Genomic DNA, 56954 nt, shown 5'->3' on the forward strand with positions numbered 1-56954 from the left:
CGACGACGACGAGAAACAGCTCTTCGAGCTGCTGCAGACGGCGAGCGGTGTGGGTCCGCGTCTCGCTCAGGCGGTGCTCGCGGTCCATCACCCCGATGCCGTACGCCGGGCGATCAGCGGCGCCGACCTGGTGGCGCTCACCAAGGTCCCGGGCATCGGCAAGAAGGGCGCCGAGCGGATGGTCCTCGAGCTCCGTGACCGGATCGGCCCGGTCGGCGTGCTCGGGGCGGCGGCGACCGGCACCCCCCGGCCGGCCGACTGGCAGGAGCAGGTGCGGCAGGGTGTGCTCGCCCTCGGCTGGACGGCGACGCAGGCCGACCAGGCGGTGGCCGCGGTCGCCGAGGGGCTGGACGGCGAGGTGCCACCGGTGCCGGTGCTGCTCCGGCAGGCGATCAGGCTGCTCGGGCGTACCCGATGAACGACGATCTGGTCTCTGCCGAGGTCGACGAGACCGAACTCGACGCGGAGGCCAGTGTCCGCCCCCGCCGGCTGGCCGACTTCATCGCCCAGCACCGCGTGCGCGACCAACTGGACCTGCTGCTCAAGGGTGCGATGAAACGGGGCAGCCCGCCCGACCACATCCTGCTCTCCGGGCCGCCCGGCCTCGGCAAGACGACGCTGGCGAACATCGTGGCGGCCGAGCTGGGCGCCGGCATCCGCACCACCAGCGGGCCGGTGATCGAGCGGTCCGGCGACCTCGCCGCGATCCTCACCGGGCTGGCCGAGGGCGACGTGCTGTTCATCGACGAGATCCACCGCATCGCGAAACCGGCCGAGGAGCTGCTGTACAGCGCGATGGAGGACTTCCGGGTGGACGTGGTGGTCGGCAAGGGGCCGGGCGCCACCGCGATCCCGCTCGACGTGGAGCCGTTCACGCTGGTCGGGGCGACCACGCGCGCCGGGCTGCTGTCCGGGCCGATGCGTGACCGGTTCGGCTTCGTGGCGCATCTCGACTTCTACTCGCCCGACGACCTCGACTCGCTGCTGCACCGGTCGGCCCGGATCCTGGGTGTGCCGATCACGCCGGAGGGCGCGCGGGAGATCGCCGGGCGCTCCCGGGGCACGCCGCGCATCGCCAACCGGCTGCTGCGCCGGGTCCGCGACTACGCCGAGGTCCGTGGCGACGGGGTGGTCACGCACGCCGCCGCCCTCGCGGCGCTGAAGGTCTACGACGTCGACGCGCTGGGCCTGGACCGGCTGGACCGGGCGGTGCTGCGGGCGCTGATCGACTCGTTCCGCGGCGGGCCGGTCGGGCTGTCCACGCTGGCGGTCGCCGTGGGGGAGCAGTCCGACACGGTGGAGGAGGTCTGCGAGCCGTTCCTGGTGCGTGCGGGCCTGCTGGCGCGTACTCCCCGTGGCCGGGTGGCCACCGAGCAGGGCTGGCTCCACCTGGGCCGGACGCCGCCGTCCGACGGCCGGGCGGTGCAGGCCGACCTCTTCGCCCGCGATGACACCTGATCGGGGGATGGCGGAAAACGCGCCGTAATCGGACCGATACCCGAGGCGCGTAGGGACTTCCCAGCTAGAGGGATTAGACTCGCCGCCGATCGAGTGGGATGTGTGTTCCCTCAGGAAGGCTTTCTCGTGCCATTTATTGCAGCGCAAGCGCAGGGCGGCGGCAGCTTCATGCCGCTCGTTCTCATCGTCCTGCTCTTCGCCGTCATGTATTTCATGATGATCCGCCCGCAGCAGAAGCGGCGTCGCGAGGCCCAGGCGATGCAGTCGAGCCTCGGTCCCGGCGACGGGATCGTCACCATCGGCGGGCTGCACGCGACCGTGGTCTCGGTCGATGACGACGTGGTCACCGTGGAGATCGCGCCCGGCGTCAACGCCCGGTTCGCCCGACCGGCGATCGCCCGCGTGGTGACCAGTGTGAACAACGAACCCGAGCCGGAGCCCGAGATCGAGGAGCCGGCCGTCGAGGAGCCGGTCAACCCGGTCGTCGAGACCCGCAAGAAAGACTGACGATCCGCGTCGGCTGCCCCCCAAAAGGACTCCAACGGGACAGCACCAGGACCCCAACCGGACGGGGCAGCCGACGATGTGAAAAATAGGCATAATCGTCGCTGGCGTATCTCGCCGGCGGCGTCCGGCATGCCCGTCCCACCTTTGCCCCACCGCCCCCGCGGTGCCGGCCGATCCGTACTAGGGAGATTCACAGCCGTGGCACGACCACCACAGGGGCAGCAACATCCCGGGCGGCAACTCGCCGTGCTCGGCCTGATCTTCATCATCCTTTATCTCGTGGCCTTCTTCGGCTTCGGCGCCAAGGGTCCGATCTCCGAGCGCCTGCACCCCAAGCTCGGCCAGGACCTGGTCGGCGGCACCCAGGCGACCTACGTCGCCTCGCTGGCGTCCAACGGCCAGCCGCCGCCGCAGGCGAGCATGGAGGAGGCCCGGCGGATCATCGAGAGCCGGGTCAACGCGCTCGGCGTCTCCGAGGCCGAGGTCATCGTCGAGGGCAACCGCAACATCGTGGTGTCCCTCGCCGGGGAGACCAACGACCAGCTGAAGAACGTGGGCCAGGCGGCGCAGATGCGCTTCCGCAAGGTGCTCCAGGCGACCGGCGACGTGGCCTCGGCGGCGATCAACCCGCCGACCGCCCCGCCCAGCGGCGCCCCCTCCGGTGCCCCGTCCGCGCCGGCACCCGGTAACTCCGGCGGCGTGCCCAGCACCCCGCCGTCCGGCGGTCAAGGCGGCGGCGAGGTCGTGAAGGCCCCGGCGCCCAGCACCCCGCCCAGTGGCGCGCCCAGCACCCCGCCGTCCGCGGCGCCCGCCCCGGCCCCGGCGCCGTCCGGCGCGGCCGAGGAGCCGCCCGCCGACAAGGCCAAGCTGATCGCGGAGGTCGAGAAGCAGGTCGGCCCCGCGCTGTACGCCGCGGCGTCCAAGCTGACCGCGCCGGTCGACCTGACCACCGACCCCAACGCCGGCAAGCAGTTCGCGGTCTTCAACACGCTGGACGGCCCGCACGTCAACGCGCTCTCGCCGCAGATGCAGTTCTTCGTGCCGACGATCAGCTGCGACCAGCTCAACGCCCGGCCCAACGGCGCCATCGACGACGCCGGGACGCAGGTCACCACCTGCCAGACCGGCGCCAAGATGCTGCTCGACAAGGCCAAGGTGGTCGGCACCGACATCGCCAACGCCAGCCCGCAGCTCGACCAGCAGAGCGGCCAGTGGGTCGTCTCGATGGACTTCACCTCCGAGGGCCAGTCCAAGTGGACCGCCCTGACCCGTGAGGCGTTCCAGCCGGCCGCCGGGGACACCTGCCTCGCCGCCGCCCAGGCGGTCTCCTCCGGCGCGACCCACTGCCTCGTCGCCGTGGTGCTCGACAAGGAGATCATCTCGGCGCCGGAGATCCAGGGCGTGCTGTCCGGCCAGTCGCAGATCACCGGCCAGTTCACCCCGGTCTCGGCCCGTGAGCTCGCCAACCAGATCAAGTACGGCGCGCTGCCGGTCACCTTCAACGCCGCCACCACCCAGACCGTCTCCGCGACGCTGGGCATCAAGCAGCTCGAGGCCGGTCTCCTCGCGGCCGGCATCGGCATGGGCCTGGTCGCGATCTACGCGTTCTTCTACTACCGCCTGCTCGGCACGGTGATCTTCCTCAGCCTGATCCTGTCGGGTCTGCTGACCTTCGCCGCGCTGGTCGTGCTCGGCCGCTCCACCGGCTTCACGCTGACCCTGGCGGGCATCGCCGGATTCATCGTGTCACTGGGTGTGGCAGCCGACTCGTTCGTCATCTACTTCGAAAGACTCAAGGACGAGATCCACGAGGGTCGAAGTCCACGGAGCGCGGTGCCACGAGCATGGGCCCGGGCCAGGCGTACCATCATCTCGGCGAACACCATCACCATCATGGCCGCCGTCGTCCTCTACGTCGTGTCGGTGGGCGTGGTGCAGGGCTTCGCGTTCGCGCTGGGTCTCTCCACCATCCTCGACCTCGTCGTGGTGTTCCTCTTCCGGCACCCGATCATGACGATGTTCGCGAACACCAAGGCGTTCCTGTCGCCGCGAGTCAGCGGCCTCGGCCGCGTCCTCAAGAACGCCACCACCGACGAGCCGGTCAAAGGCCGGCGCGTGAAGGAGGCCTGACATGGCCAAGCAGGGACTCGCCGATCGCCTCTACCGGGGCGAGGCGAACCTCAACATCGTCGGCCGCAGGCGCACCTGGTTCGTCGTGGCCGCGGCGCTGGTGCTGGTCGCCATCGGCAGCTTCGCGATCCGCAGCTTCCACCTCGGCATCGAGTTCTCCGGCGGCACGCAGATCATCATGCCGGCCGACGTGGGCACGCAGGAGGAAGCGCAGACCGCCGTCCAGCGGGCCATGGAGACCGCCGGCGTCGGTGCTGACGCCCAGGTCACCAACGCGCAGAAGGTCGGCAACGGTCCGGACGCCACCTACTCGGTGCGCACCTCGGCGCTGTCCCAGGACCAGGCCACCGCGGTCAAGGGTGCGCTGGTCACCGACCTCGGCGTCGACCCGGCGGAGGTCAGCGACAACCGGGTGTCGGCCGCCTGGGGCGGTCAGGTCACCCGGCAGGCGCTGATCGGTCTGGCCATCTTCCTGGTGCTGGTGATGGCGTACCTGGTCATCCGCTTCGAATGGCGGATGGCGGTCGCGGCCGTCTCCTCGCTGCTCCTCGACCTGGTGCTGACCGCCGGCGTGTACTCGCTGGTCGGTTTCGAGGTGACGCCGTCGACCGTGATCGGCTTCCTGACGATTCTCGGCTTCTCGCTGTACGACGTGGTCGTGGTGTTCGACAAGGTGCAGGAGAACACCCGGGGGATCACGGCGGGCAGCGCCCGCACGTACTCCGAGGCGACCAACCTGGCGGTCAACCAGACGCTGATGCGGTCGATCAACACCGGGTTGGTGGCCCTGCTGCCCGTCGGTGGCCTGCTCTTCATCGGCGCCGGACTGCTCGGCGCCGGCACCCTGAAGGACCTCGGCCTGGTGCTCTTCGTCGGCATGGGCCTCGGCGTCCTGTCGTCGATCATGTTCGCGGCGCCGCTGCTCACCGAGCTCAAGGACCGTGAGCCGCGGATCAAGGCGCACACCGCCCGGGTTCTGGCCCGGCGCACGGCGGCCCGGTCGGGGGACGTGGCGCCTCGGGCCGAGCGGAAGAAGACGCCGGCGCGGGCTTCGGATCCGGACGTCGCTCCGGTGCCGGACGACGAGCCGGTCGCATCCTCCGCCCTGGCCGGATCCACGGCTCCTCGGCCTGGCACCCGGCCCACCTCGGGCCGTAACACCAACCGTGGTGGACGTCCTGGCGGGTCGGGTAACCGGCCTGGGGGCGGCAAGAAGCGTCGCTGATCCTTTGGTTCTGCTCGCGGCCCGTCACCTTTGATTGAGGTGGCGGGCCGCTCTCCTTGCATCTGTTCCGGGTTGTTCGCTGGTGGTTGAGCCTACGGACGATGTTCCTTGGTTGTGCCTTCCGCCCGGCTTTGTTCTTGGTCACCGTGGGGGACTGGGGCGGAGATTGCCCACTGAGCCCGTCAAGCTTGATGTCTCAGTGGGCGATCTCCGCCCCAGTCCTCGTTGTGGTCAGCCCGGGCGGTTCGGGTGCGCCTCGGCTGAGCGGCGCAGGCTTGCTGCGTATGGCCGCGGCTCCCTCGCCATCGTCCGACTAGAAGGCGGAGCGATGCCCTGGGCCTGCGGCGGTGGGGTTGTGGGGGCACGCCTCGCTTGCCGGGATGGTGTCGTGTGGGGGCTTCGGGGGCGGGTCGATAAGGTTGCCGGGTGACTGAGGTGGACGTGGCAGCTGTGGTGGCCGGCAAAGTGCTTGATGTGCCTGATTTTCCCAAGCCGGGCATCGTGTTCAAGGATCTGATGCCGCTGTTCGCCGACGGGGTGGCGTTCCGGCAAGTCGTCGACGGGATCGTCTCGTATCACGGGGCCGGGTCGTTCGATGTCGTTGCGGGGATTGAGGCTCGCGGGTTTGTTGTTGCCGCGGCCATCGCCTACGCGACCGGGGTGGGTGTGGTGCCCATCAGGAAAGCTGGGAAGCTGCCTCGGGCCACGCATTCCGCCTCGTACGCTCTGGAGTACGGCGAAGCCACCCTTGAGGTGCACCAGGATGCCTTTGTGGGTGGGCAGCGGGTGCTGCTGGTCGACGATGTTCTCGCTACCGGGGGCACGGGTGCGGCGGCGCTGGAGCTGGTGGAACGGGCCGGTGGAGTGGTCTCCGGGTTCACCGTGGTGATGGAACTGGGGTTTCTGGAGGGACGGAAGCGGGTGGCGCCGCGTGAGGTGCACGCGTTGCTGACCGTTTGATTCCGTTTACGACAAAATGCGGCACCCTTTTCTGGGGTTCGGGCCCGGTCCGGCGGGAAGACCAGACGAGTAGGATGGCGTTCCCAAGCAGGTGAGCAGTGAGGTGAGGAGGCCGGTGTCCAGCGACGTCGCACCCTCGACGGAGGACACGGTGCAGCCGGGTGGCGTTGGCTCGGCGGCGGAGGCTGCACAGCCCGCCGCGGTGGCCAAGGCCGAGCCGGGCAAGTCCTCCCAGCCGGGCAAGTCCTCCCAGTCAGGCAAGTCCTCGACGAGCAAGCCGACACCGCCGGGCAACACGGGCAACTCCGCCCTGCCGGGCAACTCCGCCGCGCCGGGTAAGCCGTCGGCGGAAGCTGGTCCGGAGGCGGGCGGGCGCGCCACCGACCCCGATGCGACCCAGCCGATGCCTGCGGCGGAGGAGGCGGGCGGCAGCTTCGGGCTGGCCAGCGCGCCGACCGGGCGCCGGGTCCGGGCGCGGCTCGCACGGTTCAACGCGCCGTGGCAGAGCACGCAGGTCAGCGAGGTGCTCGAGCCGCTGATCGCGACCCACCGGGCCAGCCACCCCAAGGCGGACGGCCGGGCGTTGCAGCGGGCGTTCGACGTGGCCGCGCGGTGGCACTCCGGGCAATACCGCAAGTCCGGCGATCCGTACATCACGCACCCGCTGGCCGTGGCGACGATCCTGGCGAACCTCGGCATGGACACCACGACACTCGTGGCGGCGCTGCTGCACGACACCATCGAGGACACCGACTACTCGCTCGACTCGATGCGCGAGGACTTCGGGCCCGAGGTGGCGCTGCTCGTCGACGGCGTGACGAAGCTCGACCGGGTGAAACTCGGCGACGCGGCCAAGGCCGAGACGATCCGCAAGATGGTCGTGGCGATGGCCAAGGACCCCCGCGTCCTGGTGATCAAGCTGGCCGACCGGCTGCACAACATGCGTACGCTCACCTTCCTCCCGCGCGCCAAGCAGGAGCAGAAGGCGAAGGAGACGCTGGAGATCCTGGCCCCGCTGGCCCACCGGCTCGGTATGAACACGATCAAATGGGAGCTCGAGGACCTCGCGTTCGGCACACTGTTCCCCAAGCGGTTCGAGGAGATCAACCGCCTGATCGGCGAGCACCAGCCGCAGCGTGAGGCGTTGCTGCGCCAGGTGACCAACCGGGTCCAGCTGGACCTGAAATCGGCGAAGATCAAAGCCGAGACGACCGGCCGGCCCAAGCACCTGTACTCGATCTACCAGAAGATGATCGTGCGGGGCCGCGACTTCAACGACATCTACGACCTGGTCGGCGTGCGCATCCTGGTCGACACGGTGCGGGACTGCTACGCCGCCCTCGGCGTCATCCACGCGAACTGGCAGCCGGTGCCCGGCCGGTTCAAGGACTACATCGCGATGCCGAAATTCAACATGTACCAGTCGTTGCACACGACGGTCATCGGCCCGACCGGCAAGCCGGTCGAGATGCAGATCCGCACCTTCGCGATGCACCGCACGGCCGAGTTCGGCATCGCCGCGCACTGGAAGTACAAGGAGCAGAAGGGCGCGACGATCGTCGGCCCGCCGGCGCACATCGACGAGATGACCTGGCTGCGGCAGCTGCTCGACTGGCAGCGCGAGGCGAGCGACCCGTCCGAGTTCCTGGACGCGCTGCGCTTCGACCTGTCCAGCCAGGAGGTGTACGTCTTCACGCCGAAGGGCGACGTCATCCCGCTGCCGACCGGCTCGACGCCGGTGGACTTCGCGTACGCGGTGCACACCGAGGTCGGCCACAAGTGCATCGGCGCCCGGGTGAACGGCAAGCTGGTGCCGCTGGAGTCCACGTTGTCCAACGGCGACGTGATCGAGATCTTCACGTCGAAATCGGCCACGGCCGGCCCGACGCAGGACTGGCTCGGGTTCGTGAAGAGCCCGCGGGCCCGCACGAAGATCCGGCAGTACTTCAACAAGGAGCGCCGCGAGGAAGCGATCGAGATCGGCAAGGATTCGATCGTCAAGGCGATGCGCAAGCAGGGCCTGCCCCTGCAGCGCATGATGACGAGCGAAAATCTGCAGACGATCGCCCGCGACCTGCACCTGGCCGACCTGGCCTCGCTGTACGCGGCGGTCGGCGACAACACCGTCTCGGCCCAGTCGGTCGTGCAGAAACTCGTCGCCGGTTTCGGTGGCGAGGAGGGCGCGGTCGAGGACATCGCCGAGACCGCCGTCGCGACCCGGCCGCCACGCAACCGCAGCACCGCCCAGGACCCGGGCGTGGTGGTGAAGGACGTCAGCGACGTCTGGGTGAAGCTGGCCCGCTGCTGCACCCCGGTGCCGGGCGACGCCGTCTTCGGTTTCGTCACCCGTTCCGGCGGTGTGAGTGTGCACCGGGAGGACTGCGCGAACGCCGAGGACCTGCGCGATCAGACCGAACGCATGGTCGAGGTGACCTGGAAGCCGACGTCGGCGTCCACGTTCCTGGTGGCGATCCAGGTGGAGGCGCTCGACCGGCACAAGCTGCTGGCCGACGTGACCCGGGTGCTGTCCGAGGAGCGGGTGAACATCCTGTCCGCGACGGTGACCACCACCCGCGACCGGGTGGCGGTCAGCCGGTTCACGTTCGAGATGGCCGACCCCAAGCACCTGGGCCACCTCGTGGCCGCGGTGCGCAAGGTGGACGGTGTCTTCGACGCCTACCGGGTGACCTCGGGCGCATAACGCGGGCAAGCGTGGCGCCGGGCAAGCGTGGCGCCGGGCAAGGAAAGCGCGCGGGCAAGAGGATGCGTGACGCGGTCATGAAAACGGGGCGAGCCGACCGGCTCGCCCCGTTTTCATGGAAGGTCTCCGTGGAAAGTCGCCGCGGAGGGTTGAGTACGAACGATCAGGCGGCTGCCATCGTCAGCGACTTGATCCCGAGCTCGACCTTGGGGTGACCGTCGCCGGGGCCGTTGGCGTCGTCGACGCCGCCCTTGGCCACCTTCTGCACGAGGTCCATGCCCTTGGTGATGGTGCCCAGCAGGGTGTACTCCGGCGGCAGCGGGGTGTCGCCGTACACGATGAAGAACTGGCTGCCGGTCGAGGCCGGCTGCTGCGTCTTGGCCATCGCGATCGAACCGACCGGGTAGGTCGGCGGCCCGGTCTGGGTGCCGTCCGGTGCGGTGGACGCGCCGGTGTTGGTGGGCAGGTTCTCCTCGGCGTACCGGAAGGACGGGCCGCCCGTGCCGTCGGTCTGGCGGTAGCCCTTACCCTTGGCGGTCGGGTCACCGCACTGCAGGACCTTGATGCTCTGGGTGGTCATCCGGTGGCACTTGGAGCCGTCCCAGAACTTCTTGCTCGCGAGGAACTCGAACGCGGCCGCGGTGCACGGCGTCTTCGACTTGTCCACAGTGGCCGTGATCGGGCCGAGCGACGAGTCGATCGTCAGCGTGTCCTTGCCGGTGTTCGGCGCGTTCGGCGGCGGGGTGCCGACGTCGACCGGCTTGGCGCCGCCCTGGGCCTCGCCACCCGCCTCCGGGGTCCACGTGCAGGCGACCGTGCCGGCCGGGGCAGACCCGGCCTCGTTCTTCGGCTTGTCGTCGTCACCCAGCGCGGTGACCAGCCAGACGGTGGCACCGGCGATGACCAGTACGGCGATCGCCGAGCCGATGACGACCTGACGCTGGCGGCGCTTGCGAGCGGCCTCCGCGCGTTCGGCCATCTCCTTCTCGAGCCTGGCCCGCGCCGCCGCGCGCTGCCGGTCCTTTATCGACGACACGGTTGTCCTCCTGCTGTGTTCACTGACGTACTCAGGACTGGCTGCTCGCCGACGGAGCGGGCGCGGGTGCGTCGCCGGCCACGGCGTCGCCCACGGTCAGCGTCTGGATCAGGATCTTGTCCTTGGGCTTCACCTTGTCGCCCGCGGCGTTGGCCACGGTGGGCAGTTTCGCGATCTTCAGGAGCGTGTCCTGGCCACCGGTGACCTTGCCGATGATCGGGTACTGCGCCTGATCGGCCGGCGCGTAGTCCTTGAAGAACACCAGGAACTGGCTGCCGTTGTTGCCCGGCGGGTCGCTGATCAGCGCGATCGTGCCGGCGGGGTACGCGGGGGCCTTGGCCGGCGGCGCGGCGGACGCGCTCGGGTCCGGCGCCGGCACGGACGGGACGTCCTCGTTGTAGAACGTGTACGTCGGGCCGCCGGTGCCCTTGCCCGAGGGGTCACCGCAGCGCAGCGCGCCGTAGGTGGTGATCTCGGTGCACTCGGTGTTGTCGAAGAACTTCTTCGACGCCAGGTAGGACATGCTCTCGCCGCCGCACGGGGCGGTGGTGAGGCTGAGGCTGCCCGTGATCGGCGCACCCTGGTTGGTGGTGATCGTCAGCGGCCGGGTGCCGCTGGTCGGGATGCCGTCCGTCGGCGGGGTGCCGACGTCCTTCAGGTCCGGCTGGTTCTGGGCGTTCTGCGGGGTCCACACGCAGATGTCGTCGGCGGCGGGGTCGGCCGGCGGGTCGCTGTCGAAGACGCCGCCGAGCCAGGCGATGCCACCCGCGATCAGCAGGACCGCCAGACCGGCGCCGAGCCCGGCCCGGACGCGCCGGGTGCGGCGTTCTTTGACAGCGCGTTTCTCCATCTGCCGATCGAGTTTCGCCCGCGCGAGTTTGCGCTGCCGGTCCTTGCTGGATACCACCGAGTGGGTTCCCTTCCCGTCGCACTGTGGCGGAGGCCTCACGCCACACCGCGAGAGAGTGTACGGGTATGGGCTGAGAAAGTGGTGTGCGCATGCCCCCGATAAGCTCATACGATTCCGACCTGAAACAAAAACGCGAGAGGAGCACGACGCCGTGCTGGTCACCGGCTTTCCGGCCGAAGCGTTCGGGACGAACTGCTACGTGGTGGCGCCCGCGCCCGGCGAGCAGTGCCTGATCGTCGACCCGGGCATCGGCGTGCTCGACAACCTCGCCGAGGTGCTCGCCGAGCACCGGCTGCAACCGGCCGCCGTGCTCCTCACCCACGGGCACCTGGACCACACGTTCTCCGTCGCGCCGGTGTGCGGCGCGCGCGGCATCACGGCCTACGTCCACCCCGCCGACCGGGAGATGCTCGCCGACCCGCAGAAGGGTTTGAGCATGAGCCTCGACCAGTTGTTCGGCGGGCGGATGACCTATGCCGAGCCGGAGGACGTGGCCGAGCTGACCGACGGCGCCACGCTGAGCCTCGCCGGGCTCGAGGTGACCGTCGACCACGCGCCGGGCCATACCGGCGGGTCGGTGCTGTTCCGCCTGCCCGGCGCGGGCACCCGGTGGGAGACCGAGCAGGTCTGCCTCTCCGGTGACGTGCTCTTCGCCGGCTCGATCGGACGCACCGACCTGCCGGGCGGCAGCACCGACACGATGCTGACCAGCTTGCGGGACAAGATCCTGCCGCTGTCCGACGACACCGTCGTCCTGCCCGGCCACGGTCCCGAGACCACCATCGGCCGTGAGCGCGTCGGTAACCCGTACCTCCGGGAACTGAGCGTCTTTTAAGAAAGAGAAACGCGTGCCCATTTCTGGCTTCCCTGAGTGGCTCCCGCCCCAGCGGATGATCGAGCAATATGTCCTGGACCGGATCCGGACGACCTTCGAGCTGTACGGCTTCGCGCCGCTGGAGACGCGTGCCGTCGAGCCGGTCGACACTCTCCTGAGCAAGGGCGAGACGTCCAAGGAGGTCTACCTCCTGCGCCGCCTGCAAGAGGATCCCGACCAGAAGAGTGACGACAATCTGGGCCTGCACTTCGACCTGACCGTGCCGTTCGCGCGGTTCGTGGTGGAGAACGCGGGCAAGCTCAACTTCCCGTTCCGCCGCTACCAGATCCAGAAGGTGTGGCGGGGCGAGCGCCCGCAGGAGGGCCGCTACCGCGAGTTCCTCCAGGCGGACATCGACGTGGTGGACCGGGACACGCTGCCGTTCCACTACGACACCGAGATGCCGCTGGTGATCGGCGACGTGTTCCGGGGGCTGCCGATCCCGCGCGCCACGATCCTGGTGAACAACCGCAAGGTCTGCGAGGGCTTCTACCGTGGCCTCGGGCTGGCGGACACCGATCAGGTCCTGCGTACCGTGGACAAACTCGACAGGATCGGCCCGGAGAAGGTCGCGGACCTCCTGATCTCCACCGCCGGCGCCTCCAGGAGACAGGCCGAGGCGTGTCTGGAGCTGGCCTCGATCTCGGCCGGCGACGGTTCGTTCGCCGACGCGGTGCGCAAGCTGGGCGTCGACGACCCGCTGCTGGACGAGGGCCTGGCCGAGCTGCTCCAGGTGGTGGAGACCGCGGGCCGGCTGGCGCCGGGCCTGGTGCGGGCCGAGCTGAAGATCGCGCGCGGCCTGGACTACTACACCGGCACCGTCTACGAGACGCAGCTTCAGGGGTACGAGCGGTACGGGTCGATCTGCTCCGGCGGCCGCTACGACAACCTGGCGGCGTCGGGCACCGAGCGGTTCCCGGGTGTGGGCATCTCGATCGGCGTGTCCCGGATGCTCGGCCTGCTCTTCGGGAAGAACGCGCTGGCCGTGTCCCGCAAGGTGCCGACGTGCGTGCTGATCGCCTTGCCGGACGAGGAGGCGCGGCCCGGCTGTGACGCGATCGCGGCGGCGCTGCGGGGCCGGGGGATCAGCACCGAGGTGGCGCCGGTCCCGGCGAAGTTCGGCAAGCAGATCCGGTTCGCCGAGCGGCGCGGCATCCCTTACGTCTGGTTCCCGGGCGAGCCGGACACGGTGAAGGACATCCGGTCCGGCGACCAGGTGGAGGCGGACGCGGCGGTGTGGGAGCCGCCCGCCGAGGATGCGCGGCCCAGGATCACTCAGCAGTAAAGATCATGCAGGTCGAGGTGGCGTGCGCGGCGAGCTTGCCCTGGGCGTTGGTCAGCCGCGCCTCGGCCAGCGCGGTCCGGCGGCCGCGCTGGAGCACCGAGCCCGTGCAGGTCAGCCTGCCGGACGCGACGGTGACGGGCCGGAGGAACTTCACGGTCAGGTCGAGCGAGGTGTAACCCACGCCGGCCGGCAGGGTGGTGTGCACCGAGCAGGCGGCGGCGGTGTCGAGCAGCGTGGAGATCACGCCGCCGTGCACCGAGCCGAGCGGGTTGTAGTGGAACTCCTGCGGGTCGAGGAAGACGCTCACGCTGCCCTCCTCGGCCTCGATGCCGGCCGCGCCGATCAGCTGCATGATCGGCGGGGCCGGCAGCTCGCCGCGGGCCATCGCCTGGAGCAGTTCGAGGCCGGTCGCCCCGCTCGCGATGGTCGGGCCGTAGGCGGCCGGGTCGGACCACTCGAAGGTCCGGCTGCGGGGCTGGGTCTGCGTCATGGACGCAGTCCAGCACGGCTTGCTAGGTCTGTCAACAAGACCTAGCCTGGCTCACATGCGCCCCGCAGCCCTTGACTACTCGGTGGACAACTGCACGATCGGCCGCGCCATGGAGATCCTCGGCGAGAAATGGACGATCGTGGTGATGCGCGAGATCTTCCAGGGGATCCGTCGCTTCGACGACATGCGGGTGCGAACCGACATCCCGCGGCAAGTGCTCGCCAACCGGCTGGGCATGCTGGTCGAGACCGGGTTGCTGCGCAAGGTGCCCTACCGGGAGCCCGGTTCCCGCGAGCGCCACGAGTACCGGCCGACCCAGAAGGGCCTCGACGTCTACCCGGTGCTGGTCGCGGTGGCCGCGTGGGGGGACCGCTACCTGGCCGGGCCGGAAGGGCCGTCGCAGATCTTCGTGCATCGCGAATGTCAGGCCGAGGTGCACGCCGAGCTGCACTGCGCGGCGGGCCACCAGATCAAGGAGAACCGGGAGGTCGCGGGCGAGCTCGGACCGGGAGCTAAGCTGCGCGCGTGACGCAGGGTCCGCTCAGCAACCGGACCTTCCGAGGCCTGTGGATCGGCGTCCTCGCCAGTAACGTCGGCACCTGGATGCAGACGGTCGGCGCGCAATGGCTCGTGGTGCACGAACCGCACGCGGCCACCTGGGTGAGCCTGGTGCAGGCGGTGACCATGTTGCCGGTGCTGCTGCTGGCACTGCCGTCCGGCGCGCTGGCCGACGAGCTGGACCGGCGGCGGCTGCTGCTCGGCGTACAGCTGGGGCTGCTCGTGGTGGCAGGCGCGCTCGCCGCGCTGACCGCCGCGGACCTCATGTCGCCCGCGCTGCTCCTGGTCTTCACCTTCGCGCTGGGCGCCGGGCAGGCGGTGACGCTGCCCACCTGGCAGGCGATCATCCCCGAGGTGGTGCCGCGCGACCAGCTGCCGGCGGCGTCGTCGCTCGGCGCGGTCAACACCAACCTGGCGCGGTCGGCCGGTCCGGCGGTGGCGGGACTGATCGTCGCGCAGGCCGGTCCGGCGGTGGTGTTCGGGCTGAACGCGCTCTCCTTCGCGGTCTTCGCGGTGGCGCTGCTGCGGTGGCGGCGACCGGAGAAGGGGCCGGCGCGCGCGGAACGGTTCGGTCCGGCGCTGCGGGCCGGGGCGCGTTACGTGGAGTACTCGCCGGAGGTGCGCCGGATCCTGCTGCGGGTGGCGCTGTTCGTGCTGCCCGGCAGCGTGGTGTGGAGCCTGCTGCCGCTGGTCGCCCGGGCGGGGCTGGGCCTGGGCGCGAGCGGCTACGGCGTGCTGCTGGCCGCTCTCGGGGTGGGCGCGATCGCCGGTGCGCTGCTGATGCCGAGGGTGCGGCGGGAGATGAGCCCGGACCGGCTGATCGTGGCGGCCGGCCTCGCGTACGCCATCGCCCTGATCTTGATCGGTCTGGTCCGTCACCCGGTCGTCGCGGTCGGCGCGCTGGTCGCCGCGGGCCTCGCGTGGATGACGCTGGTGTCGCGGATGAACGCGGCGATGCAGCTCTTCCTGCCCAACTGGGTGCGTGCCCGAGGCTTCGCCGTCTATCAGGTGGTCTTCGCGGGCGGTCAGGCGCTGGGCGCGGTGGTGTGGGGGCAGGTGGCCGGGCCGGCCGGGCTGACCACCGCGTTCCTGGCCGCCGCCGGCGTGATGCTGGCCGGCACGCTGACCGTGCGGTGGCTGCCGCTGCACACCCGCGAGGGCACGGATCGCGGCCCGGCGAGCTACTGGCCGGAGCCCCACCTGATGCTGCAGCCGCACCTCGACGAGGGCCCGGTGATGGTCCAGGCCGTCTGGACCGTCCCGGCCTCCGCGTCCCAGGCCTTTCTCACAGCGATGGATTCGGTACGCCGCTCCCGGCGGCAGACCGGTGCCACCCGCTGGGACCTGTTCCGGGACGGCGAACAGCCGGAGAAGTACGTCGAGGTCTACCTGGTGCCCACCTGGGCCGAGCACCTGGCGCAGCACGAGGGCCGGCTGACCGGCGCCGACGAGCACGCCGAGGAGGCGGCCGCGGCGCTGGCCACCGGCATGCCCGAGGTGACCCACCTGCTTCCCGCGGACTCCGCCGATTAGTCCAATGTTACGGATTTGTTCCGTTTACCCTCTAGCCATACGTCGGGGGCTCACGGGGGCGGTCGCATGGAGATCATCGGTGTCCGTCACCTGCGCGGCCCCAACGTCCACGTGTCCCGCCCGGCCGTCGTCGCCCGCCTCGGCCTCGGCGACCTGACCGGCCGGGAGACCACCGACGTCGAGGGCTTCCCGGAACGGCTGCTCCGGGTCCTGCCCGGGCTCGCCGACCACCACTGCGCGGCGGGCGTGCCCGGCGGGTTCGTGAGCCGGATGCGCGGCGGGACCTACTTCGGGCACGTGACCGAGCACGTCTGCATCGAGCTGTCCCAGCGGATCGGCCGGGACGTGAGCTTCGGCCGGACCGTCGCCACGGGGACGCCCGGGGTGTACGACGTCGTCGTCGAATGCCCGCCGGACGAGGCTCCTCCCGTCTCCGAGGCGTTGCTCGCGGCCGCCGTCGACCTCGTCCGGGCCGTGATCGGGGGCGTGGTGGCGGAACCCTCGCTGGAGGCGCTGCGCGAACTCGCCGACCGGACCGCCCCCGGCCCCAGCACCTCGGCCATCGTGGCGGCCGCCCGCCGGCGCGGCATCCCGGTGGAACGCCACGCCGACCTCAGCCTGCTCCGCCTCGGCTGGGGCAACCGCCGCCGGATGGCCTGGGCGGCGATGACCGACCGGACCGGCGGCGTCGGCATCGACATCGCCTCGGACAAGCAGGTCACCCGGGAGCTGCTGACCGACGCCGGCGTCCCGGTGGTGCCCGGGGGAGCGGCGGCCACCGCGGACGAGGCGGTCGCCTTGCTCTCGTTCCTGACAGGTCCAGTCGTGGTCAAGCCCCGGCGCGGCCGGCAGGGCGAGCATGTGGCCCTGGGACTGACTACGCCCGAACAGGTCGTGGCGGCCTTCACCGCGGCCGGTGGCGACGTGGTCGTCGAGCGGCAGCTGCCGGGCCGCGACTACCGGGTCCTGGTGGTCTCCGGCGAGATCGTCGCCGCCGCCGAACGGATCGCCGCGCACGTGGTCGGCGACGGCGAGCACACCGTCGGCGAGCTGATCGACCTCGCCAACGCCGACCCGCGCCGGGGCGAAGGGCACAGCCGGGTGCTCACCCGGATGCGGGTCGACGACGTCGCCGCCGCACTGCTGCGGCGGCAGGGCTGCACGCTCGCCACCGTCCCGTCCGCCGGGCGCGAGGTGTGGCTGCGCGAGAACGCCAACCTGTCCACCGGCGGCACCAGCCGGGACGTCACCGACCGGCGCCACCCGGACGTGACCCGGCTGTGCCTGCGGGTGGCCGCGCTGGTCGGGCTGGACGTGGCCGGCATCGACCTGCGCCTGCCGGACATCGGCGAGCCGATCCCGCCGGCCGGCGACCCGGCACTGGTCACCGCCGGGGTGATCGAGGTGAACGCGGTGCCCGGGCTGCGCATGCACCTGGCCCCGGTGCAGGGCAAGGCGCGCGACGCCGGGGACGCGATCGTGGCGGCGATGTTCCCCGCCGGGTCGGACGGGCGGATCCCGCTGGCGGCGGTCACCGGGACGAACGGGAAGACCAGCGTGGCGCGGCTGGCCGCGTACCTCCTCGAAGGGTCCGGTCTTGCGGTTGGTCTGACCTGCACGGACGGCGTCAGCATCGGGGGCCGCGTGGTCTACGAGGGCGACTCCACCGGGCCACGGTCGGCGCAGATGGTGCTGGGCGACCCCGGTGTGCAGGCGGCCGTCGTGGAGACCGCGCGCGGCGGCATCCTGCGGCGCGGCCTCGGCTACGACTGGTGCGACGTCGGGGTGATCACCAACATCACCGGCGACCACCTCGGCCAGGACGGGCTCGAGTCGATCGAGGACATCGCCCACGTCAAGGCGCTGGTCGCGGAGCGGGTCAAGGACGGCGGCACGCTGGTGCTCAACGCCGACGACCCGTACGTGCGCAGCCTGCCGGAGCGACCGCGGGTGCGCGCCGAGCACAAGCGCATCGTCTGGTTCGCCGAGGACGCGCGGCAGCCGACGGTGGCCGCCCACCTGACCAAGGGCGGCATGGCGTACGTGCTGCAGGACGGCTGGCTGGTGCAGGCGGTCGGCGCCCGGCGCACCCCGCTGATCCGGATGGCCGAGCTGCCCGGTGCGTACGGCGGCGCCGCGCCCTGTCAGGCGGTGAACGCGCTGGCGGCGATCGCGGCCGCCCGGGCGATGGGCGCCTCGCAGGACGTGGTGCTGGAACGGCTGACGAGCTTCGACCCGCCGGCGCACAACCCGGGCCGGGGCACCCTGATGCGCCGCGGCGACGTCTCGCTGTTCGTGGACTCGGCGCACAACCCGGCGGCGCTGGCGGCCGCGCTGCGTACCCTGCACAAGCTCTTCGGCCCGGAGCGGTGCCTGGCCGTGGTGACGTTGCCCGGCGACCGCCGCGACGACCTGACCGCCGCGTCCGCGCAGGTGCTGGCCGACGGGGTCACCCGGGCGGTCCTGCACGAGGACGCCGACCTGCGAGGACGCCCGGCGGGGGAGGTGGTCGCGCTGGTCGAGCGGGAGATGCGCCTGCGGCGGCCACTGTTGCGATCGGTACGGGCGGACGGCTACCGCGCGGCCGTGACCACGGCCCTGGAGATGGCCGGGCGGGGCGACGTGATCCTGGTGCTCTACGAGAAGATGGCGCCGATGCTGGCGCTGCTCACCGAACTCGGCGCGGTGCCGTCCGACCCCGGTCCGGCGCCTCGTCGCCGCGCTGCCCGCGCCGCGTTGATTAAAGAATGATCGACGTGGTCTCATCGGCCGATCAGTCGAGGTTGCGCAGGTAGTGGCCGTTCTGTTCGGTGGCAAATGCCACTCATCGGATGGCGACTCTGCGTAATCATTGCCGGTGAGAGTGTCGGATATCTGGTTAAGACACCGACAAATATGCTCGGGGTGTAATCGGATGGCCACAGTTGGTATATGTATTCCACAGAGGACCCTCCGATCGGGTGAGTAGCCAGTCTTGCGACGAATCTCATCGAAATGGACAGGCCCTCGGTGTCACGTCCGGATAAACCGGCCCTGAGCTGCGAAAACGCAGCTACTTGCAGTGCTCATACCAAATCAATGCCGAACCCCACACAGAGTGACGACGCGCAGGTCATCCCGCTATTTGAGCAGTCGAGGAAGTGGCCGAACGTCGGCTAACATCCCTGCCGTCGATGGGGAAAGCTAACGGGCCAAGGCGGCCCGGACGCGCCCCGGCGTCGAGAAGCATGGCGGTGCATCTCGACGTTTTCTCGAACGCGCATGTGGGGGCACATGAGCACGACGGACCTGCCCGGTTCGAGTCTGCTGGCCAACCGTTATCGGTTGGTCGAGCGACTCGGCGCCGGCGGGATGTCAGTGGTGTGGCGAGGATTCGATGAGGTCCTCGGACGCCAGGTGGCGGTCAAAGTGCTGCCACCGTCGACGAGCTCGGACTCGTCGTTCCGGCGCAGGCTTCGCGCCGAGGCGCAGGCCGCTGCCCGGCTGAGCCACCCACACATCACCAACGTGTACGACTACGGCGAGGCCACCACGGTCGACGGCGAGCCCGTCCCGTACGTGGTCATGGAGCTGGTCGACGGTGAGTCGCTCGCCGCCGTGCTGGCCCGCTCCCGGCGCCTGCCCTGGCCCGCGGCCGTCCGCATCGCCTCCGAGGTCTCCGCGGCGCTCGCCGCGGCGCACTCCCGTGGCATCGTGCACCGCGACGTCACCCCGGCCAACGTCATGCTCACCCCGACCGGGGCCAAGGTCGTCGACTTCGGCATCTCCGCGCTCATCGGCGAGAACGACATCGACCCCGACGGCAGCCTGCTCGGCACCCCGGCCTACCTCGCACCCGAGCGGCTCGAGGGCGGCCAGGTCAGCCCGGCCACCGACGTCTACGCGGTCGGCCTGCTCATCTACCGCACCCTGATCGGGCAGCTGCCCTGGGACGTCGGCACCACCACGGCGCTGCTGCGCGCCCACCAGTACACCGAGCCCGACCCGCTGCCGCCCGTCGAGGGCCTGCCGCTGATCGTCTCCGACCTGGTCGAGCGCTGCCTGCAGAAACGGCCCGACGACCGGCCGTCCAGCGCCGAGCTCGCCGAGATCCTGGCCGGGGCGGCCGGGAACGTGCCGGTGCAGCGCAACTACATCCCCGAGTGGGCGGACAGCGGCGAGGACACCACGATCCTGCCGAGCGCGTACCCGTACACCGACGCCCGGGTCCGGCCCGGGCACGCCCGCGTCGCCGACGGACCGGCCCAGGCCGGTCGCGGGGTCGCCGCGGTGCGCGCCGCCGCCGGGCCTGCCGGTCTGGCCGCGGCCGGCGCCATGGCCGCCGCCGCGGAGGAGAACGCGCCGATCTCTCCCGCACCCGGCGCGCCGGCCCGGCCGGTACCGGTCGCCGAGGTGGAGGCCGCCGTCGACGGCGCCTTCACGGCCGCGCCGCCCAACCGCGGGCCGGTCCAGTCGCCGGGCCGCAACAACCGCTTCGGGGCGATGCCCCCCTCCACCCCGGTGGCCGCCGCTCCGGCCGCCCCGCTGCTTCCGGCCGACAACTCGGCCACCGCGCTGCGGCCGGCCATCGGAGCGCCCGGCGTACCGGACCAAGACCCGGGTGGCGGCGGAAATCCGCCACCGGGGGACCGGCCGGCCGGTGCCGGTTCCAGCGCGCCCCGGCCTCGGCCGGGACGCGTACACGGCCGCCGCGTGCTCATCGTGGCGGGCACGGTCGCGCTGCTCGGCGCAGTCACGTACAGCTGGTCACTCGCGGCGAACGATGGGGGTCGCACTCCCCCCGTCGAGGGGCAGCCGCAGCCCAGCGTGCTGGCCGCGTCGGGCAAGTGCGTCGTGAGCTACGCGGTCTGGTCGGAAGCCGACAACCGGTTCAAGGCGTCGGTCACGGTCGCCAACCGGGACAACCAGGCGGTCAAGAACTGGAACCTATGGTTCATCATGCCCGGCGACCAGGTCCTCAGCAGCAACGGCCGGACCGGCTTCAACCTGGATCAGCAGGAACGCGCGGTCACCGTCAAGGGCACCAGCACGCTCAGCCCGCAGAAGGCGGTCACGCTGAACTTCAGCGGGCGGTACAGCGAGAGCAACGCCGCGCCGATGGTGTTCCAGCTCGGCGGCAAGACCTGCGACGCGTACGTGTCGCCGAAGCCCGGCGAGCCGTCGCGGCCGGTCCAGCGGCTCTCCAACGGTGACGTCCGGCTGGGTCCGCCGGCCTCGCAGAACCCGCAGCCGGGCATCTCCATCGGGCCCGGTGGCGTGGTCGTGCCGGTTCCGGTGCCCACCAAGACCGGCGGCACGAAGACGCCCACCAACGGCAATTCCTCGGCGGTCACCACCAAGGAGCCGGACCCCACCTGCGAGACCGACCCGGATCTTTGCCCCGGCCCGAACCCGAACACCCCGAGTGGTGGGGCGAGCAGCCCGACCACGACCATCACCGAGGAGCCGACCAAGTCCGCGCCGCCCACCCTCCCGGACGACGACGAGGGCGACGAGCAGGGACTCGGCGAGAACGCGGGCAGTAACCAGGGCGAGTGATCTTTCGTCCCGCATGATCGGCCGGCTGGTGATCAGCCGGCCGATCGGCGCGTTATGGTGACGTTGATACATGCAGGCACGGTTTCTCCGTATTTCCTTTCCCCGGTTTCTGCCGGGGCGCTGGCGTGCCTGCGGGCCGGTCGGCAGCTCCGCGTGGATGATGGCGCTGTCAGCTAGGTCACAGAGCAAACGTCGTCACACGGGGAGCTCGCATGATCAGCACCGTTGAGGACCTGCAAGCGGAGGCGCTGTTCGTCTCCTACCTGCAGCCCTCCGACAGCCCGAGCCGTGAATCGCTCGAGGATGCCGTCACCGCCATGATCCTGCGCCACGGGAGCGACGGCTGTGCCGCCGTCGTGGCCGAGGAGTACGGCGACCACCCGGAGGTGGCGGTGCGCCGCATGTGCTGGGTCCGGCGGGAACTCGTCGCTCAGCGACGGCCGCTGAGCGCCCCGCGTGCTTCCTGAGGACTTTTCGCAAAAAACACCATAAAAGCAACCGAGTTCGGCCGCCCCTGCACCTAGGGACGGCAAATGTTCTCCTCGTCAGCCGGCTCTGAGCCGGTTCGCATGACGCCCGGCTCCGGCCGGTGCGTACCCCTGCGAGGAGGACCACCGTGATCGTTACGACCGAACTCCCCGCCGCCGTCGGCACCACACACGACGCGCCGTCCGCGCGCGACATCGAGGACCTCGTCCGCGAACACATGCCGATGGTCGGCCATCTGGTCCGGGAACTGCTCAACCGCGTACCCGGCCATGTCCACGGCGACGACCTTTCGTCCGCCGGATTCGCCGCCCTGCTCGGGGCCGCCCGCTCGTTCGACGTGAGCCGCGGCATCCCGTTTCACCGGTTCGCCGCGGTGCGCATCCGCGGGGCGTTGCTCGACGAGCTGCGCGGGCAGGACTGGGCCAGCCGGTCCGTACGCGCCCGGGCTAGGCGCACCACGGCGGCCCGATCCGAGCTGACCGCGGCCCTCGGCCGGACCCCGACCGAGGCCGAGGTGGCCGAGATGCTGGGCATCGGCATCGCCGAACTCGCGGCCGTCGAGGACGACGTGCAGAAGGCGGCGCTGCTCAGCCTGCAAGGCTTCCCCACCGGGGCGGCCGAGGAGATGGTGCCCGAGCAGTCCGAAGGCCCCGAGGACCTGCTGATCAAGCGGGAACGCCTCGGATACCTCCACCAGGCCATCCAGGCCCTGCCCGAGCGGCTGCGGCTGGTGGTGACCGAATCGTTCCTGCAGGAGCAGCCCCTCAGCGACGTGGCGGCCCGGCTCGGCGTCACCGAGTCGCGCATCTCCCAGCTCCGCACCGAGGCGCTGCGGCTGCTCCGCGAAGGGCTGAACAACTCCCTCGCGCCCGAGCTGCTGACCGTGGCGGCCGGCGGTCCGCGGACACGCAAGGGATGCCTGCAGCGGCGGCGCACGGAGTACTTCGAGCGGGTGGCCACCCAGGGCAACCTGCGGACGCGGCTGGCACTGACCGACGAGCACGGGGTGCCGATCGCCGTCGCGGCCTGACGGATCAGACCGGTGCCGGCATCGCCGCGCAGAAGGGGTCGAGCGCAGCCTGGACCTCGCGGATGTCGGCGCCGGTCGCCGTGGCCAGCACGCCCGGACCCGCCAACGCCATCACGGCCGCGCCCTCGGCCGGCAGGTGCGGGACGGGCAGGCCCGGACCTGCCAGGACGGCCGAGCCGGTTGCCCGGGCGTTGCCCAGGACGGCGGCGCCGGACCAGCCCGGGGCGTCCGGGCCGACCGTCAGCCGGTGGCGGTAGAGGGTGCGGCCGGCGTACCGGATGGTCACGTCGGACCGCACCGAGCCGGACGGCTCGTCATGGCGGCCGCAGACCAGGTCGTCGCGCCAGAGCAACGAACCGCCGTCGGCCACCTCCACCGCGGTGCTCGCGTGGTGGTCGCAGCCGGCCGCGGCGATGGCCGGCTCGGGCAGCCAGCGCAGCGATCCGGCGACCGTGGCCCGGACAGTCAGCAGCGACGGTGGCGCCGGGCGGCCCGGCAGCAGCAGGGTCGCGGCCACGCTACGGATCTCCAGGTGGGCGCCGGGGCCGACCTCGATCTCCAGCAGCAGGTCGTCGCCGCGCAACGGGCCGGCCGCGCCGCCGACCAGGTGCACGGTCGCGCTGGTGGTGTCGCGCGGGCCGGTGCGGCGCAGCAGGAGCGGCGACTCGCCCCGCAGCACGGCCAGCCGGGTAACGCCCGAACGGTCCGCCTCCGCCACGATCCGCGCCGCGGCGCGCATCAGACCCGCCTGGCGCGTCGCGTGTCGCGCGGCGCGACCACGGTCGCCGCGTCGCGGGTTTCCGCCGGCATCGGGGCGGCTCAGGCCGGGGTCGCGGCGCGGTCCTTGACCAGCGCGCGGATCCAGTCGGCCACCGGGGTGGCCGCGCGGTCCTCGACCAGCGACAGGAACGCGGTGGGCAGGTCGCCGCGCCGCGCGCGGGCGTCGCGGTCCATCACGGTCAGGTCGGCGCCGACCAGCGGGGCCAGGTCGGTCTTGTTGATCACCAGGAGGTCGGCGGCGGTCACGCCGGGGCCGCCCTTGCGCGGGACCTTGTCGCCGCCGGCCACGTCGACCACGAAGATCTGGCGATCGATCAGGCCCTTGCTGAACGTCGCGGTCAGATTGTCGCCGCCGCTCTCCACCAGCACCAGGTCGAGCGGGCCGAGGGCGTCCTCCAGGTCCTCGACCGCGTCGAGGTTGGCGGAGATGTCGTCACGGATCGCGGTGTGCGGGCAGCAGCCGGTCTCCACCGCGCGGATCCGCTCGGCCGGCAGGACGCCGTTGCGGAGCAGGAAGTCGGCGTCCTCGGTGGTGTAGATGTCGTTGGTCACCACGGCCAGGCGAAGCTCGTCACCCAGGGACCGGCACAGCGCCGCGACCAGGGCGGTCTTGCCGGAGCCGACCGGGCCGCCGATGCCGATGCGCAGCGCCCGCGGGCCGCCGGACAGCGGGGTGTGCGGGTCGACGCCCGGGTCGGGGTGGGTGTGCGGCACCTCGTCGGTGCCGTGCTCATGCGGGTGATCGGTCATCAGACACACCTTCCTTATGACGCTTCCTCATGCCTTATGACGCTTCTCATGAGGCGAAGAGCCGCACTTCCCAGCTCGCGTGGTGCTCGGCGCCGATGTCGAGCAGCGGGGCGCCGTCCGCGGGCAACTCGTCGACGGGGTCGTTCGCGGTGCCGGCGGAGGCGGCCGCGATCCGATCGCATTCAGGAGCCAGAGCGGCGATCAAACCCTGCACCGTGTACGGGTCCAGGCCCAGCAACCGCACGGCCGCGCTGGCCGGCCCGGTCACCGTGCCGTGCGCCGCGGCCGTGGCGGCGGCCAGCGGGTCCAGTCCCGCCGCGGCGGCGACCACGCCCAGCGCGACCGGGTGATGCGGCTCGCGCCCGGCCGCCGGCACCGGCCACATCGCCCGCCCGGCGCGCAGCAACGCCCGGCCCTGAGCGCGGGATGCCCGCCGCAGAGCCGGCGAGGGCGTCCGCGCGTCCATCCCGTCGTCGAGCTCGGCGATCCGCCGGCGGAAGACATCCCACGGGTCGGCGGGGCGAGGGGCGGTGGGACGAGGGTCGATGGGGCGAGGGGCGGTGGGTTGCGGGGAGCCCGCGTGGAGGTCGGTCGGGTGAAGGAGGGCGCGCGGATCGGGGGGCTGCGGCGAACCCGCCTCGAGGCCGGCCGCGCAGGCGGCCGCGGTGAAGGCCGCGGCCACCACGCCGGACGTGTGCAGGCGGCCGCGCAGGAAGCCGTCCAGCCCGGCGAGGTCGCGGACCCGCCCGGCCGACACGGCGGCCTCGAAGCCGCCGGAGTGCGCATGCCCACCGGCGGGCAGCCGGCCGTCGGCGAGCACGAGCAGCGTGGCCAGCGACATCAGAAGAGGAAGTAGCGCTGCGCCATCGGCAGCTCGGTGACCGGATCGGGCTCGACGACCTCGCCGTCGATGCGGACGGTGAACGTGTCCGGCTCGACCTCGATGCGGGGGAGGGCGTCGTTCAGGGGCATGTCCGCCTTGCCGATCGCGCGGGTGTCGGAGACCGGCGCGAACGGGCGCTTGCAGCCGACCCGGTCGCCGACCATGGCGTCGATCGCGGCCTGCGCCACGAACGCCACCGACGTCTGGGCGGGCACCGAGCCGTACGCCCCGAACATCGGCCGGGGCAGCATCGGCTGCGGCGTCGGGATGGAGGCGTTGGCGTCGCCCATCTGGGCGTACGCGATCATGCCGCCCTTGATGACCAGTGCCGGGCGCACGCCGAAGAAGGCGGGATCCCAGAGCACCAGGTCGGCCAGCTTGCCGGGCTCGACCGAGCCGACCAGCTCGGCCATGCCGTGCGCGACGGCGGGGCAGATCGTGTACTTGGCGACGTAGCGGCGGGCGCGCAGGTTGTCGGCGTGGGTGTCGCCGGGCAGCGAGCCGCGCCGGGCCTTCATCACGTGGGCGGTCTGCCAGGTGCGCAGGATCACCTCGCCGACCCGGCCCATGGCCTGCGAGTCGGACCCGATCATGGAGATCGCGCCGAGGTCGTGCAGCAGGTCCTCGGCGGCCATCGTGGACGGCCGGATCCGGCTCTCGGCGAACGCCAGGTCCTCGGGCACGGCCGCGTTCAGGTGGTGGCAGACCATCAGCATGTCGAGGTGCTCGCTGAGGGTGTTGCGGGTGTACGGCCGGGTCGGGTTGGTCGACGACGGCAGCACGTTGGGGTGCGAGGCGACGGTGATGATGTCCGGCGCGTGCCCGCCCCCAGCGCCCTCGGTGTGGTACGCGTGGATCGACCGCCCGGCGATGGCCCGCAGCGTCTCCTCGACGAACCCGGCCTCGTTCAGCGTGTCGGTGTGGATGGCCACCTGCACGCCCGACTCGTCGGCCACCCGCAGCGCGGCGTCGATGACCGCCGGCGTGGTGCCCCAGTCCTCGTGCAACTTGAAGCCGCCCGCCCCGCCGCGCAGCTGCTCCCACATCGATTCGGAGGACATCGTGTTGCCCTTGCCGAGCAGCAGCACGTTGATCGGCCAGGCGTCGATCGCCTCGAGCATCCGGGCGAGGTGCCAGGCGTTGGGTGTGACCGTGGTGGCCTTGGTGCCCTCGGCCGGGCCGGTGCCGCCGCCGATGATCGTGGTGATGCCGCTGGCCAGCGCGGTGTCCAGGATGGTCGGGCTGATCAGGTGCACGTGGCTGTCGATGGCGCCGGCGGTGAGGATCTTGCCGTTGCCCGCGATCACCTCGGTGCCGCCGCCGATCACCAGGCCGGGGTGCACGCCGTCCATGGTGTCGGGGTTGCCGGCCTTGCCGAGGGCGACGATCCGCCCGTCGCGGATGCCGACGTCGGCCTTGATGACGCCCCAGTGGTCGAGCACGACCGCGCCGGTGATGATCGTGTCGGGGGGGCCCTCGGCGCGGGTGGCGCGGGACTGGCCCATCGACTCGCGGATCACCTTGCCGCCGCCGAAGACGACCTCGTCGCCGCCCGCGGGACCGCCGCTGCGGTCCTCCTCGATCTCGATCAGCAGGTTCGTGTCGGCGAGCCGGATCCGGTCGCCGGTGGTCGGTCCGTAGAGCGCCGTGTACCGCTCGCGATTCAGGTAGGTCACAGCGGCCCACCGGCCAGACCGCGCAGGCCGGGCACGATCCGGTTGCCGGCCAGCGGCACCAGGTCGACGTCGCGGGGCATGCCCGGCTCGAAGCGGACCGAGGTGCCGGCCGGGACCGCGAGGCGGTGACCCCAGGCGGCGTCCCGGTCGAAGTCGAGGGCCGCGTTGGCCTCCGCGAAGTGGTAGTGCGAACCGACCTGCACGGGGCGGTCGCCGGTGTTGCGTACGGTCAGCGACAGCACGGCCCTGCCGATGTTGATCTCCACGTCGCCGTCACCGTGGATCACCTCGCCCGGGATCATGTGATCGGCCCGTGCACGGTGACCAGCTTGGTGCCGTCCGGAAAGGTGGCCTCCACCTGCACCTCGGGCAGCATCTCGGGCACGCCGTCGAGCACGTCGTCCCGGGTCAGCACCCGCCGGCCGGCGTCCATCAGGTCGGCCACCGTCCGGCCGTCCCGTGCGCCCTCCAGCAGGAACGCCGTGATGATCGCGGTGGCTTCCGGGTAGTTGAGCCGGAGCCCGCGCTCCCGCCGCCGTTGCGCGACGTCGGCCGCGACGTGGATGAGCAGGCGTTCCTGCTCGTGCTGGCTGAGGTACAACGGCCCTCCCTCGATCTCGCTTCGCGATGTTCGCAGCCCGGTGTTGCCGACGTGTTACGCGATCTTCGCACTCCGTCACCGCTGGGAAGCGCCGTAAAACGCCGTCAGCCCAGGTAAAGGACCGCGTCCACCTCGATCTCCATGCCGCGCAGGTCCACCGGGATGGTCGTGCGCACCGGCGGGTGCTCGCCGCCGAAGTACTGCTTGTAGACCTCGTTCATGGCACCGAAGTTGTCGAAGTCGCGCAGGTAGACGCCGACCCGCACGGCCTGGTCGAGGCTGCCACCGGCGGCCTCGGCGACGGCGGCCAGGTTGCGGAAGGCGGCGTGCGCCTGCTCCTCGAACGATCCGGTCACGCGGGTGCCGTCGGGCAGCGCGGGCACCGAACCGGCCAGGTAGACGGTGTCGCCGGCGACGATCGCCTGCGAGTACGGCCCACCGGCGGGCGCGGCCTTGTCGGTGTGCACGGAACGCTTCGGCATCAGGACTCCTTAACGAGGACGAGGGAGCGGACGTGGGAACTGCTCGGCCAGCCCGTTCACGCCGACGAGCGGCGTGGCGAGAAGATCGCGGACTGCATTCTCGCGCTCCCGCAGAGCCGTCGTCTGCTCCGCGGTGAGCGGCACCCAGGGCGGCGGGGGAGCGGGCAGCGCTGGGTTCAGACGACGGCCGCCGACGTACGTATGCCGGTTGACCAGCCGGAAGGGAACCGTGCGCGTCTGCCGGTGTGCGTCGGTGAGCTCCTGCGGCCGGTCGTCAAGGGTGAACACCGCCACATCCGCGGGCGACCCCGGCGCGAGTGTTCCGGCCTGCAATCCCAGTGCCCGCGCGGGCCGGATCGTGACGCTCGCCACCACCTCGTCGAGCGGCAGGCCGGCGGCGATCAGCTTGGCCATGGTGGTCGGCAGGTCGAAGACCGGCCCGTACACCGAGCGGGCGTGCAGGTCCGTGGAGATCGTGTGCGGCGGCATCCCGTCGGCAAGCTGCGCCTCGGCCACGTCGAACGCGAACGCGCCCGAGCCGTGCCCCACGTCGAAGAGCACGCCGCGCTCGTGGGCCGCGCGAGCCTCCGGGCCGGTCGGCTGGGCGATCCCGCTGGCACAGTGCGTCAGGATGTCGCCCGGACGCAACAGTTCCAGCACCTCGGCCAGGGCGGGCGGCGTCGTTCCGATGTGGACCATCACCGGCACGCCGCACTCCTGCGCCGCGGTCAGCGCCCGCCGCAACGGTTCCACGCCGTTGTCACCGACAGTGTCCTGGTCGATGCGCACCTTCACGCCGCGCACCAGGTCACGGTGCTCCCGGATGGCCCGCACCGCCTGCTCCACGTCACAGTTCGTCAGATCAACCCCTTCTCCGGTACGCGCGGACAGCCCCTGACCGGCGATGTTGAGCAACGCGTGCACGCGGACCCGCCGGCTCGCCGCGAAATCGCGCAGCCCCGCCACCGTGTATGCGCCCGCCGAGCCCGCGTCCACCCAGGTCGTGACGCCGGTGTGCCAGGCGGTCGGATCCGGGTCGATACCCCAGTAGCCGGCGCCCGGATAGATGTGCGTGTGCAGGTCGACCAGCCCCGGCAGCACCAGGTCACCGGTCACGTCGAGCGTGTCGTGCGCGTGCCGGGGCAGCGCCGGGCCGACGTCGGCAATCAGGCCGCCGCGGACCGCCACGTCCAGCCGGCCATGCTGACCGCCGCCCGGGTCGAGCACTTCGCCACCGGTGAGCAGCAGGTCGTACGGCTCGCGCATCGGCTCTCCGGAAATTGTCGGTCCAGCTTGCTAGGTTGCTCTGACTCCATCGAATCAGCGATCTTCGGTCAAGGAGGCAGGATGCTCGACATCCCCGACGAGCCCATCGACTGGCGTGCCAAGGGCTTCTGGGCGCCGTCCGGCGGCGGGCCGGTCCGCGGGGCGAGCATCTTCGACGGCGGCTTCACCTGGCCGCTGCTCACGATCCGGGAGTCCGCGGTGCGGGCCAACATCGCGACCATGGCGGAGTACTCGGCCAGGCACGGCATGGATTTCGCGCCGCACGCCAAGACGACGATGGCGCCACAGCTGCTCGAGATGCAGATGCGGGCGGGGGCGTGGGGCCTGACGGTGGCGACGCCCAACCAGGCGCTCGTGCTGCGCCGGCTCGGCGTACCCAGAGTCCTGATCGCCAACGAGGTGCTCGATCCCGCCGCACTCCGCTGGCTCGCCGCCGAGGTCGCGGCGGGGTGGGAGGTCTGGTTCCAGGTCGATTCGGTCGCCGGGGCCGAGGCCGCCGCTGCCGCCGCCCGCGGGCACGGCAGGCTGCGGGTGCTGGTCGAGCTGGGGCACGCGGGCGGTCGCACGGGCGTGCGCGACCTGGGTGAGATGGAGGCGGTGGCGCGCGCGGTGTCCGGCGCCGAGGGGGTCGAGCTGTCGGGCGTGACCGGGTACGAGGGACAGCTGTCCGACGAGCCCTCGGTCGACGCCTTCCTGGACCAGCTCGCGGCGGGTGTGCGCCGCCTGGGTTCGGCCGGCCTGCTGCCGCCGCGGCCGATCGTGTCCGCGGGCGGGAGCGCCTGGTTCGACCGGGTCACCGCGCGGCTCGCCGGCCAGGACCTGGGGCAGCTGATCCTGCGCAGCGGCGCGTCGGTCACCCACGACGACGGCTTCTACCGGGAGAAGACACCGTTCAACCGGGTGCCCGCCGAGGGGCCGCTGCACGCCGCGATGGAGATGTGGGCGCAGATCATCTCGACGCCCGAGCCCGGCCTGGCCCTGGCCGGCATGGGCAAGCGGGACGCGCCGTTCGACGAGGGACTGCCGGTGGTGCTCGAGCCGGCCACCGGCCTGACCGTCACGAAACTCAACGACCACCACTGCTACCTGCGCGTCGACCCGGGTGTGCCGGTGCGACCGGGCGACCTGATCCGCTTCGGCCTGTCCCACCCGTGCACGGCGTTCGACAAATGGCGGCACATCCCGCTGGTCGACGACGAACGCCGCCTGGTCGACGTCCTGGACACGTACCTCTGATGACACTCTCACCCGTCGCCGCGTTGATTCCCGCACCCGTCACCGCCTCCTTCCCTGATCCTGATCTCTCCCGCGACCTGGCCTCTCTGCCCCTCTCCTTCCCACCCGAGCTGGCCGGCGTCGCTACCTGGTTGCGCGGCGTGCTCCAGCCGGTCGGCGTCGCCCTCCCCTCCTCCGGGCCCGGCATCCTTCTGAGCGTCGACGCTTCCCGCCCACCCGAGGGCTACCGCCTGGTCGTCTCCGATGCCGAGGTGTCGGTGACCGGTGGCTCGGCGACCGGCGTCTTCTACGGACTGCAGACCCTCCGGCAGCTGTTGCCCCCGGCGTTCCTTCGGCGTGCGCTGCCATCCCCCGCGGCGCCGGTCGTCCCGCACGTCGAGATCGAGGACGCGCCGAGGTTCGCCTGGCGCGGGGTGATGCTCGACGTGGCGCGGCACTTCATGCCGGTGGCCGACGTGCTGCGGTTCATCGACCTGATGGCGTTCCACAAGCTCAACGTGCTGCACCTGCACCTCACCGACGACCAGGGCTGGCGCCTCGAGGTGCCCGGGTGGCCACGGCTGACCGAGGTCGGGGCGTCGCGGCCGCGCAGCATGCTCGGCTCGTCGTCGCACGGGCGCTACGACGAACGCCCGCACGGCGGCTTCTACCTGGCCGACGACCTGCGCGAGATCGTGGCCCACGCCGCCGCCCGCCACGTCACGGTCGTGCCCGAGATCGACCTGCCCGGGCACATGCAGGCGGCGATCGCGGCGTACCCCGAGCTGGGAAACGGCGCGACCCCGTCGGTGCGTACCGCCTGGGGCATCTCACCCCACCTGCTGAACGTCTCGGACACCGCCGTGCGTTTCGTCCGCGACGTGCTGACCCAGGTCTGCGAGCTCTTCCCGTCCGAGGTCATCGGCATCGGCGGCGACGAGTGCCCGCCCGGCGAGTGGGCCGAGTCCCGCGCGGTCCAGGAGTTCCGCCGCGTCCACGACCTCGCCGACGAGCGCGCCGTCCACGCCTGGTGGATCGCCCGGGCCGCCGACCACCTGCGCACGCTGGGCCGTCGCGCGTACGGCTGGGACGAGATCCTCGACGGCGGCGCACCGGCCGGCGCCCTGGTGGCGGCGTGGCGCGGCCCCGCACAGACCGCCCGCGCGGCCAGGTCGGGCCACGACGTGGTCGCCTGTCCCGACACTTCGGTCTACCTGGACTACCGCCAGTCCGACCACCCCGGCGAGCCCACACCCGTCGGCACCCTGCTGCCGATCGAGGAGGTGCACGCCTTCGACCCGGTGCCGCCCGGCCTGTCGGAGGAGGAGACGTCCCGGGTGATCGGCGCCCAGGCCAACCTGTGGACCGAGCACATGGAATCGGCCCGCCGCGTGGACTACATGGCGTACCCGCGCCTGGCCGCCTTCGCCGAGGTGGTCTGGCACCGCGGTCCGGACTTCCCGGCGCGCCTCACCACCCACGTCGCCCGGCTGGCCGCGCTGGGCGTCAACTTCCGCCCGCTCACCGGTCCGCGTCCCTGGGACGCCCGCCCCGACGCGCTCGGCCGTCCCCGCACCAAACAGGACCGTGATGCCGAACTCTCCGCGATGACCGCCGACCCCTGATCGGGCTCAGTCGTGTGGTCGGGCTCAGTCGTGTGGTCGGGCTTAGTCGTGGACGTTGGCCTCCGGGTTGGCGGCCGGATCGGGCTCGACCAGCAGGCGCGCGTAGTTCGCCATCGAGCGCTGGTAGCGGGGGAGATGCGCGGCGAGAGCGCCGACGGCCAGGGAGACAGCCTCGCGTTCCCGGCCCACGTCGGTCAGGGCCAGCGCCAGGACCGCGGTCGCTGCGTCGTCGAGATGGTCCGACGGCTGCTCGAGCTCTTCGGTGAGCAGGGCGACGCTCTCCTGCGAGCGGTCCAGGTTGCGCAGCGAGCTGGCCATCTGGATGACCGAGCGGCGGCGGCGTTCGCCGGTCACCCCGCCCTCGAGCGCCTGCCGGTAGAGCGGCACGGCCAGGTCCGAGTGGCCGGTCGAGTCCAGCGCGCAGGCCCGCTCGAAGTAGCCCTCGGGCGCGTCCGGCGGAAGCTCCTCGACCAGCTTCTCGACGAGCGTCAGGAACTCCACCTCGTCGTGCTCGTCGATCGTCGCCCAGAGCGCGGCCACCCGCTGCTCCCAATCCCCCGTCTGCATCCGGACACCATCTCACACCGTCCCAGCTTGACCGGATTCGTCGTGCTCATGCCGTTTCGGCTCGACCGGGTTCGTCGTGCTCATGCCGTCCTGGCGTGACCAGGCTTATGCAGTCCTGGCTTGACCGGGCTCGGCGTGCTTGTGCGGTCCTGGCTTGACCGGGTTCGGTGTGCTTGTGCGGTCCTGGCTTGACCGGGCTCGGCGTGCTTTGGTCAGCTGGACCGGCGATGACATTCCCCTCGACCGGCGCCGACGACGCGCACGCCCGGGTCACCGCCCTGGGCCTCCAGCTGATCGAAACCCACGCGAGCCTCCTCGAGGCCCTCGACCGCCTGCGCGAGGGCACGCTGCCTCCCGCCGACCTGGCCACCCACTGCGCCGCCTTCTGCGCCGCGGTCACCACCCACCACACCGGCGAGGACGCCACCGTCTTCCCGGCCCTGGCGGCCCGACACCCCGAACTCCGCGACGTGCTGGCCGGCCTCCAACACGACCACGAGGCCATCGCCGCCATCCTCCGGCGCGCCGCGTCACTCGCCGGCGCTCCCGACGCCCCGGGCACCCGCGCCGAGCTGGACGGCCTCGCCGCCATCCTGGAGTCCCACTTCGCCTGGGAGGAACGTCGCCTGGTCACGGCCCTCAACGCCCTGACCCCGGCCACCCCGGCCGCAGTGACCAGGGCCGTCGCCTTCCCGACCTGACCAGCCGCCCTGTGGACGGCCACGAACTCGACCGGCCGGCCCCTGTGGATAGCCACAGGTCCGTCACATTCCCCGGCTACGTTGACGACCCACCCAGCTGGGGCGGGGGAGGCGTGGCGGTGCCCGCGACGTGCCGGCTTTCGGTCATGTTCGCCGCTGTCGCCTGGCGCGGGGTTCCGCCCGGGTGCGCCAGACGCCGGGATGCCTCGCTGTCGCTGTCGCTGTCGCTGCTTGCGCCCGGTGCCGGGTTGCGGCGGGTCTGCCAGGCGCCCCGGGTGCCCCCTCGCTGTCGCTGCCGCCGCTCGCTGTTGCTGCCGCCCCGCTGCCGCCCCGCTGCCGCTGCCGCTGTCACCGTCGCCGCTCGCGGTCGTGGCCGGGCGCCGTCCGGTGGTAGGACCGGGCGCGAGCGGTAGGACCGGGCGCGAGTGGCAGGACCAGGCACGCAGTGGTGGGGCAGGGCGGTATCCGGCGCCGAAATGCCGCGCCGAGCTACCACCGTCCGCGGGAGTGGTAGGCAGGCGCGGCATCCGTGGCCCGGATAGCGCCCGGGCCTACCACCGTCCGCGCGAGTGGCCGGCGTCCGCGCGGGTGGCCGGCGTCCGCGCGGGTGGCCGGCGTCCGCGCGGGTGGCCGGCGTCCGCGCGGGTGGCCGGCGTCCGCGCGGGTGGCCGGCGTCCGCGCGGGTGGCCGGCGTCCGCGCGAGTGGCCGGGGTCCGCGCGAGTGGCCGGCCAGGACGGTTGCGGCAGCCCGTCCCCACCCGGGAGATGCGCCGGCGGCCACCACCGCGACCGGGTACCCCCGGCGGCTACCACCGCGACCGGGTACCCCCGGCCGCCTGGCAACCGCTCGAGCTGCGGCCCGCACCATCCGCCCGGGCACGACATCTCGATCTTGAACTGGCTCTGGAAATGGACCCACGGCCGGGCCCGGGACGCGCGGCTGACAGAATGTCGGGTGCGCCATCGACCCTGTGAGGAGACGTTTCCGTGATCCGTACCCATGACGCCGGTTCTCTGCGTGCGAGCGACGCCGGCACGACGGTGACGCTGGCCGGCTGGGTGGCCCGCCGGCGTGACCACGGCGGGGTCGTCTTCGTGGATCTGCGGGACTCCTCCGGTGTGGTGCAGGTGGTCTTCCGGGAGGAGGACGCGCACGCCCTGCGGAACGAGTTCTGCATCTCGGTGACCGGGCAGGTGACCGTGCGGCCGGACGGCAACGAGAACCCGGAGCTGCCGACCGGGGCGGTCGAGGTTCCGGTCGACACGCTGACCGTGCTGTCCGAGGCCGCGCCGCTGCCGTTGCCGGTCGATGACACGGTGACCGCGTCGGACGATCTGCGTCTCAAGTACCGCTACCTGGACCTGCGGCGCAGCGGGCCGGCGAACGCGCTGAAGCTGCGCTCGCGGGCCAACCAGCTCGCCCGCGAGGTGCTGCACGCGCGTGACTTCCACGAGATCGAGACGCCGACGCTGACCCGGTCGACGCCCGAGGGCGCGCGGGACTTCCTGGTGCCGGTGCGTCTCCAGCCGGGCACCTGGTACGCCCTGCCGCAGTCGCCGCAGCTGTTCAAGCAGCTGCTCATGGTCGCCGGCCTGGAGCGTTACTACCAGATCGCCCGCTGCTACCGCGACGAGGACTTCCGGGCCGACCGGCAGCCCGAGTTCACCCAGCTGGACATCGAGATGTCGTTCGTCACCCAGGACGACGTGATCGCCCTCGGTGAGGAGATCGTCGTCAAGCTGTGGGGCGAGCTCGCCGGCTACCAGGTGCAGACCCCGATCCCGCGGATCACCTGGCACGACGCCATGTCGCGCTTCGGTTCGGACAAGCCCGATCTTCGGTACGCCCTGGAGCTCACCGATCTGACAACCTACTTCTCGGGTACGTCGTTCCGGGTGTTCGCCGGGGCGATCGACGCGGGTGGTTACGTCGGCGCGGTGGTCATGCCGGGCGGGGCTTCGCAGACCCGCAAGGAGCTGGACGGCTGGCAGGACTGGGCCAAGGCGCGTGGCGCGCGTGGCCTGGCCTATGTCGTGCTGGACGCCGAGACGGGTGAGGCGCGCGGGCCGGTCGCGAAGAACCTGTCGCCGCAGCACCTGGGCGGCCTGGGTGACGCCGTGGGCGCGAAGCCGGGCGACGCGATCTTCTTCGCCGCCGCGACCGAGCGGCGTGAGGCGCAGGAGCTGCTGGGTGCGGCCCGCATCGAGATCGCCAAGCGCGCCGGGCTGATCGACGAGTCGGCGTGGGCGTTCTGCTGGGTGGTCGACGCGCCGATGTTCGAACGTGTCTCTTCTGACGGGCGAGATGACGGCGGCTGGACCGCGGTGCACCACCCGTTCACGTCGCCCAACGCGGAGTGGATGGACCGGTTCGAGGAGGCGCCGGACGAGGCTCTGGCGTACGCCTACGACATCGTCTGCAACGGCAACGAGATCGGCGGCGGCAGCGTCCGTATCCACCGTGGTGACGTGCAGAGCCGGGTCTTCGACCTGCTCGGCATCTCCCCGGACGAGGCGCAGGACAAGTTCGGCTTCCTGCTGGAGGCGTTCAAGTACGGCCCGCCGCCGCACGCCGGCATCGCCATCGGCTGGGACCGCACCTGCATGCTGCTCTCCGGCAACGACTCGATCCGCGAGGTCATCGCCTTCCCGAAGACGCGCGGCGGCTTCGACCCGCTGACCACGGCCCCGACCCCGATCACCGCCCAGCAGCGCCTCGAGGCCGGCATCGACGCCAAGCCCAAGCCGCCCGCCGGCACCCCGGGCACCGACGGCGTCGCCGTCCCGGTGGAGAAGTCGAACTAGGCGCGGTCGAGCCATCTCACCGGCTCAAGGGGGCGACCGCCGCGGAGCGAAGCGGAGCCGGTCAGCTTCGGTCGCCCGTCGGTCAGCTCAGCTTGAAGTACAGGTGGGTTTCCCACTTGTGCATGTCGGGCTCCTCGGCCGGGTTGGTGAACATCTGCTCGAGGCGGCATTCCCAGATCTCGCCCGACGGGGTCTGGCGCATGTCCCAGGTCAGGCCCTGGTCCTGGGCCCAGTCGAGGAGCTTGGCGGTCACCCCGATGAGTTCGTCGGGGTGGCCGATGTGGCGGGTTGTCGCGTAGCGGCCGGCGGGCAGGGTGTCGGTGAAGGTCGGCTCGGTGACCTCGACGGGGCCGGTCACCGGGATGCCGGCCTCGACGACCAGCTCGGCGGCCATGTCGATGACGCGGTAGCGGAAGAACGGCGGGCCGGCGATCTCCGCGCCGCGGGCGGTCAGGTCGCCGAACATCTCGGGCAGCTGGTCGGCGACCCGGGCGAACTCGGTCATCGTGATCGACTCGCGGCGGCCGACGTAGGGCTGTTCGTCGCGCTCGACGATGGTGGGCAGCATCAGGCCATCATCGCGGAGAATGCCGGCGCATGTGCGGGTGCTCGGTCCGCCGGAAGCCGAGGGCGGTGTAGAGCTTCTCGCCGTCGGGGGAGGCCCGCAGGTCGACGGCGCCGACGCCCTCCTCGTCGAACCACCTGAGCAACGCCTCCATGCAGGCGCGTGAGTAGCCGCGCCGGCGGTGGTCCTCGAGGGTCGCCACGTTGTAGATGTAACCGCGGAGGCCGGTGGGGTCGCGGGGGCCGGGCAGCCGCTGGTCGATTTCGCCGACGGCGCAGGCCGCGATGCCGCCGCCGGCCGGCCGGTCGACGACGAACGCCGCCATCCGGGAGCCGGGGAGCCGTGCTCTGAGGAGGTCGGCGCCGGACGTCATCCATGCGCCGGCATCCGCGGACCCCCACAGCGCCCCCATCAATACCGTGCGCAACGTCATCAACTCGTCGGCGTCGTCGGGTCCGGCTCGTCGAACATCGATCATGTCCACCATCCTAAGCTTGCACAATTCCTTTGCATAACTATTGTGGATAGCGTGACCGACGACCTGAGCCACGTGCATCTCGACGCCCGCCAGATCCGGCGGCTGGCCCACCCGCTGCGCTCCCGGCTGGTCGGTGAGCTGCGGCTGAACGGGCCCGCGACGGCCACCCGGCTGGCCGAGCGGTTCGCGACCAACACCGGTGCGACCAGCTATCACCTGCGGCAGCTCGCCGAGGTGGGGCTGGTCGTCGACGACCCGGGCGGGCACGGCCGGGAGCGCTGGTGGCGGGCCGCGCACGACGTGACGAGCTGGGAGCGCGACGACTTCGCCGGCGACCCGGACGCGCAGGCCGCGGCGGACTGGCTGGTCAGCTCGTACGCGAGGAATGTCGCCGACCGCATCGACACCTGGAACCGCGGCGTCGGCGACGAGCCTGCCGAGTGGCGGGCCGCGGCGCAGTTCAACGACTACATCCTGCGGCTCGACCCGGACGACCTCACCGCGATGCTCGGCGAGCTCGACGACGTGGTCACCCGGTACACGAAGAAGCGCGGCGGCCGGCAGGTGCTGCTCTACCTGTACCCGGTGCCGTTGGAGGCTGAGAAGTGAGGCGCTTCCTGTTTCTGCTCGGGCTGCGCTGGTTCCCGGTCGGGTTGATGATCCCGGTGCTGGTCCTGCTGCCGATGGAACGCGGGTTGAGCATCGCCCAGATCGGCACCGCCGCCGCCGTGCAGGGCATCGTCGTGCTGCTGCTCGAGCTGCCGACCGGCGGCCTCTCCGACGCGATCGGCCGCCGCCCGGTCCTGCTGCTCGCGAGCGCGATCAACGTGGTCGCCCTCGGGGTGCTGGCGATCGCCGACACGCTGCCCCTGTTGATGCTGGTCTTCCTGCTGCAGGGCGTCTTCCGGGCGCTGGACAGCGGCCCGCTCGAGGCCTGGTACGTGGACCGCGCACTGGCCGCCGACCCGGACGCCGACATCGAGACCGGGCTCAGCCGCAGCGGCGTCGTGCTCGGCCTGGCGATCGGCGGCGGCGCCCTGCTCGGCGGCGGGCTGGTCGCGTGGACGTCGCTGCTGGTCCCGGTGCTGGTGGGCGTCGGGTTCGCCGCGATCGACGTGGTCGCGATCGCGCTGCTGCTGACCGAGGACCGGCCGGCCCGGGGCATGGCCGCGCTGGTCGCCTCGGCCCGGGGCGTGCCCGCGGCGATCGGCGGCGCGCTCCGGCTGGCCCGGCGCAACCGGGTGCTCGCCGCCCTGATCGCGGTCGAGCTGTTCTGGGGCTTCGGGATGCCGACCTTCGAGACGCTCATGCCGGTCCGGCTGGCGGGGGTGCTCGGCGACCCCGGCGACGCGGCCGCCCTGATGGGGCCGGCCGGCGCCGCCGCCTGGGCGGCCTCGGCGGTGGGTGCTGCGCTCGTACCCCTGCTGATCAGGCGGATCGGCACCCGCTGGACCGGTTTCACCCTGCGCATCGCGCAGGGCCTGACCATCGGCGGCATGGCCTTGCTGGCCGGACCGGCCGGGATCATCGCCGCCTACCTGCTCTGTTACACGATGCACGGCGCGGCGAACCCGGTGCACTCGGCGCTGCTGCACCGGCAGGTCGACGGGCCGCACCGGGCCAGCGTGCTCTCGCTGAACTCGATGATGTCCCAGCCCGGCTTCGCGCTCGGCATCGTCGTGCTGACCGCGATCGCGGCCGGCGCGGGCACTCCACTGGCGATGGCGGTGGGCGCGGTGGTGCTCGCCGCGGCGGCGCCTCTCTACCTCGTCCACCGTGGAGTTTCAGCAGGTGGCACAGGTGGGTATGACGCGGAGCGAAGTGCTCTCACCCCCGGAGGACAAACATGCTCGCCATTGCCGCAGCCGTAGTTTTCGGCATCTACCTTCTGCTCGACCTGCTCGACGTCGTCCCCAAGGGCGACCTCTTCACTTTCGACACGTTCGCCATGCTCGGGTTGCTGCTGCTGTCGCTCTACCTGGCCGGCGTCGGCAGCGGGCCGCGCTCCGGTTCGGGCAGCGGGGGCGGCCGCCGGTTCTACGGCCGTCGCCCGGGACGCGGCTGACGCATCGACGAGTGGGCCGGCCGTCCTCCGTGCGTTTCGGGCATCGGGGGACGGCCGGTACTCTCTGCTGCTGATGGAACCCGACGGGCTGTTCTCGCTCCAGGCACCCGCGGCGGCCGGGCACTCCGTGCCGCCCGGATTCGCGCCGCCCGCCTCGGACTCGCCGCTGCCCGTCCGGATGCGCCCGGCGACCCTCGATGAGCTGGTCGGACAGCAGCATCTGCTGGCGCCCGGCGCTCCGCTGCGCCAGCTGGTCACCGGCTCCTCACCGATGTCGGTGATCCTCTGGGGCCCGCCCGGGACAGGCAAGACGACGATCGCTCATCTGGTGGCGTCGGCTACCGACCGTAAGTTCGTCGCCATGTCGGCGCTGACCGCCGGCGTCAAGGATGTGCGCTCGGTGATCGACATCGCCCGCCGGGAACGCCGCGCCGGTGGCCCGCCCACCGTCCTGTTCATCGACGAGGTGCACCGCTTCAGCAAGACCCAGCAGGACTCGCTGCTCGCCGCGGTCGAGGATCGCACGGTCGCGTTGCTCGCCGCGACGACCGAAAATCCGTACTTCTCGATCATTTCGCCGCTGCTGTCGCGCTGCGTGCTGCTGACGCTGCACGCGCTCGACGACGACGCGGTGCGCTCCCTGGTGCGGCGCGCGGTCACCGACGAGCGCGGGCTGGGCGGTGCGGTCACGCTCACGTCAGAGGCAGAGGACCATCTGGTACGCCTGGCCGGCGGCGATGTCCGCAAGGCGCTGACGGCGCTGGAGGCCGCCGCGTCGTCCGCCGATGCCCAGGGCGCCGGGGAGATCGACCTGGCCACCGCGGAGAAAGCGGTGGACGTGGCGGCCGTCCGCTACGACCGCGACGGCGACGCCCACTACGACGTGACCAGCGCCTTCATCAAGAGCATGCGTGGCTCCGACCCGGACGCCGCCCTGCACTGGCTGGCCCGGATGCTGGTGGCGGGGGAGGACCCGCGGTTCATCGCCCGGCGCATCGTGATCTTCGCCAGCGAGGACGTCGGGATGGCCGACCCGCAGGCGCTGCTGGTGGCGACCGCCGCTGCCCAGGCCGTACAGAACGTGGGTCTGCCCGAAGCTCAGCTCAACCTGGCGCAGGCGGTCGTGCACTTGGCGACCGCGCCCAAGTCGAACAGCGTGACCACCGCGATCGGCGCGGCCATCGCGGACATCAGGTCGGGACGAGGCGGTGCCGTCCCGGCACATCTTCGCGATGCGCACTACCCCGGCTCGCGTGGTCTTGGTCACGGTCGAGGTTACCGATATCCGCACGATGACCCACGTGGTGTCGTTAAGCAGCAGTATGTCCCGGATGACCTGGTCGGGGCTGATTACTATCAGCCCTCCGAGCACGGCGCCGAACGCGCCGTCGCCGAGCGTCTGCCGAGGCTGCGGCGCATCGTCCGGGGCACTCCCGGGCAGTCGGCGGCCCCGGCGCGGTCGTCGGACGCCTCCCGCGAGGCGCAGCCGTCGAACGGCAGCGCGGGTTCGCCCGTACATTCGGCCGACAGCGCGGCACAGGATTCGACCGTAGGCTCGGCGGCTGGCGACCATATAGACGCCGACCGAGACGACAGCGGCACAGCCGCCGGAGAGGAACAGCCGTGAGCCCGCGCGGTGCCGAACGGCCCGACGACGACGCCGAGCTGCGCACCACGGACCAGGCCGGCCGCAAAGGCCGGCGGTTCGGGCGCGGCCGGCCGGAGCCTGTCGAGCCCGAGGTGATCCCGCAGGAGGAGACCGGCTGGCTGGACGAGCTGCGCACGGCCAAGCAGGAACGCGGCGCGATCGGCCCCGGCAAGGTCAGCGACGGGCGCAGCAGCCGGACCGGCGCGGTGGCTCCCGGGCCGGACGACGAACCCGGCCCGCCGCCCGCGCCGCCCTCATCCACGCGGCCCTCGTCCACGCAGCCCTCATCCGCGCCGGTCAGCCCGGCGCGAGCCCGGTTCGACGAGTCGTGGCAGAACGCGTCCGGGTCGTGGCAGACGACCTCCGGGTCCTGGCAGGCGGCCTCGGTCGAACAACCCCAGGTTCCCGGTCGCGAAGCCGGGCCCGGGCGTGGACGACGGCAGATCGATCCGGGAGGTCCGTCACCCTCGAGCGCGGCCGGCTCCGGTCCCGCTCCGGGCAGCCCGCCTCCCTCCGGCCCCGCTGCTCAGGACAGTCCGGCGCGGGGGTACGGCGGTCCGGCACCGGACAGTCCGGCGCGCGGGTACGGCGGTCCGGCACCGGGCAGCCCGGCCCGTGGATACAGCGGTTCGCCCGCGGGTGTGATCCCGGCCAGCGGGAACGCGCCCGCGGTCCCGCCGGGCGCCACACCTCCGCCGGCCGCGCCCCCGCCCGCCGGTCCGCCCGGTCCGACGCGCGGCACCGGCCGGGTGCCTCTGTCGCCCACGGCCGGTCGGTTGCCCGACCGGGAGCAGCCGTCCGGGCCGATCCGGCGGCCGGGTCTCAGCGATGAGCCCTCGGGGCCGATCCGGCGGCCGCAGAGTCTCGAGGACCAGCCGTCCGGGGTGATCCGGCGCGCTCCGCGGGACGAGCCGTCCGGCCCGATCCCGCGCGGGACGCCGCCCGCGGGCGGGCGTGCCGGCCGGGCCGCTCCCGGTGGACGTCCGCCGGGTGCGCAACCGCCCGCCGGAATGGGTGGGCAGCCTGCCGGAATGGGCCAGCAACCAGCCGGAACGGGTGGGCAACCATCTGGGATGGGTGCGCAACCGCCTCCCGCACCGGGTGTGAGGCCGCCTGCCGGGATGGGTGGGCAGCCGCCCGCGGGCACCGGCCGGGTGGCTCCGCCGGATGGCGGCGGACGGCACGCGAGCGGCGAGTTCGCCCAGGTCGCACCGCCTCCCGCGCGCGGGCGTGGCGCGGCCGGCCCGGAAGTCGAGGGCACCGGACGGCACGGGCTGCCGGAGCCGGGCCACCGCACCGGACCGATCCCGCAGGGACAGCGCGGCATGCCGCCGTCGGGTACGCAGCAGCCGCAGGGACAACGTGGCATGCAGCCGCCGCCCGGGACGCAGCCGCAAGGGGCACGCGCGCGCGGGCCGCAGCCGCCGGACACTCAGCAGCCCGGAACGCAGCAGCCCGGAACGCATCAGCACGGGACGCAACAGCCGGGTCCGCAGGCCACCGGAACGCAGCCGCGGCCCGGTGGACGTGCGCCTGGTACGGGCCGGCCTACCGGCAGCATCGCGGGTGTCGGGCCGACCGGGCAGCCGGTGCGGGCCACCGCCAGCATCGTGCCGCCGGTCGTGCCCGGACGCGAGGGCGCGCGGGCTCCGGCGATCCCGGGGCGTGCGGGAGCGATGGCGGACAGCCCTTCCGGGCCGATTCGTCGTCCGGGCGAGCAGACCGGCCGCGGCACCGGACGGATGCCCCGGCCGACGCAGCCCGGCCAGCGTCAGCCCGGCGGCCAGCGTCAGCCCGGTGACCAGCGTCAGCCCGGTGACCAGGGCCCGAACGCCCTCCACGGCGACCCGCGACGCCCCGACCAGGCGCCGAACGACCCGCAGGGCCAGCGCCCGGGCCGCCGCGGACCGCAGGACGGGCCGACACGCGCCGGTCGCGCTGCTCCGCGCCCGCAGCCGGGCGAGACCAGCCAGCCCCTCCCAGGGCGAGCAGGCCGGGCACCCGGCGTCGAGGACAGCCAGGGAATGCCGCTCCGCGCGGGCCGTCCGCCGGGCGTCGAGGACAGCCAGAGCTTCCCGGCCCAGGCCGGCCGGGCCCCGGGTGTGGACGACAGCCAAGGTTTCCCGGCTCGCGCCGGTCGGCCGCCGGGTGTCGAGGACAGTCAGGGCTTCCCGGCTCGCGCTGGTCGGGTGCCGGGTGTCGAGGACAGTCAGGGTTTCGCGGCTCGTGGTGGTCGTGCGCCGGGTGTCGAGGACAGTCAGGGCTTTGCGACGCGCTCGGGTCGGGGCCCGGGTGTCGAGGACAGTCAGGGGCTGGCGATCCGGGCCGGTTCGCCGGGGCGGGCGAGCGTGCCCGCGCCCGAAGCCGGTCCGTCGGCGCCGGGGCGGGCTTCGGTGCCGGCTCCGCCCGCGGGTCGCGCGGACGCGCCGTCGCGGGCCGAGCAGACGGGGCCGCGGGCCCGGTTCGCGACCGGTGAGTTCAGCCGCGCCTCGCTGACCGGGGCGGCCGAGGCCGGGTGGGCCGTGGTTCCCGGACAGGTGAGCCCGAGCGCGCGGCCGGTGTCGCCGGCCGACGAGACGGCGGGTCGTCCGGGGATGCGCCGCGGCGGGCGGCACAGCGGGGAGTTCACCCAGGTCGAGCCCGGGGAATCGACCGGCGGACGGCACAGCGGCGGCGAACCCGCGGGGCGTGCGGCGGTGCCGGCGCCCGGCGAGCCGCGGACGCACGGCCGGCACAGCGGCGAGTTCACGCAGGTCCAGTCGCGCGCCGCCGGTGGGGCCGGCCGGGCAGGTGTGCCGGTGCCGGGCGACGTCAGCCAGGCCATCCCACGCCACGGCGCACCGGAGCCGTCCGGCCGCGCGAACGTGGCCGAGCCGTCCGGCCGCGCGAGTGTGGCTGAGCCGACGGGCCGCGCGAGTGTGGCTGAGCCGACGGGCCGCGCGAGTGTGGCTGAGCCGACGGGCCGCGCGAGCGTGACTGAGCCGACCGGGCGCGCGAGCATGACTGAGCCGACCGGGCGCGCGAGTGTGGCCCTGCCCAGCGATGTGAGCCAGGCCATCCCGGGCCGCGCGGCGGTCAGCCCGCCTAACCAGGCCCGCGCGACCGTCACCCCGCCGGGTGATGTCAGCCAGGCGCTGCCGGGCCGTGCGTCGGTCCCGGGTGACGTGAGTCAAGCGTTGCCGGGGCGGGCTTCGGTGCCGGGCGAGGTGACCAAGGCGGGCCGGGCGTCCGTCTCAGGGGACGTCAGCCAGGCGTTGCCGGGCCGGGCCTCGGTGGCGGTGCCCAGCGACGTCGGCCAGGCTGTGCCGGGCGAGGTGAGCCAGGCGATGCCGGGCCGGGCCGTGGTCGCCGCGGCGGCCGTGGCCGCGCCACGGCGGGATGCGCCTGGCCGGCAGCCGGAAACGGAAGCTCCGGGCGTACCCGGGGAAGAGCCTGAAGCTGGCGCGCTCCGCACCAAGCTGCGGTCGCAGCGCCGTCTGAGGCTGGCCGCCCTGATCGCCGCGAGCGTCATCGCGCTGGTCCTGCTGCCCGCGATCGCCGCGCTCCGGACGATGAGCTCGGACCCGGTGTTCGCCTCGCTCGACTCGCTGGAGCTCCCGTCCTGGGCATCGAGCGAGGTCGACGACCGCAGCAGCGGCAGCCGGTGGTGCTACCTGGAGTGTCAGTTCCGGGAGCGCACCGCGCAGTCGGGGCAGCCGTCCGACGAGACCACCAAGGTGTACGCCGCGGCGCTCACCAAGGCCGGCTGGCAGCCGTGGAAGGTGGAGAGCTGCCCGGACCAGCCGATCACCGACGGCAAGTACAGCTGCTGGCGCCGCGACGAGTTCACTCTGGACCTGTGGGTACGCCAGCCGGAGTGCGCGGTGGACGCCGTAGCCGCACAGGACCCGGAGGCGCTGCCGTCACTCGGGCCGGACGGCGGGGTGGTGCCGACCGGGCCGCCGAAGGACTGCAAGGGCGCGACCGTCAGCATCAAGGTGCAGACCGCCGTCGCCGACACGCGTGGCAAGCCGCAGCCGGCGGTGGATCCGTCGCTGGTGGGCGAGACGCCGGACCCGCAGGTGCCGAGTGATCCGGTCCTCGAGCCGACACCGTCACCGTCGTGACGCGGTGACTGGTCACTGACGGTAGGGTCTGCACGTTGTCCTGCCGCAGTTGATCGGTTGTAAAGAGGAGAGGCTCATGAACGCCGGAGAAATCGCAGGTCTGATCGCGGCGGGCGCCTTCCTGATGCTCGTCCTGTTCCTGGCCGTGCCGATCCTGAAACTGGGTCGCACCGTCGACGCCGCGACCCGCGCGATCAACGAGGTCACCGAGCGGACCGGGCCGTTACTCGGCAACGTCAACGAGACCGTGGAGGGCGTGAACACCGCGCTGAGCCAGGTGCAGGTCTCGCTCGACGGGGTGAACGTGCAGCTGGCGAAGGTGGACACGATGACCAGCCACGCGCAGAACGTCACCGCGAGCGTCGCCAACCTGGCCACCGTCGTCTCCGCCGCCGCGGCCAACCCGCTGATCAAGGTCGCGTCGTTCGGGTACGGCCTGCGCAAGGCCGCCTCCGCCCGCCGGCATGCCGAGGACGAGCGCGAGGTTCGCGCCACGCTCAAGCAGCGCCGCAAGGCCGCCCGGGCCCGCTGACCACTTCCGGAAGGAAACCCGTACACATGAAGCGCCTGCTTTGGCTGGGGGCCGGCCTGGCCGTCGGCGCCCTCGTGGTCCGCCAGCTGACCAAGAAGGCCAACCAGTACACCCCGTCCGGCATCGCGACGTCGCTGTCGGAATCCGCTGGCGGCCTGGTCGAGTCGCTGCGTAGCTTCGTTGATGACGTACGCGACGGCATGGCCGAGCGGGAGAACGAGATCCACGAGGCGTTCGCCGCGGGCGAGTTGTACCAGGACGAGTTCGCCGAGCTGCGTGAGGACACGCAGGACGGCACGGTGGGGCGGCACGCCCAGGAGGGTCAGCGATGAGGACCGCGGAGATCAAGCGGCGCTTTCTGGCGCATTTCGAGGCCAACGGGCACACGGTCGTGCCGAGTGCCCCGCTGCCCGCCATCGACGACCCGAACCTGCTGTTCATCAACGCCGGCATGGTGCAGTTCGTGCCGTTCTTCCTCGGTCAGCAGGCGCCACCGTACTCACGTGCGGTGAGTGTGCAGAAGTGCATCCGGACGCCGGACATCGACGAGGTCGGCAAGACGTCGCGGCACGGCACGTTCTTCCAGATGAACGGCAACTTCTCGTTCGGCGACTACTTCAAGGCGGGCGCGATCCCGCTGGCGTGGGAGCTGTCCACCAAGCCGGTCGAGCAGGGCGGCTTCGGACTCGACCCGGAGAAGATCTGGGCGACGGTCTACCTCGACGACGACGAGGCGATCGAGATCTGGAAGCAGCAGCCGGGCATGTCGCCGGACCGGATCGTGCGCCGCGGCAAGAAGGACAACTTCTGGTCGATGGGCATCCCCGGACCCGCGGGTCCGTGCTCGGAGCTCTACTACGACCGCGGCCCGGCGTACGGCCCGGACGGCGGCCCGGAGGTCGACGAGGACCGGTTCCTGGAGTACTGGAACCTGGTCTTCATGCAGCACGAGATCACCGACGTGAGGTCGAAAGAGGACTTCACGATCGTCGGTGACCTGCCGAAACAGAACATCGACACGGGCATGGGCCTGGAGCGGATCGCGTCGATCCTGCAGGGCGTCGACAACCTGTACGAGATCGACGAGGTGCGCCCCGTCCTCGCTCGCGCGGCGGAGCTCACCGGCAAGATGTACGGCGCGCACTCCGGCAAGTCGGCCCACGAGTCGCACCCGGACGACGTGCGGCTGCGCGTGATCGCCGACCACGTCCGCACCTCGCTGATGCTGATCGGCGACGGCGTGACCCCGTCCAACGAGGGCCGCGGCTACGTGCTGCGCCGCATCATGCGCCGGGCGATCCGGGCGATGCGCCTGCTCGGCTGGCAGGGCCGGTCGTTCGAGGAACTGCTGCCGGTGGCGCGGGACTGCATGTCTCCGTCCTATCCGGAGCTGGAGAAGGAGTTCGGGCGGATCTCGCAGTACGCGTACGCGGAGGAGGACGCGTTCCTTTCCACACTGCGGGCGGGCACCACGATCCTGGACACCGCGATCACCGAGACGAAGGCCGCCAAGCAGGCGAAACTCTCCGGCGACAAGGCGTTCCAGCTGCACGACACGTACGGCTTCCCGATCGACCTGACCCTGGAGATCGCGCAGGAGCAGGGTCTCGAGGTCGACCAGGAGGGCTTCCGCCGGCTGATGGCCGACCAGCGGGCCCGGGCGAAGGCGGACGCGGCGGCGCGCAAGACCGGCCACGTCGACCTGTCGGCGTACCGGAACGTGCTCGACCAGGGCGGCCCGGTGGAGTTCACCGGCTACCAGGAGGTCAGCCGCGAGTCGCGGGTGCGCGCGCTGCTCAGCGGTGACGGCGCCAGCCTGCCGGTGGCGGGCGAGGGCGACTACGTCGAGCTGGTGCTGGACGCGACCCCGTTCTACGCCGAGGGCGGTGGCCAGCAGGCGGACACCGGCATCATCAACGTGGGCGGCGGCCGGCTCGAGGTGATCGACGTGCAGACGCCGGTGCCGGGGCTGGTCGTGCACCGGGCGCGTGTGCTGCGCGGCGAGGTGCGTACCGGTGAGGCGGGTTTCGCGGAGATCGACGTGACCCGGCGCAAGGCGATCTCCCGTTCGCACACCGCGACCCATCTGATCCACCAGACCATGCGGTCGTTCCTCGGCGAGTCGGCGACGCAGGCCGGTTCGCTGAACGCGCCCGGCCGGCTGCGGTTCGACTTCAACACTCCCGGCGCGGTCTCGCCGGCCGTGCTGCAGGACGTGGAGCAGCAGGTCAACGAGGTGCTGCTGCGCGACCTCGAGGTGCACGCGTTCATCACCTCCCAGGAGGAAGCGCGCCGGCTGGGTGCGATGGCGCTGTTCGGCGAGAAGTACGGCGACGAGGTCCGCGTGGTCGAGGTCGGTGACTACGCGCGTGAACTGTGTGGTGGAACACATGTCGCGCGGTCCGGCCAGCTGGGCCTGGTGAAGATCCTCTCCGAGGCGTCGATCGGTTCCGGTGTGCGCCGCGTCGAGGCGCTGGTCGGCATCGACGCGTTCGGCTTCCTGGCCAAGGAGCACCTGCTGGTGTCCCGGCTGGCCGAGCTCTTCCGGGTGCCCGGTGACCAGGTCGCCGACCGGGTGGAGCAGACGGTCACCGCGTTGCGCGACGCGGAGAAGGAGCTGGAGAAGCTTCGTGCGCAGATGGTGCTCGGTGGGGCCGGTGCACTCGCCCAGCAGGCCCGTGACCTGGGGGGCGTGGCGTTCGTCGGAACCGAGGCTCCGGAGGGCGCGGCGGGGAACGACGTGCGTACGCTGGCTCAGGAGATCCGCGGCAAGATCGACCACAGCCGTCCCGCGGTGGTCGCGGTCGCGGCCCGGGCGAACGGCAAGGCGACGCTGATCGTGGCGGTCAACGCGGCGGCGAAGTCCCGCGGGCTCGCCGCGAGTGATCTGGTCAAGGGCGCGCTGTCCGGCCGGGGTGGCGGTAACGCCGACCTTGCGCAGGGTGGCGGCGTTCCGGCCGATCAGGTTCCGTCGCTGCTGGCGGCGGTGGAGAAGGCGGTCGGCGAGGCCGCCTGATTACAGGGGGTGGCCATGCCTGTACTACCTCGGGGTAGGCGGCTGGGCGTCGATGTCGGTAAGGTCCGTGTCGGGGTCGCGATGTGCGACCCCGACGGGATCCTGGCAACCCCTTTGGCCACGGTGTCCCGTGACATGGGTGCGGCCGCCGATTCCGTACCCGCTGACATAGCTGAGCTCAACCGGCTCGTGGGGGAACACGAGGCGGTGCAGATCGTGGTGGGCCTCCCGGTGCGTCTCAATGGCGACGAGGGGCCTGCCGCCATCGACATTCGTGCGTACGCTGGGCGACTGGCGAGCGCGGTTGACCCCGTGCCCGTCGTCCTGACGGACGAGAGGATGTCGACCGTGGTGGCGACCCGTAGGCTGGCCGAACGTGGCATCCGAGGGAAGCGGCAGCGGGCGGTGGTCGATCAGGCCGCCGCGGTGGAGATCCTGCAGAGCTGGCTGGACGCGCAGCGGAGGCAGACATGATCGACGAGCTTGACCTGGCATTCGAGGAGCATGCCGAGCGGGGGAGACCCCGGCACCGGCGCGGCGGCAAGGGCGGCAAGGGTAAGAGCGGCGCGAAATCCGCGGTCGCCTTCCTGATGGCCTTCGTCCTGCTCGGAGTCCTCGGTGGCGGCGTGTACCTCGGGTACAACAAGATCCGTGACTTCTTCACCGCGGCCGACTACGACGGCGCGGGCACCGGCACGGTTCAGGTGCAGATCAAGGCGAACTCGTCGCTCACCGAGATGGGCAACGTGCTGGTCGGGGCCGATGTGGTGAAGAGCACAAAGGCCTTCACCCAGGCCGCGGAGAAGAACCCCCGCGGCAAGAACATCCAGTCGGGCACCTTCAACCTGAAGAAGCAGATGTCCGCCGACGCTGCCGTGACCGCACTGCTCGATCCGAAATCCCGGGTCAGCAACGGCATCACGATCACCGAGGGCATGACCTCCTTCGACGTGTACGCGAAGCTGTCCAAGGCGACCGGGGTGCCACTGGCCGATTTCAAGGCCGCGGCGAAGGATCCCGAGGCTCTCGGTGTGCCGGATTTCTGGTTCAACCGGACGGACAAGCAGAAGGTCACCAAATCGATCGAGGGCTTCCTCTTCCCGGACACGTACGAGTTCGAACCCAAGGCCACCGCCGAGCAGATGCTCACCGAGATGGTGAACCATTTCCTGAGCGTGGCCGAGAAGGTCGACTTCGTGAACCAGGTGCAGGCCAACCGCAAGATCAGCCCGTACGAGGCGCTGACCGTCGCGTCCCTGGCCGAGGCTGAGGCGGGCAACAAGGACGATCTCGGCAAGGTCGCCCGGGTGGCCTACAACCGCATCTACGGCGGTAACTTCCCGTGCAGCTGCCTGCAGTTCGACGTCGGGATCAACTACTACTACCAGGTGCAGGGCAAGCCCAAGAAGCCGTCGAAGAGCATGACGACCGCCGAGCTCAACGACACGAAGAACCCGTATCGGACGCACAACAAGCCGGGCCTGACGCCGACGCCGATCAACAACCCCGGCGAGAACGCGTTGAAGGCGGCGATGAACCCGCCGGCCGGGCCGTGGCTGTTCTTCGTGGCGATCGACAAGCAGGGCCACTCGGCGTTCGCGGCGACCCTGGACCAGCACAACAAGAACAGGAAGATCGCCGAGAAGAACGGCGTGCTGTGACAGCTGGTCGCCGGGCCGCCGTCTGCGGCAAGCCGATCGGGCATTCGCTGTCGCCGGTCATCCACACCGCCGGGTTCGCCGCGGCCGGGCTGCCGGACTGGACGTACACCGCGATCGAGTGCGCGGCGGCGGAACTGCCCGACCTGGTCGCCGGGCTCGGCCCGGAGTGGGCCGGGCTGTCGTTGACGATGCCTCTCAAGGAGGTCGCGCTGACGCTGGCCGCCACGGCGACTCCCGAGGCGGTCGCGGTCGGCGCGGCGAACACACTGGTCCGGCGGGGCGGTGCCTGGCACGCGGACAACACCGACATTCCCGGCATGGTGCGTGTGCTGCGCCGTGCCGGGGTGGGGTCCGCGCCGGCCGTCACGGTGCTGGGCGGCGGCGGCACGGCCCGGGCGGCGCTGGCGGCGGCCTCGCTGCTGGGCGCCCGACGGGTGACCCTGGTGACGCGCCGGCCCACCGCGGCCGCGGAGCTGGCGCCGGTCGCGGCCACGCTCGGCATCGCGCTCGAACCCCTGGACTGGTCGAAGGCGGCCGACGCGTTCGACGCCGACGCGGTGATCTCCACGGTGCCGAAAGGCGCGGCCGACGAGCTGGCGGCCGCGGTCCGCTGGCGGCCCGGGACGGTGCTGTTCGACGCGATCTACGACCCGTGGCCGACGCCGCTGGCCGCTGCCGCGACCGCGGCCGGCCTCCGGGTGGCGTCCGGCCTGGACCTGTTGCTCGCGCAGGCGCTGGGCCAGTTCGAGCACTTCACAGGGGTACGCCCGGCGCCGGAGTCAGCGATGCGCGATGCCATGACCGCTGCCGCCGCCCTCCGCTGACGTCAGCGTCACCACGGCGGCCAGGCTGATCGCCGAGGCGGACAGGATCACGGCACTCGTCGGGAGGCCGCGACCGGGGTCGCCGAGCGCTCCGACCAGGGGCGTGATCAGGGCGGCGATCGTCATCTGAAGGCCGCCGAGCAGGGCCGCGGCGGTACCGGCTCGTTCCGGGTGGCGGTCCAGGGCGAGGGCGGTGGCGTTCGGGGACACCATGCCGATCGTGGACACCAGCGCGAAGAAGCCGACGGCCAGCAGGGGCAGAAGCCCGGCCACCGCCGCCACCACGGCGATCACGCCGGCGCCGACCTGCGCGATCATCGTCGCCACGAGCAGGGGCCGCGGGGCGAAGCGGTTGAGCAGCCACCCGTTGACCTGGCTGAGCGCGAGCAGCCCGCAGGCGTTCACCCCGAACAGGACGGCGAACGTGGTGGGCGTCAGGCCGTACCCGTCCTGGAGAACGAACGACGACCCGGAGATGTAGGCGAACAGCGCGGCCAGCGACATGCCCTGAGCGACGGCGTAGCCGAGGAAGATCCGGTCCGCGAACAGGGTCCGCGCGGTGGCGAGCAGGTCGCCGAGCCCACCCGTGCTGCGCCGGTCGTCGGCCAGCGTCTCGGGCAGGAGCGTGACGACCAGCCCGGCGAGCAGCGCACCGAACAGGCCCAGCGTCACGAAGATCCCGTGCCAGGAGGTCAGGCGCAGCACCACGCTGCCGAGGGCGGGCGCGGCGATCGGCGCCAGGCCGAGGATGAGCGTCAGCCGGGAGAAGTACTTGGCGGCCGCCACGCCGGAGTGCAGGTCGCGCACGATGGCGCGGGCCACCACGATGCCGATGCCGCCGGCCAGCCCCTGCACGAACCGCAGCCCGATCAGCGTCGGCGCGGACGGCGCCAGGGCGATGGCCGTGGACGCCACGGCGTAGGCGGTCATCCCGAAGATCGCCACCGGGCGGCGGCCGAGGCGGTCGCTGACCGGGCCGAAGATCAACTGGCCCGCGGCGAGACCCAGCAGGCAGGTGGTGAGCGACAGCTGCACCTGCGCCGGTGGCACGCCGAGGTCGGCGCCGATCTCGGGGAAGGCCGGCAGGTACATGTCCAGCGACAGCGGCCCGAACGCGGTCATCAGCCCGAGCAGCACCACCAGGAGGGCGCCGCCGTGCCGGGAAGATCGCATCCTGGCCAGGCTATCCATGCCGCCGCTTTGCTCTGCTTACTCATACGCACCATCCCGCCGGTGCCCGCTTGGCGGGACGGCGCCGGGGTGCCCGGGCAGCGCGTCGGCCGCGTGACAGACTGTTAGCCGTGTTGCGCTGGCTAACCGCAGGTGAATCCCATGGTCCGGCGCTCGTCGCGCTCATCGAGGGCGTGCCCGCCGGAGTGCGGGTGACGAGCGATGACATCGGCCGCGATCTGGCGCGCCGTCGGCTCGGCTACGGGCGTGGCGCCCGGATGGCGTTCGAGCAGGATGTTCTGGAGCTGATCGGCGGCATCCGGCACGGGGTGACGCAGGGCAGCCCGGTCGCGATCCGGATCGGCAACTCGGAGTGGCCCAAGTGGCAGACCGTGATGGCCGCCGACCCGGTCGATGAAGCGGAGCTGGCCGCGCAGGCCCGCAACGCGCCGCTGACCCGGCCCCGCCCGGGCCACGCCGACCTGGCCGGCATGCAGAAATACGGCCACACGGACGCCCGCCCGATCCTGGAGCGCGCCAGCGCCCGGGAGACCGCGGCCCGGGTCGCCGTCGGCGTGGTGGCCAAGGCGATCGTGAAGCAGACGCTCGGCATCGACATCGTGTCGCACGTGATCGAGCTGGGCTCGGTGACGGCCAAGGCGGGACTGATCCCGGCGCCGGAGGACGCGGACCGGATCGACGCCGACCCGTTGCGCTGCCTGGACCCGGAGGCCAGCGCCCGGATGGTGGCAGAGGTGGACGCGGCGAAGAAGGACGCGGACACCCTGGGCGGCATCGTGGAGGTGCTCGCTTACGGCGTACCCCCGGGTCTGGGGTCTCATGTGCAGTGGGACCGCAAGCTGGACGCCCGGCTGGCCGCCGCGCTGATGTCCATCCAGTCGGTCAAGGGCGTGGAGATCGGCGACGGCTTCACGCAGGCCCGGTCGCGCGGGTCGGTCGCGCACGACGAGATCATCCCGACGCCCGACGGGGTCCGCCGGGTCACCGATCGCGCGGGTGGCCTGGAAGGCGGCATCACCAACGGCGAAAATCTGCGGGTACGCGCGGCGCTGAAGCCGATCTCGTCGCTGAACCGGGCCCTGCAGACCGTCGACGTGACGACCGGCGAGGCCACCACGGCGATCAACCAGCGGTCCGACGTGTGCGCGGTTCCGGCCGGCGCGGTGGTCGCCGAGGCCATGGTGGCGCTGGTGCTGGCCGAGGCGGCGACCGAGAAGTTCGGTGGCGACTCGGCCGACGAGATGCGCCGCAACCTGGCCGGGTACCTGGACAGCCTGGTGATCCGCTGATGGCTCCGGTGGCGGTCATGGTCGGCGCGCCGGGAGCGGGGAAGACCACGGTGGGTGAGGCGCTGGCGGCCCGGCTGGGCGTGCCGTTCGCCGACGCGGACACCCTGATCGAGATCGCCGCCGGCAAGCCCATCCCGGAGATCTTCTTCGACGAGGGCGAGGACGAGTTCCGCCGCATCGAGGTCGCGACGATCGCCGGGGCGCTGTCCACGGTCGGCGGTGTGCTGGCCCTGGGCGGCGGGGCGGTGCTCCGCGAGGAGACCCGCGCGGCGCTGCGGGAACACACCGTGATCTACCTGTCGGCCGAGTTCGCGACCGCGATCAAGCGGGTCGGGCTGGGCGCGGGCCGGCCGGTGCTGTCGGTCAACCCGCGCGCCACCCTGAAACACCTGCTGGATCAGCGGCGCCCGCTGTACGCGTCGGTCGCCACGCACACCGTGGCCACCGACCTCGGAACGCCGGACGAGATCGCGGCGGAGATCGCCAAGCTGCTCTCAGCAGGCTAGGGCGAAGAAGAGCACGAGGATGATCAGCACATCCTCCGTGGTCAGGATCATCGTGACTCGAGAGCCTCGATGCGCTGGATCAGCGGCGCGAGCTCCTGGCGTACGACGAGCTTGAGTGCGTTGGCCTGGGTGGACGGGCTCTTCGCCTGGGTGTATCCGGCGAGCGCCGCGGACACGGACCGGCGCAGGGTCTTCGCGTCGGCGCCCGCCTCGCGCAGCGCCCGCCCGGCGCCGCCCTCGGTCTCGGCGGCGAGGCCGATCAGCAGGTGCTCGCAGCCGACGTAGTTGTGGCCCAGCCCGGTCGCCTCGGCCACCGCCAGCTCCAGCGCGGTCGCCGCGGAGATGCTGAACCCGCCGTCGCCCGGCTCGTCGGCGGTCGCCGCGGCCTCGGCGATCCGCTTGGGGCTGATCTCCATGGACTGCAGGATGACCACGGCCATGTTGGCGCCCTCGGTGACCATGGCCTGGATCAGCTGAGGTGTGCCGATCTGCCCCGCGCCGGTTCCCGCGCCGGTTCCTGTGCCGGTTCCTGCGCCGGTCGCTGCGGCGGCGTCGCGGGCGAGCCGGAGCACGGTCAGCGCCCGGGCGGTGAAGGACGAGAGCTGGGCGCCCATCTCGTCGTCGGAGATCGCGCTGAGCACGGTCTGCCGGATCGCGGTGATCCGGCGGACGGCCAGCTCCAGGGCGCGCTGGCAGATGGCGGACACGGGGAGGCCGGTGTCGCGGACGGCGTCGGCCAGGTCGTCGGGAAGGTACACGTTGATTTTTGGCATGCGCCATTTATAACCCGCATGGGGTTAGAAGGATATAACCCCATGACCGGCCGACTAGCGTGCTCCGTGTGACCACACGCATCCCGGTGCGTGGCGATCGGCCGTACGACGTACTCGTCGGGCGAGACCTCGCCAAACACCTGCCCGAACTGATCGGCGGCGCGGCCCGCACCGCCGTGCTCTTCGCCGCGCCTCTGCGCGAGCGTGCCGAGACGGTCGCCCGCGAACTCCCGTCGCCGCTGCTCATCGAGGTGCCGGACGCCGAGGCGGGCAAGACCGTCGAGGTGGCCGCGCGCTGCTGGGACTCCCTCGGCGCCGCCGCCTTCACCCGGACCGACGTGGTGGTCGGGGTCGGCGGGGGAGCGGTCACCGACCTGGCCGGCTACGTGGCGGCGAGCTGGCTGCGCGGCGTCCGCTGGGTGCCGGTGGCGACGTCGCTGCTGGGCATGGTCGACGCGGCGGTCGGCGGCAAGACCGGCGTGAACATCGGGGCCGGCAAGAACCTGGTCGGCGCGTTCCACCCCCCGGCCGGGGTGCTCTGCGATCTGGACACTCTGGACACGCTGCCCGCCGACGACCTGGTCGCCGGGATGGCCGAGATCGTCAAATGCGGCTTCATCGCCGACCCGGTCATCCTCGATCTGGTCGAGGCGTCGCCGGCGGCCGCCATCGACCCGGCCGGTCCCGCGCTGCGCGAGCTGGTCGAACGGGCGGTCCAGGTCAAGGCCGACGTCGTCGGCCGGGACCTGCGGGAGTCGGGGTTGCGCGAGATTCTCAACTACGGCCACACGTTGGGTCACGCCATCGAGAGACGTGAGGCGTACGCCTGGAAGCACGGTCACGCCGTGTCGGTCGGCCTGATCTTCGCCGCCGCCCTGGCCCGGCTCGCCGGTCGCATCGACGACGCCCTGTTCGAGCGGCACCGCGCCGTGCTCACCTCGCTGGGCCTGCCGACCGGCTACCCCGCCGACGCCTGGCCGGAACTGCTCCCGGCGATGCGGGTGGACAAGAAGACCCGCGGTGACCTGCTGCGCTTCGTGGTGCTGGACGGGCTCGCCCAGCCGGGCATCCTGGAGGGGCCGGAGCCCGAGACGCTGGCGCGGGCCTATGCGGAGGTGGCGCGATGACACGGGTCTACGTGCTGAACGGTCCCAACCTCGGGCGGCTGGGCACCCGGCAGGTGGACGTGTACGGGGTGACCTCGTACGCGGATCTGGAGAAGCTCTGTGAGACCGCCGGCGGCGAACTCGGCCTGGACGTGGTGGTGCGGCAGACCGACGCCGAGCACGAGATGCTCGCGTGGCTGCACGCCGCCGCCGACGAGCAAGCGCCGGTGGTGCTGAACCCGGGGGCGTGGTCGCACTACAACTACGCGATCCGGGACGCCTGCGCCATGCTGCGCAACCGCCTCGTCGAGGTGCATATCAGCAACATCCACGCGCGTGAGCAGTTCCGGCACCATTCGGTCGTCTCGGCGGTCGCGTCCGGGGTGATCGCCGGCCTGGGTGTCGACGGTTACCGCCTCGCGCTCCGGCACGTCGCGTCGCAAAACCCCGGTTAGCAGGTAGAGGGCCGCGCCGGTAGACTCGGTCGGTCACCGACGAGAACAAGGCAGGACATGGCTTCCACCAACGACCTGAAGAACGGTCTCGTGCTCAACCTCGACAAGGAGCTTTGGTCCGTCGTCGAGTTCCAGCACGTCAAGCCGGGCAAGGGCGGCGCGTTCGTGCGCACCACGCTCAAGAACGTGCTCTCCGGGAAGGTCGTCGACAAGACCTTCAACGCCGGCACCAAGGTCGAGACGGCGACCGTCGACAAGCGCACCATGCAGTACCTCTACCAGGATGGTGACGACTACGTCTTCATGGACCTGGACACCTTCGACCAGATCCCGGTGCCCGGGGCCACGGTCGGCGACGCGGCGAATTACCTGCTGCCCGAGGCCGAGGCGACAGTCGCGCAGCACGAGGGCGTTCCGCTCTACATCGAGCTGCCGACCAGCGTCTTCCTCGAGGTGACCTACACCGAGCCGGGCCTGCAGGGCGACCGTTCCACCGGCGGCACCAAGCCGGCGACGGTCGAGACCGGCGCCACGGTCAACGTGCCGCTGTTCATCACGCAGGGCGAGAAGATCAAGGTCGACACCCGCGACGGCCGTTACCTCGGTCGTAGCTGACCTGATGGCAGAAGGCCCGAAGACGCAG

51 protein-coding genes (1 of these 51 running past the window's edge) are annotated in these 56954 nt (G+C 71.8%); 35 read left to right on the forward strand and 16 right to left on the reverse strand.

Annotated elements, in window-relative coordinates; translation table 11 throughout:
• The 7 genes from ruvA to QSK31_RS16255 form a co-directional block, all read left to right on the forward strand.
• Positions 1–418: the 3' portion of a Holliday junction branch migration protein RuvA gene (gene ruvA / locus QSK31_RS16225; RefSeq protein ID WP_285684759.1), read on the forward strand. The gene continues 188 nt to the left of window position 1, outside the view; the window shows 418 of its 606 coding nt (coding positions 189–606); the start codon falls outside the window, past its left edge; the stop codon is at positions 416–418.
• Positions 415–1458, forward strand: a complete 1044-nt coding sequence (ruvB, locus tag QSK31_RS16230) for a Holliday junction branch migration DNA helicase RuvB (protein WP_285684760.1) — start codon at positions 415–417, stop codon at positions 1456–1458. Before ruvA ends, ruvB begins: the two co-directional genes overlap by 4 nt.
• 168 nt (positions 1459–1626) lie before the next feature.
• Positions 1627–1965 carry a preprotein translocase subunit YajC gene (yajC, locus tag QSK31_RS16235; protein ID WP_285684762.1) on the forward strand — a complete coding sequence of 113 codons (339 nt, stop codon included), beginning with the start codon at positions 1627–1629 and terminating at the stop codon, positions 1963–1965.
• Positions 1966–2163: 198 nt separating this feature from the next.
• Entirely contained in the window at positions 2164–4095 is a 1932-nt protein-coding gene (gene secD / locus QSK31_RS16240; protein ID WP_285684763.1) for a protein translocase subunit SecD, read from the forward strand.
• A 1-nt stretch (position 4096) separates the two neighbouring features.
• Positions 4097–5320 (forward strand): protein translocase subunit SecF, encoded by a 1224-nt coding sequence (gene secF / locus QSK31_RS16245; RefSeq protein WP_285684765.1) that lies wholly within the window; start codon positions 4097–4099, stop codon positions 5318–5320.
• Positions 5321–5746: 426 nt separating this feature from the next.
• Complete coding sequence (locus QSK31_RS16250) at positions 5747–6280, forward strand: adenine phosphoribosyltransferase (protein WP_285684767.1); 534 nt, start codon at positions 5747–5749, stop codon at positions 6278–6280.
• A 115-nt stretch (positions 6281–6395) separates the two neighbouring features.
• On the forward strand, positions 6396–8981 hold the full coding sequence (locus tag QSK31_RS16255; RefSeq protein WP_285684768.1) for a RelA/SpoT family protein: 2586 nt from the start codon (positions 6396–6398) through the stop codon (positions 8979–8981).
• Between the two features lie 163 nt (positions 8982–9144).
• Here QSK31_RS16255 and QSK31_RS16260 read toward each other — a convergent pair whose 3' ends face one another.
• Both QSK31_RS16260 and QSK31_RS16265 read right to left on the reverse strand, forming a co-directional pair.
• Positions 9145–10017: a peptidylprolyl isomerase gene (locus QSK31_RS16260; protein ID WP_285684770.1), complete on the reverse strand. Its 873-nt coding sequence runs from the start codon at positions 10015–10017 to the stop codon at positions 9145–9147.
• A 31-nt stretch (positions 10018–10048) separates the two neighbouring features.
• Entirely contained in the window at positions 10049–10924 is an 876-nt protein-coding gene (locus QSK31_RS16265) for a peptidylprolyl isomerase (RefSeq protein ID WP_285684773.1), read from the reverse strand.
• A 154-nt stretch (positions 10925–11078) separates the two neighbouring features.
• On the opposite strand from QSK31_RS16265, the gene QSK31_RS16270 reads away from it, so the two are divergent.
• A complete protein-coding gene (locus QSK31_RS16270) occupies positions 11079–11762 on the forward strand; it encodes an MBL fold metallo-hydrolase (protein WP_285684775.1) in 684 nt (227 codons plus the stop codon).
• A gap of 13 nt (positions 11763–11775) precedes the next feature.
• Positions 11776–13086: a histidine--tRNA ligase gene (gene hisS / locus QSK31_RS16275; RefSeq protein WP_285684776.1), complete on the forward strand. Its 1311-nt coding sequence runs from the start codon at positions 11776–11778 to the stop codon at positions 13084–13086.
• Here the strand turns inward: hisS and QSK31_RS16280 are convergent.
• On the reverse strand, positions 13073–13576 hold the full coding sequence (locus QSK31_RS16280) for a PaaI family thioesterase (protein ID WP_285684777.1): 504 nt from the start codon (positions 13574–13576) through the stop codon (positions 13073–13075). The genes hisS and QSK31_RS16280 overlap by 14 nt on opposite strands.
• Before the next feature lie 55 nt (positions 13577–13631).
• On the opposite strand from QSK31_RS16280, the gene QSK31_RS16285 reads away from it, so the two are divergent.
• From QSK31_RS16285 to QSK31_RS16310, 6 genes are all read left to right on the forward strand, one after another.
• The gene (locus QSK31_RS16285) at positions 13632–14105 is read left to right on the forward strand and encodes a winged helix-turn-helix transcriptional regulator (RefSeq protein WP_285684779.1); all 474 of its coding nucleotides are present in this window, start codon (positions 13632–13634) and stop codon (positions 14103–14105) included.
• Positions 14102–15667 (forward strand): MFS transporter, encoded by a 1566-nt coding sequence (locus QSK31_RS16290; RefSeq protein ID WP_285684781.1) that lies wholly within the window; start codon positions 14102–14104, stop codon positions 15665–15667. Before QSK31_RS16285 ends, QSK31_RS16290 begins: the two co-directional genes overlap by 4 nt.
• Positions 15668–15733: 66 nt before the next feature.
• Entirely contained in the window at positions 15734–18418 is a 2685-nt protein-coding gene (gene cphA / locus QSK31_RS16295; protein ID WP_285684782.1) for a cyanophycin synthetase, read from the forward strand.
• A 522-nt stretch (positions 18419–18940) separates the two neighbouring features.
• Positions 18941–21205, forward strand: a complete 2265-nt coding sequence (locus QSK31_RS16300) for a serine/threonine-protein kinase (protein WP_285684783.1) — start codon at positions 18941–18943, stop codon at positions 21203–21205.
• Between the two features lie 212 nt (positions 21206–21417).
• Positions 21418–21672: a hypothetical protein gene (locus QSK31_RS16305; protein WP_285684784.1), complete on the forward strand. Its 255-nt coding sequence runs from the start codon at positions 21418–21420 to the stop codon at positions 21670–21672.
• A gap of 149 nt (positions 21673–21821) precedes the next feature.
• Positions 21822–22724, forward strand: a complete 903-nt coding sequence (locus QSK31_RS16310; protein WP_285684785.1) for a sigma-70 family RNA polymerase sigma factor — start codon at positions 21822–21824, stop codon at positions 22722–22724.
• Between the two features lie 4 nt (positions 22725–22728).
• On the opposite strand, the gene QSK31_RS16315 is transcribed toward QSK31_RS16310, so the two are convergent.
• From QSK31_RS16315 to QSK31_RS16350, 8 genes are all read right to left on the reverse strand, one after another.
• Positions 22729–23463 carry an urease accessory protein UreD gene (locus tag QSK31_RS16315; protein ID WP_285684786.1) on the reverse strand — a complete coding sequence of 245 codons (735 nt, stop codon included), beginning with the start codon at positions 23461–23463 and terminating at the stop codon, positions 22729–22731.
• Between the two features lie 80 nt (positions 23464–23543).
• On the reverse strand, positions 23544–24254 hold the full coding sequence (gene ureG / locus QSK31_RS16320; protein ID WP_285684787.1) for an urease accessory protein UreG: 711 nt from the start codon (positions 24252–24254) through the stop codon (positions 23544–23546).
• Between the two features lie 46 nt (positions 24255–24300).
• Entirely contained in the window at positions 24301–25095 is a 795-nt protein-coding gene (locus QSK31_RS16325) for an urease accessory protein UreF (protein ID WP_285684789.1), read from the reverse strand.
• A complete protein-coding gene (locus QSK31_RS16330) occupies positions 25095–26813 on the reverse strand; it encodes an urease subunit alpha (RefSeq protein WP_285684791.1) in 1719 nt (572 codons plus the stop codon). The genes QSK31_RS16325 and QSK31_RS16330 overlap by 1 nt, the downstream gene beginning before the upstream one ends.
• Positions 26810–27100 (reverse strand): urease subunit beta, encoded by a 291-nt coding sequence (locus tag QSK31_RS16335; RefSeq protein WP_285684792.1) that lies wholly within the window; start codon positions 27098–27100, stop codon positions 26810–26812. Before QSK31_RS16335 ends, QSK31_RS16330 begins: the two co-directional genes overlap by 4 nt.
• An 11-nt stretch (positions 27101–27111) precedes the next feature.
• Positions 27112–27414, reverse strand: coding sequence for an urease subunit gamma (locus tag QSK31_RS16340; RefSeq protein ID WP_285684793.1), 303 nt, complete (start codon positions 27412–27414; stop codon positions 27112–27114).
• 104 nt (positions 27415–27518) lie between these two features.
• The gene (locus QSK31_RS16345; RefSeq protein ID WP_285684794.1) at positions 27519–27896 is read right to left on the reverse strand and encodes a RidA family protein; all 378 of its coding nucleotides are present in this window, start codon (positions 27894–27896) and stop codon (positions 27519–27521) included.
• Between the two features lie 9 nt (positions 27897–27905).
• Positions 27906–29162: an amidohydrolase/deacetylase family metallohydrolase gene (locus tag QSK31_RS16350; protein WP_285684795.1), complete on the reverse strand. Its 1257-nt coding sequence runs from the start codon at positions 29160–29162 to the stop codon at positions 27906–27908.
• An 81-nt stretch (positions 29163–29243) separates the two neighbouring features.
• Between QSK31_RS16350 and QSK31_RS16355 the strand changes: the two genes are divergently transcribed.
• Complete coding sequence (locus QSK31_RS16355; RefSeq protein ID WP_285684796.1) at positions 29244–30419, forward strand: alanine racemase; 1176 nt, start codon at positions 29244–29246, stop codon at positions 30417–30419.
• Entirely contained in the window at positions 30419–32023 is a 1605-nt protein-coding gene (locus tag QSK31_RS16360; RefSeq protein WP_285684797.1) for a beta-N-acetylhexosaminidase, read from the forward strand. The genes QSK31_RS16355 and QSK31_RS16360 overlap by 1 nt, the downstream gene beginning before the upstream one ends.
• 42 nt (positions 32024–32065) lie before the next feature.
• On the opposite strand, the gene QSK31_RS16365 is transcribed toward QSK31_RS16360, so the two are convergent.
• A complete protein-coding gene (locus QSK31_RS16365) occupies positions 32066–32590 on the reverse strand; it encodes a tetratricopeptide repeat protein (protein WP_285684798.1) in 525 nt (174 codons plus the stop codon).
• 227 nt (positions 32591–32817) lie between these two features.
• Between QSK31_RS16365 and QSK31_RS16370 the strand changes: the two genes are divergently transcribed.
• Positions 32818–33291 carry a hemerythrin domain-containing protein gene (locus tag QSK31_RS16370; protein WP_285684799.1) on the forward strand — a complete coding sequence of 158 codons (474 nt, stop codon included), beginning with the start codon at positions 32818–32820 and terminating at the stop codon, positions 33289–33291.
• Between the two features lie 987 nt (positions 33292–34278).
• A complete protein-coding gene (aspS, locus tag QSK31_RS16375; RefSeq protein ID WP_285684800.1) occupies positions 34279–36096 on the forward strand; it encodes an aspartate--tRNA ligase in 1818 nt (605 codons plus the stop codon).
• An 82-nt stretch (positions 36097–36178) separates the two neighbouring features.
• On the opposite strand, the gene QSK31_RS16380 is transcribed toward aspS, so the two are convergent.
• Entirely contained in the window at positions 36179–36664 is a 486-nt protein-coding gene (locus QSK31_RS16380; protein WP_285684801.1) for a GyrI-like domain-containing protein, read from the reverse strand.
• A 7-nt stretch (positions 36665–36671) separates the two neighbouring features.
• Positions 36672–37139 (reverse strand): GNAT family N-acetyltransferase, encoded by a 468-nt coding sequence (locus QSK31_RS16385; protein WP_285684802.1) that lies wholly within the window; start codon positions 37137–37139, stop codon positions 36672–36674.
• Positions 37140–37190: 51 nt separating this feature from the next.
• Between QSK31_RS16385 and QSK31_RS16390 the strand changes: the two genes are divergently transcribed.
• The 11 genes from QSK31_RS16390 to QSK31_RS16440 all read left to right on the forward strand — a co-directional run bounded on the left by QSK31_RS16390 (position 37191) and on the right by QSK31_RS16440 (position 50991).
• The gene (locus QSK31_RS16390; protein ID WP_285684803.1) at positions 37191–37748 is read left to right on the forward strand and encodes a winged helix-turn-helix domain-containing protein; all 558 of its coding nucleotides are present in this window, start codon (positions 37191–37193) and stop codon (positions 37746–37748) included.
• Positions 37745–39010 carry an MFS transporter gene (locus QSK31_RS16395; RefSeq protein ID WP_285684804.1) on the forward strand — a complete coding sequence of 422 codons (1266 nt, stop codon included), beginning with the start codon at positions 37745–37747 and terminating at the stop codon, positions 39008–39010. The genes QSK31_RS16390 and QSK31_RS16395 overlap by 4 nt, the downstream gene beginning before the upstream one ends.
• Positions 38986–39204 carry a hypothetical protein gene (locus QSK31_RS16400; protein ID WP_285684806.1) on the forward strand — a complete coding sequence of 73 codons (219 nt, stop codon included), beginning with the start codon at positions 38986–38988 and terminating at the stop codon, positions 39202–39204. The genes QSK31_RS16395 and QSK31_RS16400 overlap by 25 nt, the downstream gene beginning before the upstream one ends.
• A 73-nt stretch (positions 39205–39277) precedes the next feature.
• Positions 39278–40831, forward strand: coding sequence for a replication-associated recombination protein A (locus tag QSK31_RS16405; protein WP_285684807.1), 1554 nt, complete (start codon positions 39278–39280; stop codon positions 40829–40831).
• The gene (locus tag QSK31_RS16410) at positions 40828–44958 is read left to right on the forward strand and encodes a hypothetical protein (RefSeq protein WP_285684808.1); all 4131 of its coding nucleotides are present in this window, start codon (positions 40828–40830) and stop codon (positions 44956–44958) included. Before QSK31_RS16405 ends, QSK31_RS16410 begins: the two co-directional genes overlap by 4 nt.
• Before the next feature lie 76 nt (positions 44959–45034).
• A complete protein-coding gene (locus QSK31_RS16415; protein ID WP_285684809.1) occupies positions 45035–45490 on the forward strand; it encodes a DUF948 domain-containing protein in 456 nt (151 codons plus the stop codon).
• 26 nt (positions 45491–45516) lie between these two features.
• Complete coding sequence (locus tag QSK31_RS16420; protein ID WP_285684810.1) at positions 45517–45822, forward strand: hypothetical protein; 306 nt, start codon at positions 45517–45519, stop codon at positions 45820–45822.
• Positions 45819–48506 carry an alanine--tRNA ligase gene (gene alaS, locus QSK31_RS16425; RefSeq protein ID WP_285684811.1) on the forward strand — a complete coding sequence of 896 codons (2688 nt, stop codon included), beginning with the start codon at positions 45819–45821 and terminating at the stop codon, positions 48504–48506. The genes QSK31_RS16420 and alaS overlap by 4 nt, the downstream gene beginning before the upstream one ends.
• A 15-nt stretch (positions 48507–48521) precedes the next feature.
• Complete coding sequence (gene ruvX, locus QSK31_RS16430; protein ID WP_285684812.1) at positions 48522–48980, forward strand: Holliday junction resolvase RuvX; 459 nt, start codon at positions 48522–48524, stop codon at positions 48978–48980.
• Positions 48977–50167 carry an endolytic transglycosylase MltG gene (gene mltG / locus QSK31_RS16435; protein WP_285684813.1) on the forward strand — a complete coding sequence of 397 codons (1191 nt, stop codon included), beginning with the start codon at positions 48977–48979 and terminating at the stop codon, positions 50165–50167. The genes ruvX and mltG overlap by 4 nt, the downstream gene beginning before the upstream one ends.
• A complete protein-coding gene (locus QSK31_RS16440; protein WP_285684814.1) occupies positions 50164–50991 on the forward strand; it encodes a shikimate dehydrogenase in 828 nt (275 codons plus the stop codon). Before mltG ends, QSK31_RS16440 begins: the two co-directional genes overlap by 4 nt.
• Here QSK31_RS16440 and QSK31_RS16445 read toward each other — a convergent pair.
• Complete coding sequence (locus QSK31_RS16445) at positions 50947–52164, reverse strand: multidrug effflux MFS transporter (protein WP_285684815.1); 1218 nt, start codon at positions 52162–52164, stop codon at positions 50947–50949. The genes QSK31_RS16440 and QSK31_RS16445 overlap by 45 nt on opposite strands.
• A gap of 128 nt (positions 52165–52292) precedes the next feature.
• Between QSK31_RS16445 and aroC the strand changes: the two genes are divergently transcribed.
• The gene (aroC, locus tag QSK31_RS16450; protein WP_285684816.1) at positions 52293–53471 is read left to right on the forward strand and encodes a chorismate synthase; all 1179 of its coding nucleotides are present in this window, start codon (positions 52293–52295) and stop codon (positions 53469–53471) included.
• Positions 53471–53977 (forward strand): shikimate kinase, encoded by a 507-nt coding sequence (locus QSK31_RS16455; RefSeq protein ID WP_285684817.1) that lies wholly within the window; start codon positions 53471–53473, stop codon positions 53975–53977. The genes aroC and QSK31_RS16455 overlap by 1 nt, the downstream gene beginning before the upstream one ends.
• Before the next feature lie 47 nt (positions 53978–54024).
• Here the strand turns inward: QSK31_RS16455 and QSK31_RS16460 are convergent, their stop codons facing one another.
• Entirely contained in the window at positions 54025–54750 is a 726-nt protein-coding gene (locus tag QSK31_RS16460) for a Clp protease N-terminal domain-containing protein (RefSeq protein WP_285684818.1), read from the reverse strand.
• A gap of 59 nt (positions 54751–54809) precedes the next feature.
• Here QSK31_RS16460 and aroB point away from each other — a divergent pair, with 59 nt between their 5' ends.
• Genes aroB through efp form a run of 3 tightly spaced genes read left to right on the forward strand, consistent with a single transcriptional unit; the run spans position 54810 to position 56926 of the window.
• Positions 54810–55877 (forward strand): 3-dehydroquinate synthase, encoded by a 1068-nt coding sequence (gene aroB / locus QSK31_RS16465; protein WP_285684819.1) that lies wholly within the window; start codon positions 54810–54812, stop codon positions 55875–55877.
• On the forward strand, positions 55874–56311 hold the full coding sequence (gene aroQ, locus QSK31_RS16470; protein WP_285684820.1) for a type II 3-dehydroquinate dehydratase: 438 nt from the start codon (positions 55874–55876) through the stop codon (positions 56309–56311). The genes aroB and aroQ overlap by 4 nt, the downstream gene beginning before the upstream one ends.
• A 57-nt stretch (positions 56312–56368) precedes the next feature.
• Positions 56369–56926, forward strand: coding sequence for an elongation factor P (efp, locus tag QSK31_RS16475; protein WP_285684821.1), 558 nt, complete (start codon positions 56369–56371; stop codon positions 56924–56926).
• The last annotated feature ends 28 nt before the right edge of the window (positions 56927–56954 follow it).

Origin of the sequence: Actinoplanes sp. NBRC 103695 (assembly GCF_030269485.1) — a bacterium.
Taxonomy (GTDB): domain Bacteria; phylum Actinomycetota; class Actinomycetes; order Mycobacteriales; family Micromonosporaceae; genus Actinoplanes.

What these genes read in the sequence shown, in the direction of transcription:
- QSK31_RS16315 (WP_285684786.1), bottom strand. Translation starts at nt 23,463, where the DNA reads ATGCGCGCCGCGGCGCGGATCGTGGCGGAGGCGGACCGTTCGGGCGTT.
- QSK31_RS16445 (WP_285684815.1), bottom strand. Translation starts at nt 52,164, where the DNA reads ATGCGATCTTCCCGGCACGGCGGCGCCCTCCTGGTGGTGCTGCTCGGG.
- QSK31_RS16355 (WP_285684796.1), top strand. Translation starts at nt 29,244, where the DNA reads ATGCTCGACATCCCCGACGAGCCCATCGACTGGCGTGCCAAGGGCTTC.
- cphA (WP_285684782.1), top strand. Translation starts at nt 15,734, where the DNA reads ATGGAGATCATCGGTGTCCGTCACCTGCGCGGCCCCAACGTCCACGTG.
- alaS (WP_285684811.1), top strand. Translation starts at nt 45,819, where the DNA reads ATGAGGACCGCGGAGATCAAGCGGCGCTTTCTGGCGCATTTCGAGGCC.
- ruvX (WP_285684812.1), top strand. Translation starts at nt 48,522, where the DNA reads ATGCCTGTACTACCTCGGGGTAGGCGGCTGGGCGTCGATGTCGGTAAG.
- QSK31_RS16305 (WP_285684784.1), top strand. Translation starts at nt 21,418, where the DNA reads ATGATCAGCACCGTTGAGGACCTGCAAGCGGAGGCGCTGTTCGTCTCC.
- QSK31_RS16365 (WP_285684798.1), bottom strand. Translation starts at nt 32,590, where the DNA reads ATGCAGACGGGGGATTGGGAGCAGCGGGTGGCCGCGCTCTGGGCGACG.
- QSK31_RS16280 (WP_285684777.1), bottom strand. Translation starts at nt 13,576, where the DNA reads ATGACGCAGACCCAGCCCCGCAGCCGGACCTTCGAGTGGTCCGACCCG.
- secF (WP_285684765.1), top strand. Translation starts at nt 4,097, where the DNA reads ATGGCCAAGCAGGGACTCGCCGATCGCCTCTACCGGGGCGAGGCGAAC.
- ruvB (WP_285684760.1), top strand. Translation starts at nt 415, where the DNA reads ATGAACGACGATCTGGTCTCTGCCGAGGTCGACGAGACCGAACTCGAC.
- QSK31_RS16385 (WP_285684802.1), bottom strand. Translation starts at nt 37,139, where the DNA reads ATGATCGATGTTCGACGAGCCGGACCCGACGACGCCGACGAGTTGATG.
- QSK31_RS16420 (WP_285684810.1), top strand. Translation starts at nt 45,517, where the DNA reads ATGAAGCGCCTGCTTTGGCTGGGGGCCGGCCTGGCCGTCGGCGCCCTC.
- QSK31_RS16345 (WP_285684794.1), bottom strand. Translation starts at nt 27,896, where the DNA reads ATGCCGAAGCGTTCCGTGCACACCGACAAGGCCGCGCCCGCCGGTGGG.
- QSK31_RS16455 (WP_285684817.1), top strand. Translation starts at nt 53,471, where the DNA reads ATGGCTCCGGTGGCGGTCATGGTCGGCGCGCCGGGAGCGGGGAAGACC.
- yajC (WP_285684762.1), top strand. Translation starts at nt 1,627, where the DNA reads ATGCCGCTCGTTCTCATCGTCCTGCTCTTCGCCGTCATGTATTTCATG.
- ureG (WP_285684787.1), bottom strand. Translation starts at nt 24,254, where the DNA reads ATGACCGATCACCCGCATGAGCACGGCACCGACGAGGTGCCGCACACC.
- QSK31_RS16380 (WP_285684801.1), bottom strand. Translation starts at nt 36,664, where the DNA reads ATGCTGCCCACCATCGTCGAGCGCGACGAACAGCCCTACGTCGGCCGC.
- QSK31_RS16415 (WP_285684809.1), top strand. Translation starts at nt 45,035, where the DNA reads ATGAACGCCGGAGAAATCGCAGGTCTGATCGCGGCGGGCGCCTTCCTG.
- QSK31_RS16460 (WP_285684818.1), bottom strand. Translation starts at nt 54,750, where the DNA reads ATGCCAAAAATCAACGTGTACCTTCCCGACGACCTGGCCGACGCCGTC.
- aroQ (WP_285684820.1), top strand. Translation starts at nt 55,874, where the DNA reads ATGACACGGGTCTACGTGCTGAACGGTCCCAACCTCGGGCGGCTGGGC.
- QSK31_RS16325 (WP_285684789.1), bottom strand. Translation starts at nt 25,095, where the DNA reads ATGTCGCTGGCCACGCTGCTCGTGCTCGCCGACGGCCGGCTGCCCGCC.
- QSK31_RS16350 (WP_285684795.1), bottom strand. Translation starts at nt 29,162, where the DNA reads ATGCGCGAGCCGTACGACCTGCTGCTCACCGGTGGCGAAGTGCTCGAC.
- QSK31_RS16360 (WP_285684797.1), top strand. Translation starts at nt 30,419, where the DNA reads ATGACACTCTCACCCGTCGCCGCGTTGATTCCCGCACCCGTCACCGCC.
- QSK31_RS16405 (WP_285684807.1), top strand. Translation starts at nt 39,278, where the DNA reads ATGGAACCCGACGGGCTGTTCTCGCTCCAGGCACCCGCGGCGGCCGGG.
- mltG (WP_285684813.1), top strand. Translation starts at nt 48,977, where the DNA reads ATGATCGACGAGCTTGACCTGGCATTCGAGGAGCATGCCGAGCGGGGG.
- QSK31_RS16300 (WP_285684783.1), top strand. Translation starts at nt 18,941, where the DNA reads ATGAGCACGACGGACCTGCCCGGTTCGAGTCTGCTGGCCAACCGTTAT.
- QSK31_RS16285 (WP_285684779.1), top strand. Translation starts at nt 13,632, where the DNA reads ATGCGCCCCGCAGCCCTTGACTACTCGGTGGACAACTGCACGATCGGC.
- efp (WP_285684821.1), top strand. Translation starts at nt 56,369, where the DNA reads ATGGCTTCCACCAACGACCTGAAGAACGGTCTCGTGCTCAACCTCGAC.
- QSK31_RS16370 (WP_285684799.1), top strand. Translation starts at nt 32,818, where the DNA reads ATGACATTCCCCTCGACCGGCGCCGACGACGCGCACGCCCGGGTCACC.
- QSK31_RS16400 (WP_285684806.1), top strand. Translation starts at nt 38,986, where the DNA reads ATGCTCGCCATTGCCGCAGCCGTAGTTTTCGGCATCTACCTTCTGCTC.